Source organism: Bartonella sp. 1-1C (genome assembly GCF_002810325.1).
Lineage (GTDB): Bacteria > Pseudomonadota > Alphaproteobacteria > Rhizobiales > Rhizobiaceae > Bartonella > Bartonella rochalimae.
In genome coordinates this window covers 230,687-288,357 of sequence record NZ_CP019489.1, presented here as the reverse complement: position 1 = coordinate 288,357, position 57,671 = coordinate 230,687, and the positions used below count along the sequence as shown (strand labels likewise).

General features: G+C 34.5%; 49 protein-coding genes (2 of these 49 running past the window's edge). 29 read left to right on the top strand and 20 right to left on the bottom strand.

What is annotated here, in order from left to right:
* On the bottom strand, positions 1 to 224 hold the start of the coding sequence (locus B11cv2_RS01190; RefSeq protein ID WP_100692967.1) for a tRNA1(Val) (adenine(37)-N6)-methyltransferase. 565 nt of this gene lie to the left of the window's left edge; the window shows 224 of its 789 coding nt (coding positions 1-224); its start codon is at positions 222 to 224; its stop codon lies off the left edge, out of view.
* A 213-nt stretch (positions 225 to 437) separates the two neighbouring features.
* Between B11cv2_RS01190 and B11cv2_RS01185 the strand changes: the two genes are divergently transcribed.
* The 4 genes from B11cv2_RS01185 to glyS all read left to right on the top strand — a co-directional run bounded on the left by B11cv2_RS01185 (position 438) and on the right by glyS (position 6,512).
* Complete coding sequence (locus B11cv2_RS01185; RefSeq protein ID WP_100692966.1) at positions 438 to 1,451, top strand: polyprenyl synthetase family protein; 1,014 nt, start codon at positions 438 to 440, stop codon at positions 1,449 to 1,451.
* 99 nt (positions 1,452 to 1,550) lie between these two features.
* On the top strand, positions 1,551 to 3,236 hold the full coding sequence (locus tag B11cv2_RS01180) for a tetratricopeptide repeat protein (protein ID WP_100692965.1): 1,686 nt from the start codon (positions 1,551 to 1,553) through the stop codon (positions 3,234 to 3,236).
* Between the two features lie 103 nt (positions 3,237 to 3,339).
* Positions 3,340 to 4,284 (top strand): glycine--tRNA ligase subunit alpha, encoded by a 945-nt coding sequence (locus tag B11cv2_RS01175; RefSeq protein ID WP_100692964.1) that lies wholly within the window; start codon positions 3,340 to 3,342, stop codon positions 4,282 to 4,284.
* Positions 4,284 to 6,512, top strand: coding sequence for a glycine--tRNA ligase subunit beta (glyS, locus tag B11cv2_RS01170; RefSeq protein WP_100692963.1), 2,229 nt, complete (start codon positions 4,284 to 4,286; stop codon positions 6,510 to 6,512). Before B11cv2_RS01175 ends, glyS begins: the two co-directional genes overlap by 1 nt.
* 123 nt (positions 6,513 to 6,635) lie before the next feature.
* Here the strand turns inward: glyS and B11cv2_RS01165 are convergent, their stop codons facing one another.
* Complete coding sequence (locus B11cv2_RS01165) at positions 6,636 to 7,505, bottom strand: methyltransferase domain-containing protein (protein WP_100692962.1); 870 nt, start codon at positions 7,503 to 7,505, stop codon at positions 6,636 to 6,638.
* Positions 7,506 to 7,741: 236 nt separating this feature from the next.
* Between B11cv2_RS01165 and B11cv2_RS01160 the strand changes: the two genes are divergently transcribed.
* Both B11cv2_RS01160 and grxC read left to right on the top strand, forming a co-directional pair.
* Complete coding sequence (locus B11cv2_RS01160) at positions 7,742 to 8,485, top strand: ComF family protein (RefSeq protein ID WP_199570338.1); 744 nt, start codon at positions 7,742 to 7,744, stop codon at positions 8,483 to 8,485.
* 42 nt (positions 8,486 to 8,527) lie between these two features.
* On the top strand, positions 8,528 to 8,785 hold the full coding sequence (gene grxC, locus B11cv2_RS01155) for a glutaredoxin 3 (protein ID WP_100692960.1): 258 nt from the start codon (positions 8,528 to 8,530) through the stop codon (positions 8,783 to 8,785).
* A gap of 21 nt (positions 8,786 to 8,806) precedes the next feature.
* On the opposite strand, the gene ubiG is transcribed toward grxC, so the two are convergent.
* The gene (ubiG, locus tag B11cv2_RS01150; protein WP_100692959.1) at positions 8,807 to 9,550 is read right to left on the bottom strand and encodes a bifunctional 2-polyprenyl-6-hydroxyphenol methylase/3-demethylubiquinol 3-O-methyltransferase UbiG; all 744 of its coding nucleotides are present in this window, start codon (positions 9,548 to 9,550) and stop codon (positions 8,807 to 8,809) included.
* Positions 9,551 to 9,732: 182 nt separating this feature from the next.
* On the opposite strand from ubiG, the gene B11cv2_RS01145 reads away from it, so the two are divergent.
* On the top strand, positions 9,733 to 10,986 hold the full coding sequence (locus tag B11cv2_RS01145) for an aspartate kinase (protein ID WP_100692958.1): 1,254 nt from the start codon (positions 9,733 to 9,735) through the stop codon (positions 10,984 to 10,986).
* Positions 10,987 to 11,697: 711 nt separating this feature from the next.
* Here the strand turns inward: B11cv2_RS01145 and nhaA are convergent.
* Complete coding sequence (gene nhaA / locus B11cv2_RS01140) at positions 11,698 to 13,056, bottom strand: Na+/H+ antiporter NhaA (RefSeq protein ID WP_100692957.1); 1,359 nt, start codon at positions 13,054 to 13,056, stop codon at positions 11,698 to 11,700.
* A gap of 150 nt (positions 13,057 to 13,206) precedes the next feature.
* Positions 13,207 to 14,913, bottom strand: a complete 1,707-nt coding sequence (locus B11cv2_RS01135; protein ID WP_100692956.1) for a hypothetical protein — start codon at positions 14,911 to 14,913, stop codon at positions 13,207 to 13,209.
* A gap of 360 nt (positions 14,914 to 15,273) precedes the next feature.
* Between B11cv2_RS01135 and B11cv2_RS01130 the strand changes: the two genes are divergently transcribed.
* From B11cv2_RS01130 to B11cv2_RS01095, 8 genes are all read left to right on the top strand, one after another.
* Positions 15,274 to 17,046, top strand: coding sequence for an SLC13 family permease (locus B11cv2_RS01130; protein WP_100692955.1), 1,773 nt, complete (start codon positions 15,274 to 15,276; stop codon positions 17,044 to 17,046).
* Between the two features lie 545 nt (positions 17,047 to 17,591).
* Complete coding sequence (locus B11cv2_RS01125; RefSeq protein ID WP_100692954.1) at positions 17,592 to 18,263, top strand: tetratricopeptide repeat protein; 672 nt, start codon at positions 17,592 to 17,594, stop codon at positions 18,261 to 18,263.
* 4 nt (positions 18,264 to 18,267) lie between these two features.
* On the top strand, positions 18,268 to 19,701 hold the full coding sequence (gene der / locus B11cv2_RS01120; RefSeq protein WP_100692953.1) for a ribosome biogenesis GTPase Der: 1,434 nt from the start codon (positions 18,268 to 18,270) through the stop codon (positions 19,699 to 19,701).
* Between the two features lie 279 nt (positions 19,702 to 19,980).
* The gene (locus tag B11cv2_RS01115; protein WP_100692952.1) at positions 19,981 to 20,406 is read left to right on the top strand and encodes an AtpZ/AtpI family protein; all 426 of its coding nucleotides are present in this window, start codon (positions 19,981 to 19,983) and stop codon (positions 20,404 to 20,406) included.
* 1 nt (position 20,407) lies between these two features.
* Positions 20,408 to 21,166, top strand: coding sequence for a F0F1 ATP synthase subunit A (locus tag B11cv2_RS01110; RefSeq protein ID WP_100692951.1), 759 nt, complete (start codon positions 20,408 to 20,410; stop codon positions 21,164 to 21,166).
* 53 nt (positions 21,167 to 21,219) lie between these two features.
* The gene (locus tag B11cv2_RS01105) at positions 21,220 to 21,450 is read left to right on the top strand and encodes a F0F1 ATP synthase subunit C (RefSeq protein WP_006589457.1); all 231 of its coding nucleotides are present in this window, start codon (positions 21,220 to 21,222) and stop codon (positions 21,448 to 21,450) included.
* A 227-nt stretch (positions 21,451 to 21,677) separates the two neighbouring features.
* Positions 21,678 to 22,223: a F0F1 ATP synthase subunit B gene (locus tag B11cv2_RS01100; RefSeq protein ID WP_245406997.1), complete on the top strand. Its 546-nt coding sequence runs from the start codon at positions 21,678 to 21,680 to the stop codon at positions 22,221 to 22,223.
* Between the two features lie 11 nt (positions 22,224 to 22,234).
* Complete coding sequence (locus B11cv2_RS01095; protein ID WP_100692949.1) at positions 22,235 to 22,729, top strand: F0F1 ATP synthase subunit B; 495 nt, start codon at positions 22,235 to 22,237, stop codon at positions 22,727 to 22,729.
* Between the two features lie 1,159 nt (positions 22,730 to 23,888).
* Here B11cv2_RS01095 and B11cv2_RS01090 read toward each other — a convergent pair.
* The 4 genes from B11cv2_RS01090 to B11cv2_RS01075 form a co-directional block, all read right to left on the bottom strand.
* Positions 23,889 to 25,244, bottom strand: a complete 1,356-nt coding sequence (locus tag B11cv2_RS01090) for an L-cystine transporter (RefSeq protein ID WP_100692948.1) — start codon at positions 25,242 to 25,244, stop codon at positions 23,889 to 23,891.
* Positions 25,245 to 25,466: 222 nt separating this feature from the next.
* On the bottom strand, positions 25,467 to 25,877 hold the full coding sequence (mutT, locus tag B11cv2_RS01085) for an 8-oxo-dGTP diphosphatase MutT (protein WP_100693921.1): 411 nt from the start codon (positions 25,875 to 25,877) through the stop codon (positions 25,467 to 25,469).
* 133 nt (positions 25,878 to 26,010) lie between these two features.
* Complete coding sequence (gene argJ / locus B11cv2_RS01080; protein ID WP_100692947.1) at positions 26,011 to 27,249, bottom strand: bifunctional glutamate N-acetyltransferase/amino-acid acetyltransferase ArgJ; 1,239 nt, start codon at positions 27,247 to 27,249, stop codon at positions 26,011 to 26,013.
* Positions 27,250 to 27,327: 78 nt separating this feature from the next.
* Positions 27,328 to 28,281 (bottom strand): peptidylprolyl isomerase, encoded by a 954-nt coding sequence (locus tag B11cv2_RS01075; RefSeq protein WP_100692946.1) that lies wholly within the window; start codon positions 28,279 to 28,281, stop codon positions 27,328 to 27,330.
* 416 nt (positions 28,282 to 28,697) lie between these two features.
* Between B11cv2_RS01075 and secA the strand changes: the two genes are divergently transcribed.
* The 4 genes from secA to prmC all read left to right on the top strand — a co-directional run bounded on the left by secA (position 28,698) and on the right by prmC (position 33,968).
* Complete coding sequence (gene secA / locus B11cv2_RS01070) at positions 28,698 to 31,412, top strand: preprotein translocase subunit SecA (protein ID WP_100692945.1); 2,715 nt, start codon at positions 28,698 to 28,700, stop codon at positions 31,410 to 31,412.
* Positions 31,413 to 31,428: 16 nt separating this feature from the next.
* Complete coding sequence (locus B11cv2_RS01065; RefSeq protein WP_100692944.1) at positions 31,429 to 31,842, top strand: Fur family transcriptional regulator; 414 nt, start codon at positions 31,429 to 31,431, stop codon at positions 31,840 to 31,842.
* A 183-nt stretch (positions 31,843 to 32,025) separates the two neighbouring features.
* The gene (gene prfA / locus B11cv2_RS01060) at positions 32,026 to 33,105 is read left to right on the top strand and encodes a peptide chain release factor 1 (protein ID WP_100692943.1); all 1,080 of its coding nucleotides are present in this window, start codon (positions 32,026 to 32,028) and stop codon (positions 33,103 to 33,105) included.
* Positions 33,102 to 33,968, top strand: coding sequence for a peptide chain release factor N(5)-glutamine methyltransferase (gene prmC / locus B11cv2_RS01055; RefSeq protein ID WP_100692942.1), 867 nt, complete (start codon positions 33,102 to 33,104; stop codon positions 33,966 to 33,968). Before prfA ends, prmC begins: the two co-directional genes overlap by 4 nt.
* On the opposite strand, the gene nrdF is transcribed toward prmC, so the two are convergent.
* Genes nrdF through nrdH form a run of 4 tightly spaced genes read right to left on the bottom strand, consistent with a single transcriptional unit; the run spans position 33,965 to position 37,702 of the window.
* The gene (gene nrdF / locus B11cv2_RS01050) at positions 33,965 to 34,939 is read right to left on the bottom strand and encodes a class 1b ribonucleoside-diphosphate reductase subunit beta (RefSeq protein ID WP_035006270.1); all 975 of its coding nucleotides are present in this window, start codon (positions 34,937 to 34,939) and stop codon (positions 33,965 to 33,967) included. The two genes, prmC and nrdF, sit on opposite strands and share 4 nt — an antisense overlap.
* Positions 34,940 to 34,950: 11 nt before the next feature.
* Positions 34,951 to 37,101, bottom strand: a complete 2,151-nt coding sequence (gene nrdE, locus B11cv2_RS01045) for a class 1b ribonucleoside-diphosphate reductase subunit alpha (protein ID WP_100692941.1) — start codon at positions 37,099 to 37,101, stop codon at positions 34,951 to 34,953.
* Positions 37,083 to 37,481 carry a class Ib ribonucleoside-diphosphate reductase assembly flavoprotein NrdI gene (gene nrdI, locus B11cv2_RS01040; protein WP_100692940.1) on the bottom strand — a complete coding sequence of 133 codons (399 nt, stop codon included), beginning with the start codon at positions 37,479 to 37,481 and terminating at the stop codon, positions 37,083 to 37,085. The genes nrdE and nrdI overlap by 19 nt, the downstream gene beginning before the upstream one ends.
* Positions 37,481 to 37,702 carry a glutaredoxin-like protein NrdH gene (gene nrdH, locus B11cv2_RS01035; protein WP_100692939.1) on the bottom strand — a complete coding sequence of 74 codons (222 nt, stop codon included), beginning with the start codon at positions 37,700 to 37,702 and terminating at the stop codon, positions 37,481 to 37,483. Before nrdH ends, nrdI begins: the two co-directional genes overlap by 1 nt.
* Before the next feature lie 698 nt (positions 37,703 to 38,400).
* Between nrdH and B11cv2_RS01030 the strand changes: the two genes are divergently transcribed.
* The 7 genes from B11cv2_RS01030 (at position 38,401) to B11cv2_RS01000 (ending at position 45,487) form a co-directional block, all read left to right on the top strand.
* Positions 38,401 to 39,141 carry an ABC transporter ATP-binding protein gene (locus B11cv2_RS01030; RefSeq protein ID WP_100692938.1) on the top strand — a complete coding sequence of 247 codons (741 nt, stop codon included), beginning with the start codon at positions 38,401 to 38,403 and terminating at the stop codon, positions 39,139 to 39,141.
* Between the two features lie 15 nt (positions 39,142 to 39,156).
* Positions 39,157 to 40,047, top strand: a complete 891-nt coding sequence (locus tag B11cv2_RS01025) for a metal ABC transporter permease (RefSeq protein ID WP_100692937.1) — start codon at positions 39,157 to 39,159, stop codon at positions 40,045 to 40,047.
* Complete coding sequence (locus B11cv2_RS01020) at positions 40,040 to 40,951, top strand: metal ABC transporter solute-binding protein, Zn/Mn family (protein ID WP_100692936.1); 912 nt, start codon at positions 40,040 to 40,042, stop codon at positions 40,949 to 40,951. Before B11cv2_RS01025 ends, B11cv2_RS01020 begins: the two co-directional genes overlap by 8 nt.
* 325 nt (positions 40,952 to 41,276) lie before the next feature.
* Positions 41,277 to 42,602 (top strand): sn-glycerol-3-phosphate ABC transporter substrate-binding protein UgpB, encoded by a 1,326-nt coding sequence (gene ugpB, locus B11cv2_RS01015; protein WP_100692935.1) that lies wholly within the window; start codon positions 41,277 to 41,279, stop codon positions 42,600 to 42,602.
* Between the two features lie 98 nt (positions 42,603 to 42,700).
* Positions 42,701 to 43,585, top strand: a complete 885-nt coding sequence (gene ugpA / locus B11cv2_RS01010; protein ID WP_100692934.1) for a sn-glycerol-3-phosphate ABC transporter permease UgpA — start codon at positions 42,701 to 42,703, stop codon at positions 43,583 to 43,585.
* Positions 43,586 to 43,595: 10 nt separating this feature from the next.
* On the top strand, positions 43,596 to 44,447 hold the full coding sequence (gene ugpE, locus B11cv2_RS01005; RefSeq protein ID WP_100692933.1) for a sn-glycerol-3-phosphate ABC transporter permease UgpE: 852 nt from the start codon (positions 43,596 to 43,598) through the stop codon (positions 44,445 to 44,447).
* A 2-nt stretch (positions 44,448 to 44,449) separates the two neighbouring features.
* Entirely contained in the window at positions 44,450 to 45,487 is a 1,038-nt protein-coding gene (locus B11cv2_RS01000; RefSeq protein ID WP_100692932.1) for a sn-glycerol-3-phosphate import ATP-binding protein UgpC, read from the top strand.
* A gap of 56 nt (positions 45,488 to 45,543) precedes the next feature.
* Here the strand turns inward: B11cv2_RS01000 and B11cv2_RS00995 are convergent, their stop codons facing one another.
* From B11cv2_RS00995 to B11cv2_RS00985, 3 genes are all read right to left on the bottom strand, one after another.
* Complete coding sequence (locus B11cv2_RS00995) at positions 45,544 to 46,266, bottom strand: glycerophosphodiester phosphodiesterase (RefSeq protein WP_100692931.1); 723 nt, start codon at positions 46,264 to 46,266, stop codon at positions 45,544 to 45,546.
* A 162-nt stretch (positions 46,267 to 46,428) separates the two neighbouring features.
* The gene (gene guaA, locus B11cv2_RS00990) at positions 46,429 to 47,985 is read right to left on the bottom strand and encodes a glutamine-hydrolyzing GMP synthase (protein WP_100692930.1); all 1,557 of its coding nucleotides are present in this window, start codon (positions 47,983 to 47,985) and stop codon (positions 46,429 to 46,431) included.
* Positions 47,986 to 48,109: 124 nt separating this feature from the next.
* A complete protein-coding gene (locus B11cv2_RS00985) occupies positions 48,110 to 49,396 on the bottom strand; it encodes an RsmB/NOP family class I SAM-dependent RNA methyltransferase (protein ID WP_100692929.1) in 1,287 nt (428 codons plus the stop codon).
* 244 nt (positions 49,397 to 49,640) lie between these two features.
* On the opposite strand from B11cv2_RS00985, the gene B11cv2_RS00980 reads away from it, so the two are divergent.
* Positions 49,641 to 50,507, top strand: a complete 867-nt coding sequence (locus B11cv2_RS00980) for a universal stress protein (RefSeq protein WP_100692928.1) — start codon at positions 49,641 to 49,643, stop codon at positions 50,505 to 50,507.
* 249 nt (positions 50,508 to 50,756) lie between these two features.
* The gene (locus B11cv2_RS07415) at positions 50,757 to 50,906 is read left to right on the top strand and encodes a hypothetical protein (RefSeq protein WP_199570337.1); all 150 of its coding nucleotides are present in this window, start codon (positions 50,757 to 50,759) and stop codon (positions 50,904 to 50,906) included.
* 165 nt (positions 50,907 to 51,071) lie between these two features.
* Here B11cv2_RS07415 and guaB read toward each other — a convergent pair whose 3' ends face one another.
* The 3 genes from guaB to B11cv2_RS00965 all read right to left on the bottom strand — a co-directional run bounded on the left by guaB (position 51,072) and on the right by B11cv2_RS00965 (position 56,014).
* Positions 51,072 to 52,571, bottom strand: a complete 1,500-nt coding sequence (gene guaB / locus B11cv2_RS00975; RefSeq protein WP_100692927.1) for an IMP dehydrogenase — start codon at positions 52,569 to 52,571, stop codon at positions 51,072 to 51,074.
* A gap of 148 nt (positions 52,572 to 52,719) precedes the next feature.
* Entirely contained in the window at positions 52,720 to 54,291 is a 1,572-nt protein-coding gene (locus B11cv2_RS00970; protein WP_100692926.1) for a phospholipase D family protein, read from the bottom strand.
* Positions 54,292 to 54,631: 340 nt separating this feature from the next.
* Positions 54,632 to 56,014: a sigma-54 dependent transcriptional regulator gene (locus B11cv2_RS00965; RefSeq protein WP_100692925.1), complete on the bottom strand. Its 1,383-nt coding sequence runs from the start codon at positions 56,012 to 56,014 to the stop codon at positions 54,632 to 54,634.
* 212 nt (positions 56,015 to 56,226) lie between these two features.
* On the opposite strand from B11cv2_RS00965, the gene B11cv2_RS00960 reads away from it, so the two are divergent.
* Positions 56,227 to 56,601, top strand: coding sequence for a hypothetical protein (locus B11cv2_RS00960; RefSeq protein WP_100692924.1), 375 nt, complete (start codon positions 56,227 to 56,229; stop codon positions 56,599 to 56,601).
* Between the two features lie 137 nt (positions 56,602 to 56,738).
* Here B11cv2_RS00960 and B11cv2_RS00955 read toward each other — a convergent pair whose 3' ends face one another.
* Positions 56,739 to 57,671 carry the 3' portion of an SIS domain-containing protein gene (locus tag B11cv2_RS00955; protein WP_100692923.1) on the bottom strand. Its footprint extends 63 nt past the window's final position, so only the last 933 of its 996 coding nucleotides appear in the window; its start codon lies off the right edge, out of view; it ends in the stop codon at positions 56,739 to 56,741.

The window sequence follows — 57,671 nt, the reverse complement described above, 5'->3', positions numbered from 1 at the left end:
GTAATATGAGATTCAGTACAACGTGAAGCAACTGCTAATCCTGCAGCACCAGCGCCTGCGCCTAAATCAACAACTTTCCCTTTAAAACCACTAGGAACCAAACCAGCAAGCAACATAGCATCCATACCAGACCGATGACCTCGTAAACGTGGTTGCACTAAATAAAACTTACCACGATGAAAACCATCTATTGTTTCATCATTATAATTGTTTACTCTACTCATCTAAAAGCTTAACATTATCCTGATTATTTCAGTTATATTTTTGAAATTGCTATTTAAACTATCCTATTTAAATTGATATGATTAGTATAAAAAAAAATATTTTTTCAATATTATTAAAATTTTTATTTCAAACTAGCGCCAAAGCTTGAGTCAAAACTCATCCCTCTTTATGCTATAAGGATATCTATCTGAAATATTTTAGGAGTGAACAAATTGGGTGCCACCACACAACTACAGCATAAAAAAAAACAAGACTCCCTCCATCCTCTTTTCAGTCTTACTAAAGAAGATATGGAATGTGTAAATCAATTAATCATTTCTATGGCTCAATCGAATGTTGCGATAATTCCTGAAATTTCTAATTATCTTATTTCATCGGGTGGTAAACGAATACGTCCAATGATTACCTTAGCGACCGCCCATATGTTTGGGTATCAAGGTGATAAACATATAAAACTCGCAACAGCAGTTGAGTTTATGCATACAGCAACCCTATTACACGATGATGTTGTCGATGAAAGCGAGTTACGACGGGGAAAGTCTACAGCACGAATAATTTGGGGCAATCAAGCAAGTATTCTTGTTGGTGATTTTTTATTAGGACAAGCTTTTAAAATGATGGTAGACGTTGGTTCTTTGGACGCACTCTCTGTTTTATCAAATGCTGCTGCAATTATCGCTGAAGGGGAAATTATGCAACTTTCTGCCGCAAAAAATATAGAAACTAATGTTTCCGATTATCTCAAAATTATAAATGCAAAAACAGCTGCTCTTTTCTCAGCAGCAGCTGAAGTCGGACCCATTATTGCTGGTTATGGGCCTGAAGAACGCTCTGCATTACATCAATATGGTCTATCATTAGGGTTAGCTTTCCAATTGATTGACGATGTTCTTGATTATAGTAGCAGTGCTCAATATCTAGGAAAAAATATTGGGGATGACTTTCGTGAAGGTAAAATTACAATGCCTGTTATTTTATCATACACACGCGGAAATGACATAGAAAAAATATTTTGGAAACAAGCTCTTGAAAATAACCATAACGATGATGAAGCCTTAAAGCATGCGCAACAATTAATAGAAAAATACGATGGTCTAACCGATACAATAGAGCAAGCTCGAATTTACGGAAAACGTGCAATTGATGCCCTTTCCTCAATAAAGGACAATCCTGCTAAAAATGCATTAATTGATATTATCGATTTTTGTATCGAACGCATAAACTAATTCTTTGTAAGAATCACAATATAATATTTTTAGTAAAACAATCAGACATACTTTAGAAACTATAGAAATAATTGATTATCTTTAAGAAGGATTAACTTTATGCGCAGGGCAATAGTATCGCGTTTTTTTACTCTCATAGGAATCATACTGATACCACTGCCCACGTACAGTGCAGTTGAAAAAACTCTTAATCCAAGTTCATTTACAGGTTCCTATCTAGCAGGACGAATTGCGAATTATGAAAACAAGATGAATCTTGCTATCCACTATTTTAAACATGCGCTCACTTATGAACCTAATAATCTTGAGACACAAAAAGAAATTTTTCAGGCAATGCTAAATGTAGGAGCATTCACAGAAGCTATTCAACAAGCAAAAAAATTGAAAGAAAAAGGTATTATTACGCCACTCATTTCCTTAACATTATCAATAGAAAATCTTATCAAAAAAAATTATAAAGAAGCTCAACTGCTTCTACAAACTCAAAAATCTCCTCCTGATAATAATCCAATATTTCAGCTAACCAATGCTTGGGCTGAATTCGGATCTGGTAATCATATTAAAGCAATCGCTGAACTTGAAAAACACTCAAAGCCCTCTTGGTATACCCTTTTTATACATTATCATCTTGCTCTTATGAATGATTTAGCAAAAAATCCAAAAGACGCAAAAAAATACTTTATTCAAGCATTCAACAATCAGCAAGGAGCTATTACAGCTCCTTATACCTATGAACGTATTATTATAGCCTATGCCTCATTCCAATTACGTCAGAATATGCGCAGCGATGCTATAAAAACTCTCCTACATGGAGAAAAGATATTATCAGGGCACAAAACACTCGAAAATATCCGTAAAAAAGTTGAAAAAGGGGCTAATATAGAAAATCCTATTACAACACCTCAACAAGGAATTGGTGAAGTATTATATAATTTTGGAACAACTCTTAACAAAAAAGGCTCAGAACGGATCGCACGTATTATTCAGCAATTATCGTTAGTTCTGTATCCTAAAAATGAAGCAGCCCTGTTTCAATTAGCAAAAATTTCTACAAAATTAGATGATTTTAATCAAGCTATTAAAATTTATCGTTCTTTACCACTTAGCTCTCCTTATTATAGAGACGGACAATTCCAACTTGCGTTGACTCTTGCTGAAAATGGTGCTTATGATGAAGCTATTAAATTATTAATGTTATTAGAGAAAAAATTTCCTAATGACCATCATATTTTTATCGCTCTAGCTGCTATTTATATGCAGGTAAATAACTTTCCTAAAGCGATCAAAATCATGGATCAAGCTATCGCACAAATAACAGACCTTCAAAAAGATAATTGGAGACTTTTCTATCAACGTGGTATTGCATTTAATTATTTAAACCAATGGTCAAAAGCTGAAACTGATTTTCGCAAAGCACTCACACTTGTTCCTGATCAACCGCAAGTACTCAATTATTTAGCTTACTCACTTATCAATCGTGATCAAAAACTTGAAGAATCATTAAATATGCTTAAAAAAGCTGTTATGTTACAATCTCAAAATAGTTATATTCTCGATTCTTTAGGATGGGCATATTACAAATTGAAACAATATCCTCAAGCTGTTACAGCATTAGAAACCGCTGTTAAATTGCAACCTAGTAATCCAATACTTAATGACCATTTGGGTGATGCCTACTGGCAAGTTGGACGTAAACGTGAGGCAATATTTCAGTGGAACCATGCAATTGATGGAGAATCAAACAATCCGGAAAGAATTAAAGAAAAAATAAAGTTTGGTCTATAAAACTAACGATACTTGACCATAACGCTATGAAGCAATAGACAGTAATAAAGCTCAATTTTTTGATCTTGAATTATCGATTAAACATTAAAATGGTATTCAAAGAGTGAATCTACCCTCAAACCTAAATCCCAAGCGTTCTTTTCAAGGACTTATTCTAAGTCTGCAAAATTACTGGGCTCAACATGGATGTGCAATTTTGCAACCTTACGATATGGAAGTAGGAGCCGGAACATTTCATCCAGCTACAACGCTACGTTCATTAGGTCCACGTCCTTGGAAAGCAGCTTATGTCCAACCCACCCGACGTCCAACAGATGGCCGATATGGTACAAATCCTAATCGTCTGCAACACTATTACCAATTTCAAGTGCTCCTTAAACCCTCTCCTCCAAATTTACAAGAGCTTTACATTGGCTCTCTACAAGCTATCGGCCTTGACACAACACTTCATGATATACGTTTTGTTGAAGATGATTGGGAAAGTCCAACACTTGGTGCTTGGGGGCTTGGATGGGAATGCTGGTGCGATGGAATGGAAGTTTCTCAATTCACTTATTTTCAGCAAGTATGTGGGATTGAATGTGCTCCAGTCTCAGGAGAAATCACTTATGGGCTTGAGCGATTAGCAATGTATATTCAAGATGTCAGTAATGTTTACAATCTTAACTTTAACGGCTTAGATGGTGCAGATCGAATAAGTTATGGTGATGTTTTTTTACAGGCCGAACAAGAATATTCACATTATAATTTTGAATTTGCTAATACTGATCTTTTGCAACAACATTTCATTGATGCAGAACGTGAATGTACCGCACTTCTTGATGCTGGAAAACCTAATAAAGAAAATAACTTCCACTTATGCGTCTTTCCAGCTTATGATCAATGTATTAAAGCAAGCCATATTTTTAATCTCTTACAAGCACGTGGTGTTATTTCCGTCACTGAACGACAAAATTATATTCTTCGTGTTCGTGATCTTGCACGCCGCTGCGGTGAAGCTTTTTTATTAACGGAAGCTGGTAATATAACCACAAATGGAGATGTATAATGCCTGATCTCCTGCTTGAGCTTTTTAGTGAAGAAATCCCTGCTCAAATGCAACGCAAAGCTGCTTCTGATCTTAAAAAATGTGTTACAGATAAACTTATTAATGCAGGCTTAACTTATAAAGCAGCCTGTGAATATTGGACTCCTCGTCGGTTAACATTAAATATACGTGGTCTTTCTAAAAGCTCGCCAGATGTTCATGAAGAACGTAAAGGACCTAATGTACAATCACCACAACAAGTTATTGATGCTTTTTTACGTGCTACAGGCCTAAATGACATTTCTAAAGTGCACATTGCACATGATGATAAAAAAGGTAATTTTTATATCGCCAAAACAACTAAAAAAGGTCGTTTAGCCGAAGAAATTATTGCAGATATTTTACCTGATATTATTTATAATTTTCCATGGCCAAAATCGATGCGTTGGGGACAAGAATCAGCAAAAAATGGCTCCTTAAGATGGATACGCTCTTTACAAAACATTCTGTGTGTTTTTGGATCAGCAATAGGTGAAACAAAAATTATTCCATTTACAGTTGGTTCCCTCAAAAGTAATAATTTAACCTATGGTCATCGTTTCTTAAGTAATGGAAACCCTATCCAAGTACGCCGTTTTGATGACTATATCTCACAACTTGAAAACCATAAAGTTATTTTAGATGCAGAGAGACGAAAAGACATTATTCTAGCAGATATTCAAAATCTTTGCTTTGCAAATGGCTTGGAACTAGTTGAAGACAAAGCTCTTTTAGAAGAAGTTTCAGGACTCGTTGAATGGCCTGTTGTCCTCATGGGCACTTTTGACAAAACTTTTCTCAGTATTCCTCCAGAAATTATTCGCTTGACTATTCAAACGCATCAAAAATGCTTTGTAACACGCAAACGAGGTGAAAAAAGTAAACTCTCTAACTATTTCATTCTCGTTTCTAATATCCTCGCCAGTGACAAAGGAATAGAAATTTCTAAGGGAAATAGTAAGGTTGTACATGCTCGTCTTTCTGACGCACTCTATTTTTGGGAAACAGATCAGTGTAATTTACCCAACACTATGCATTTAGAATCTTCAGCTAAAAAGCTTGATCTTGACTTAAATAAACCTCTTGATCAGCGAGTAGCACACCTGCACTATTTAAATGTTACTTTCCATGCTAAATTAGGAACACAAGGCGCAAGAATAGAAAGAATTGCTGCTTTAACACAAACAATTGCACCCTTAGTACAAGCAGATTCTATATTAGCTAAACGTGCAGCAGTATTAGCAAAAGCTGATTTACAAACGGAAATTATTGGTGAATTCCCTGAACTACAAGGAGTGATAGGACGAAAATACGCATTACTTCAAGGAGAAGATCCTCTTGTAGCTGAAGCTATTGAAGACCACTATAGGCCTTTAGGACCTAAAGATCGTATTCCAATTACACCTATTGCGGTAACAGTCGCATTAGCGGATAAAATTGATACGCTCATTGGTTTTTGGTTCATTAATGAGAAACCAACAAGCTCAAAAGATCCTTACGCATTAAGACGAGCAGCGTTAGGAGTTATCAAACTTATACTTTCAAATGATTTGAAAATAAGACTTATACCGCTTTTCCATCAAGCCATAAATTTTTTACTACAACAAAGAGTTAAGTATGCAGCATCTGAAACAAAAGGTGTAAACCTTCAAAACATATCTGTAGAAAAAAAAGAAAATATTGTACTCGATTTGTTAGCATTCCTTCATGAACGACTAAAAGGTTATCTGAAAGATGAAGGGGCGCGTCACGACATTATTGAGGCGGTTTTAACAAAAGACGCCGATGATATTTTATTAATTACGCGTCGAGTTGAAACACTCACCTTTTTTATCAACTCCAACGATGGAGACAGCCTTTTAATTGCAATAAAACGCGCCATTAATATTCTTGAAAATGAAACCAAAAAAGGAATGATAATAATAAACAAAGTTAAACCTGAACTTTTTATTGAAACAGAAGAAAAACAGCTTTATCAAGCGACGCTTGAAACAGAAAAAAAGATTGCTGATCATATTCATATAACAGAATTATCATCTGCACTGAATAGTTTAGCACTCCTCAAAAAGCCTATTAACGCATTCTTTGAAAAAGTATTTGTAAATGATGATAATATAGATATTCGAGCTAATCGTCTTGCTCTTCTTAACCGTATTCGCATAGTTACACAAAATGTTGGAGATTTTTCAAAATTACAGCCTAAAATATAATACACTTCTCGATAAAAGAATCACGCGAATAAATAGTTTTTCTTGTCTTAAAATAAACAAATATTATTTTTTCAACTTTCATTTAACATAACACATGATAGATTATTTTTATACATTAGCATGTTATTTTTTAAAAAAATCTACAAGAGATATTTGAGCTGATCCTGGAGGTATAGGCTTTTGTTGTTTTTTGTCAGGAGCCCAACCGGAAAGCCAAAGAAAAGAGAAGCTTGCACGAATACGACCATCGGAGTCACTGAATTTTTTTGCATAAATTTCGTTAGCGAGAAAGAAAAATCGCTTAGATACAGGACATCGAGAACGATTAAAAAGTGCATTTTGCATTCCCATAGCTCTAAGATCATACATGAGATCAAACATCGTATTGTAGCGTATAATGATATCTTCAACATCTACTACGGGCATAGCAAAGCCTGCACGCTGTAAGAGAGCTCCTGCATCACGAATATCTGCAAAAGGATAAATTCTTGGGCTAACACCATCGTAAATTTCATTTTCAGCTTGCAGTAAACTTTCACGCAACTCCTTTAACGTACCAGCTCCAGCCATAACAGCCAGAAATAAGCCATCTGGCTTAAGGATATTTTTTATTTGGCTGAGAACACCTGGAGTATCATTGGTTAATTGCAAAGAAAGAAGTGAAACAATAAGATCACAGTAATGTCGAGGAAAATCAAGAAATTCTCGATGACGCAAATGAAATGGATTGTCGTAATTTTGGTAAAGCATATTGGTTTCAACACGTTCTATAGAACCAATTTTACCCAATTTTTTTAAAATTTTTACCGCAAGACCTGTATGACCATGTAAATCTAAAGCTAATGAAAAATTACGATTCACAGCATTTAGACGTTTGTAGAGATCATCAACCACATAAGAAAGTAAAAAATCATGTCCTTTTTTTGCTCTTTTGAAAGCACGTTGACGAAATTGTTCCATACAATTGTAATCAAAAATCAAAGGATGAGACATATTTTATAGTACGATTAATTTATGGCATGATAAGATTTAAAATAGAATTATTTCATACATACTATATCAATTGTATAATACAAAAAGAAAAGAAAAAAGATTTTATAAAAAAGAAAAATAGTTAAAAATTAAATTTTATTCTTCTAAAATATGAAATAAATTCTTCGCATTATTATAGTAATTTGATAGCTTAGTTACAGTATTTTAAAGATATTTTTTTGATTTATGGTGATATATTGAATAAATTAATCAAGCGCCTAATAAAAATTTTGTATCCGCCAACTTGTCATGGATGTGCAAAAATTGTTTCCGCTTATGGAACTATTTGTTCTGATTGCTGGCAAGATCTTCAGTTTATCACAAAACCTTATTGTCCTGTTATGGGAACTCCTTTTGCATATGATATGGGAGAAGGATTTCTTAGCGGTGAAGCTATTCAGAATCCTCCTCCCTTTTCGTCTTTACGCTCAGCTGTTGTTCATAAAGGTTTAGCACGGGTTTTAACAACACGATTGAAATATGGTGACCGTTTGGAATTAGCACCTTTTATGGCAAATTGGATGATATTTGCTGGACATGAAATTATAAATGATTGTGATTTTATTATTCCTATCCCTTTACATTTTCGTCGTTTTTTCATGAGACGTTATAACCAATCTGCTGAGCTTGCTCGTTACATTTCAGAAAAACAGAAAAAACCTTTCAAACCTGGCTGGCTTGTGCGTTATCGTTACACACGTCCACAAGTTGGTTTATCGGCCAAAGAACGCAAAATGAATGTGCAGAATGCTTTTAAAGTACCTAACGAAGTTAAAAAGTATTTGGAGGGACGCTCTATTTTGCTTATTGATGATGTTTTGACAACAGGTGTGACAGTTACTGCAGCAACTAAAACATTAAAACATGCAGGTGCACGACAGGTTAATGTATTAACATTTTCGCGTGTCTTAAAAAATAATTTTTCTTTGCCTTATTTTTGAAAATCTATTTAAAGTATATTATATAGAAATTTGGAGAGTATCATGAAAGAAATTACACTTTATACACGTCCTAGCTGCCCTTATTGCATAAAAGCACGGGCTTTGCTTGATCAAAAAGGAGTAAAATACACTGATATTGATGCATCAACTTCTCTTCGTCAACAAATGGTGCAACGAGCCAATGGCCGTAATACATTTCCGCAAATTTTTATAGGAGATTATCATGTTGGGGGGTGTGATGACCTTTATGCTTTAGATACTGAAGGCAAGCTTGATTCTCTCCTGAAAGATGCTCAATAATTATTTTTTGTGATGTGCTTATTAAAGCCGTTTTGCAAGAAGTATATAATTAACATCCATATCACATGAGCGTTTCCAGCTATCAGTTAATGGATTATAAGTAATCCCGATTTCATCAATAATAGATAAGGAATTTGTGAACAATATTTTTTTAAGCTCATGAGGTTTTAAAAATTTTTTATAGTCATGTGTCCCCTTTGGAAGCCATTTTAAAATATATTCAGCAGCTATAATAGCAAGTCCCCATGCTTTCCATGTGCGATTTAGTGTTGCAATAAACATGAGTCCTTGTGGTTTAAGCATTTTAGCCGTAGCCTCTATAAAAAAATCAACATTCACAACATGTTCAACAACCTCCATATTAAGAATTACGTCAAATTGTTCACCTTCATTTGCAAGAGCTTCTGCAGTAGTAGTGCGATAATTAATGGAAAGACCACTTTGAATGGCGTGGATTTTTGCTACTTCAATATTTGTTTGCGCAGCATCAGCTCCTATAACAGTAGCTCCAAGACGTGCCATTGGCTCGCATAACAAACCACCTCCACAACCGATATCAAGAATTTTCAAACCTTCAAAAGGCGTAAGCGAAACAGGATTACGATTAAATGCCAAACAGATTTTTTCTTTTATATAAGCAAGGCGTGTTGGATTGAAATTGTGAAGTGATCGAAATTTTCCTTGTGGATCCCACCACTCAGCAGCAATACGCGAAAAATGATCAATTTCATTCTGATCAATCGTTGTAGGCGTTTCGTTTATCATATAGCTCTCCTTTTCTTGATTTATCAAGTCATGTGAATTCTTTCTAAAGTCAAGCATAAATTCACATAAACATATCAGACTTGTGAAAATGATAGATATTGGTTATGTCAAAATGGAAACTTAATATAGCATAAAGCTTTACTCCCATTGGGACCTAAATAAAAATCGTAAGAGTGTTATAAATAATGCGTATTGTCATGAAATTTGGTGGAACATCTGTCGCAAACATTGAATGTATTCATAATGTTGCACAACATGTTAAAAGGGAAGTAGATGCAGGTAATGAAGTTGCAGTGGTGGTATCAGCAATGGCTGGTACAACCAATAAACTTGTGCAATGGACCCGTGATGCTGCACCATTGAATTATGCTTATGAATATGATGTCGTTGTTTCTTCTGGTGAACAGATAACAGCTGGTTTATTGGCTATTACACTTCAGTCAATGGGAATAAATGCGCGTTCATGGCTTGGTTGGCAAATTCCTATTCATACTGATAATACTCATGGTAGCGCACGAATTACAGATATTGATGGATCTTCTTTGATACAGCCTTTTCAGGAAGGTAAAGTAGCAGTCATAGCTGGTTTTCAGGGTTTAGCTCCAGATAATCGGATTTCTACATTAGGGCGTGGCGGATCAGATACAAGTGCTGTTGCGATGGCAGCCGCGTTAAAAGCTGATCGTTGTGATATTTATACGGACGTAGATGGTGTCTATACAACCGATCCCCGTATTGAACCTAAAGCACGTCGTTTACCCAAAATAGCCTTTGAAGAAATGCTTGAAATGGCTTCTCTTGGAGCAAAAGTTTTGCAGGTCCGTTCTGTTGAACTAGCTATGGTTCATAAAGTTCGGATTTTTGTGCGCTCAAGTTTTGAAGATCCTCATGCTCTTAGCATGAATAATCCAATTACCCCCCTTGGAACACTTATTTGTAGTGAGGATGAAATTGTGGAACAACAAACTGTTACTGGTATTGCCTTTGCCAAAGATGAGGCACAAATTTCGTTACGCCGACTTGCAGATCGTCCAGGTATCTCTGCAGCCATTTTCTGTCCTTTAGCCGAAGAGCATATTAATGTTGATATGATTGTGCAAAATATTTCTGAAGATGGTTCAAAAACTGATATGACTTTTACAGTACCATCCGCAGATGTAGAAAGGGCGGTTAGACTTCTTGAAAAAAATCGTAAAAAAATTGGATTTGATGTTATCCAATCTGAAAGTAATCTTGCAAAAATTTCTATTATTGGGATTGGAATGCGTAGCCACGCAGGTGTTGCTGCTACAGCATTTAAGGCTTTAGCGGAAAAAGGTATTAATATTCAAGCAATCACTACTTCAGAGATTAAGATTTCTATTCTAATTGATAGCGCTTACACTGAACTTGCGGTTAGAACATTACATGGTGTTTATAACATTGATAAAGAATAAATATTTTTTCTCTTAAAATCTCCAGAATAAGTATGTATTCTCTGCTTAATATACGTATTATTCTCTTCTTAATACTCCGTAGATATACTTAACAATATCTTCATATATACAAAATATCAAAAAATGATTGTGCTAAACTTAAATTTGAAATCTTTACTTTCTATCTTTAATATAATATGCACTATCTAAATTGAAATACAATTTGAAACCATAATATCAGTTTTGTTTTTACTAGCTTTCTTAAATATAAGTTAACGCACTAATCCTTTTATATTTGAATAGCTAAACTTAATATTATTACAATTCAAATAAAAATTTTCCTTCAATAAGAAATAAAAAAGTATAAGAAAAATAATAATACAATAGTCTTTAACCCTGCAAAAAAACAGAACACTACTATATCTTTACCTTTCTACATTATAAAATATATACTTCTGAATATGAATCTTAAAATATAATTTCAGCGTATTGTTCGCAAAATAAGGAAAAATGTAGCTATTGAATTTTATTCTTATTTATCTTTACATACTTGGAATTTTTTAAGTTTATATAGCTTGTAAGTTTAATTGTTACCCTATGCAGTGGAATTGTGCTCTCACTTATGAGAGTTAACTACTATATTTTTTAGGATTATGAGAAAATTATATATCAGTTAAATACAGCAAACCGCTCTTAAAGAATCTGGTTAAAATTGCATCATTACTTTCTTTATTAAAATCTATCATATATTTTTTTATGTTTTTTGATATAAAAGAAGCCATATCCAAGACCGAGAAAAGCAGATAAACTAGACCCACAAAGTACACCAATTTTTGCAGAATCAAGTTGCACAATATCTTTAAAAGCAAGCATTGAAACAAAGATAGACATCGTAAAACCAATACCCGCTAAAAATCCAATCAATAAAATTCCTCCCCACGTCATATGAGGTGGAAGACGGCAAAAGCCTAATTTTACAGCAAGATAACTAGCAGTTATAATACCCAGCGGTTTACCAACAAATAAGCCAATAATAATACCGAAAACAATAAAGAATGATTTATCAGAAGAAAGATCAAAGTTTGCAAAGCTAACGCCAGCATTTGCAAAAGCAAAAATTGGCATTATACCGTATGCTACCCATGGATGCAGGGCTTTTTGAACACGAATGACGGGCGCAATCATATCACGTTGTCCTTTGCGCACTTTTTTTAATGTCATTGAGACGTGTTGTAGATCTTTAACATCATTTTTTTCTTGAAGAGATTTTACCGCATTACTGAGCATTGTGAGTGGAGCTACGAAATGACGAGTAGGAAAAACCGGAGTCATCATACCTAAAATTACACCAGCAAGTGATGGATGAACCCCTGTTACCATTAACCCGTACCAAATAATTGCACCTGGTACAATATAAAGCCATGCTGATGCAAATCCGACCCACTGAAAAAATAAAACCAATACAATACCTGCTGATGCAATGGCTAGACCACTAGGATCAAGGTTGGTTGAATAAAAAAAGGCAATGATTAAAACAGCAATTATATCATCAATAATAGCTAATGATAAAAGAATAATATGAAGATTAGGAGGTATAGCTTTTCCAAGAAGAGCAAGAATCCCTAAAGCAAAAGCAATATCAGTAGCCGTTGGGACAGCCCAACCATAAGTGTGTCCACCATTTAAATTGAAGCTAAAATAAATAATCGCAGGAAAACAAACACCTCCTATTGCTGCAACAATTGGCAAAACTGCTTGTTTGAAATTTGCAAGAGCTCCTTCGTGAATTTCTCGCCGAATTTCCATTCCTGCTACAAGAAAAAATACAGTCATAAGCACATCATTGACCCAAAAATGTAGATCCCATGAAAGATTAAAATGACCAAAATTAAAACCAAGGGATGTATGCCAAAATGCTTCATAAAGAGAAATATATTTAGAATTGGCAAAAATAAGAGCTGCAGTCGCCGCAACTAACAGAATAATTCCGCTAAGAGCTTCTATATGGAGAAATCCTTCAATAGCAGAAAGCGCTCTCTTAGTTACAATAGAAGCACGATTAGGTAAGCGATTTGATGATAAATTAGGCATAAAACAACTCCAAATATCAACAATTTTGCTAATATATATTTTTGTTTATAGATTGCTTTCGTAATATTTTTGATAATATCATATAAAAATGAAAAGAGAAACGATAGCTTTTTAATTTACACCTCAATGATTTGAAATTAATTCCGTGTTTTAAAAAGATGCTTTATTTTTTACAGTTAAATTCATTTTATTTAAAATATTTGATAAATCATTTTGTAAAATATTTTTAAGATCAACAGCTGTAAAACCTTTATTATCCTTCGCCCTCATTTTAATTGTTAATGTTTGTGGATTTTTAGCAAAGTCCCCAAAAGATTTTGAAATATTTTCATATTCATCATGACCTTTTAATAACATTTTCAAACTTTCAGTTACTATTAAATAAAAATAATCATAAAGCTCTTCTTTAAGATTATGCTCATTATTACTATCGTTGAGATTCTGCGCAAGATAAGAGAAAAATTTATCAATGAATCCAGAATCTTTATAATGCAAATCAATTTCAGGTATACTAAGATCTTGGGTAGAAAAAATCATTGCGTCTTTTTGACCTGAGAAAAATGCTTTATCAATATTTATTATTTTTGCTGATATATCTCCAGATCCTATATCTTTTATATCAAAAGACATTGCATCTAGGAAAAGTGTACGCTTTTCTTCATTATATGAAACATCAATTTTTCCTGATAGATTTAAAGATTCAAAATTTATTTTTTTAAGAAAATCTAAATCATTTTTTTCCATTCTTTTAGATACCATTGAAAGACCATTCAGAGACACTAAAAGTTTTTGAGGTATAGATTGCTGCCATTGACTTGGTCTTAATTCAAATGACTCAAGTTGTGTTTTAAGCTGTGGCATATCGATTGCTGCTTTATTAATAATCAAATTAATAGAAGTTATAGCTGAAAGACTATTTAAGAGAGCAGAATCCCGTACTGCTTTTACATCTTCCTGATTATTTTTCTTTCTTGCATTAAGATAGGTTTTAATAAGTTGCTCTGGTGAGTGATCCATTGGTTTCATTTTCAGACAAGATATTTTAAACTTGCCAAGAGAAAAAGAGATATTTTTGTCTTTTTCCTGAAAGAGATCGACTATCATATTATCCAAGACAATGGATCCAATAACAGTCTTGCTTTTCTTCGTTTTACTTGTACCAAAAATGATAGAGTGCGCATAACCAACATTGATATTATAGGCTTTCATTGCATCACTTTTAATGATTAAACCTATTTGTCGAGTATCATTTGCAGCTGTTGATGCAAGATTTATGTTCGTTATTATATTGTCGATACCAATAGAACGAATTTGTCCATTTTTAAAATCAGAAATTTGAAAGTTCTTTATGCTTATTTCTTCAGTTGATTTATCACTATTGTTTATGAAAAAAAACAGATCTGGTGCAAAAATTGATGCAACATTAAGACGCATAAGTGGTTGTAAGATACGAGATTTAATTGTGATGTCTTTTTCCTTTAAAGACACATTACTAATAAACATTTTTGGTATTTTAAAATGAATATTATCATATTTTAAATCAATATTATAAAGTGTGAAACTTCCTGGAATGAAGGTAATCGGTGGACGAGCTGAAATAGCACCAATTTTAAGTGATATACCTGTAGGAGTTGGTAAAATAATATTGGTTAAGTTAACTTTTCCTATAATACTAACCTCCGATGTTTCGGCATAGATAGAATGACGAGCCATTTGTTTTTTTATAAAGCTGTCTAGATAGGGTTTTGTTATATAAAATCCCCCAATAAATATGAGAACTAAAATAAAGATAAATCCAATGATGTACAGCGACCAGTTCTTGTGGTTATTTTGATATTTACTATTAAAATTAGCCATTCTTTTTTCTTTCGGTTTTATCATTCATAACTAAATATAGATAACTTCCCTTACAATTCAGAGAGGCTATAGCATCCATTAAAAAACTGTCGATTTTTATCACTTTATGCATGTAGAGTTATTATTTCATTTTTTTCAATAAACTTTTATTAACTATCACTAAATTTTCTTTAGTTTAATTTTTGCAAAAACTATGACAATTAACAAGAAAATATATGCAAATATTATCTTTTGATCATTTTTAATCATCCATTTAATTAATTACAATCATGTTTGGTTTGATCTTGTTTCTAACGATAGGAACAGTTAAAAACAATATGTGTATTTGTAATAATGCTAAAACAGGAAAAGATGAATATCATGACAGAAGATCAAATAATGGCTTTTTTTCTCATTTGTCTCATGATGATTGTTTTCATTTGGGATCGATTTCGTTATGATATTGTTGCTGTTTGTACATTATTGATTGCTTGTACAGTAGGTCTTGTCAGTCCAAAAGAAGCATTTAGTGGTTTTAGTAATGATATTGTCATTATTGTCGGTAGTGTATTTGTAGTTAGTGCAGCTGTATCACGCTCTGGTGTGATGGAATTAATTATTCAACATATATGGCCTGATGTGAAATCGATACGGCTTCAGCTCGCTTTTTTAGTTCTCTCTGTCATGCTTTTGTCAACATTTGTTAAAAATATTGGTGCTTTGGCTATCATGCTACCAATAGCTTTTCAGTTTGCTCGCCGTTCTCAGGTTACACCATCAGTATTTTTAATGCCAATGGCATTTGGTTCTTTATTGGGTGGTCTTATGACGCAAATAGGTACATCTCCTAATATCGTTATTTCAGCTATGCAAGAACGTTTGACAGGAGTTCCTTTTACTATGTTTGATTTCATGCCAGTTGGCATAGTAGTTGCTATTTCTGGAGTATTGTATTTGGTGTTTTTTTCTTGGCGGTTGCCTATCCGTACGCATCCAAATGTATCATTTGATGATGCTATTGATATTCGTAACTATGTTTCAGAAGTACATATTCCAGCTTATTCTCCAATTATTGGCAAAACCATTATTGATCTTGTTAAACCATCAAATGGTGAAGTTATGGTTCTGCAAATTATTAGAAATAAATGTTTTATTTCTCCCTTACCGGATTTTGTTTTTTCTGAAGGAGACATTGTGTTATTGGAGGGATCACATAAAGGTTTAGATATTGTCATTAATTCTTCCCGTTTGGAGTTTTTTAATGGCTGCACTGTATCTACAAACGATAAAGACAGTGAAATTGATATTATTGAAGCAGTTATTTCACACGACTCACCTCTTATCGGCATTAGTGCTAAAAATTTTTCACTTTTTGAGCGTTATGATGTGAACATTCTTGCATTAAGCCGTCAACACGAAAGGATTCGAGGGAGGCTTAATGACATCGTTTTCCGTCTTGGAGATGTAATTGTTTTACAAGGGCAAGATATAGTTATTCCAAATTTGTTACGGGAATTAAAATGCCTGCCATTAGCAAAGCGTAATATTATGTTTGGCAATTTACGACATAGTCTTGCAGCTTTATCTATTTTATTTATAGCAATTGCTTTAACCGCTTTTCAGATTATTCCAGTTGCATTATCTTTCTTTGCAGCAGCCGTCGCAATGGTTGTTTTTCGCGTCCTTCCGATACGGAATTTATATCAAACTCTAGATGGTCAAATATTGATATTATTAGCTGCTCTCATTCCAGTAAGTGAAACATTAGAAAAAACAGGATGTACAAATTTAATCGGTCATTGGCTGAGTCAATTAGCCGTATTTTTACCACCATCTGGAGCATTGGCGCTTATTTTAATTACAGCAATGTTGGTGACACCATTTTTGAATAATGCAGCTACAGTAATGGTAATAGCGCCAATTGCATCAAGCTTTGCTCATTCTCTTCATTATAAACCTGAAGCTTTCTTAATGGCTGTCGCAATAGGTGCTGGATGTGATTTTCTCACACCTATTGGACATCAATGTAATATGTTGGTAATGGGGCCAGGGGGTTACCGTTTTAGTGATTATCCACGTTTTGGTATCCCATTAGCTATATTAATAGCAGTCGTCTCTGTTCCCATGTTAATGTGGGTGTGGCCATTACAATAAAATACTTTTTAGATAATAGATGTACGCCGTAGAAAAAACAGCTTAGATAAAATAAAGCGAGATGGAATAATATTACTGAAATTGTATAAACTTATATAAAACTAAATATTCAAAACATGATTGTTTTTATCTAAATGCTATATTTATGTATTTATTCTCTATAAAAGTATTCGTATAAAATTTTTACAAACAATAAAAATTATCGATAATAGGATTAACTTACACTGCACCTGTATTCAGTCATTATCATGAAAGATCTATTACAAAAAATAATAAAGAATTAAATAATCTGTAGTGTATTTGAATGAGTCATTGAAAATAGTTTTTCATGCTTTTATAAAGATCAAGCACATCAAAGCCGTAATATCAATCGACAAATTTTACAAAAATTTTAAGTAGTATAATAATTAAAAAAATTCAATTGATAAAAACAGATACTCATTCTAATTTTATCAATCCAAATTATAGAATTCTTTGTTGATTAAGATTACCAATTTTATACATTTTATGTAAAAATGCAGAATATTTTTTTCAAGGCAAACTATATGACACATGATAATTTTATTTATGAAGTTAATGAAGAACTCCGTCAAGAAAAATTCTATAATTTTTGGAAACGTTATGGTTTTTTGGTTATTGGTGCAGTTATTATTTTTGTGTTGACGATCATTATCTATCAAATTTATCAGCAGCAACAGATAAATAAAGCCAATAATGTTGGTGATATATTTATGACAAGCCTTGATTTAGCCGATGCACATCATTTCGATGAAGCAATTAAAAAATTAGAAAGTGTTAAACAATCTAATTTTGGTGGATATCCGTTTCTTGCAGGTTTACGTGAAGCCTCTTTGTGGATGGAACGAGGTGATAATGCTAAATCAGTAAAAATGTTTGATATGATCGCAGCAGATGAAAAAGCACCACAGATTTTACGAGAAGTTGCAAAAATTCGAGCAGCTTATATTTTAGTTGATATAGGAACGTTTGACGATGTAATGCAACGTGTTAAAGAAATAGCCAATGATATTGATCCTATGCGCATGTCTGCAAGAGAAGCCCTAGGCTTAGCTGCTTATAAAGAGAATAAAATGGAAAAGGCAGTTTATTATTTCAAAAAAATTGTTGAAGAGAATGCTCTAGGATTTAAAATAACAGATCGAGCGAAAATTATGCTTGAGCTTATTCAAGCAAATGGAAAGGTAAATAAGGAATAAATTGATGAGCCTTACCATCGCTATAGTTGGTCGACCTAATGTTGGGAAATCAACACTATTTAATCGTTTGGTTGGACAAAAACTGGCTCTCGTTGATGATCAACCAGGCGTAACTCGTGATCGACGTATCCACTCAGCTAAACTTCAGGATCTGCATTTTGATGTTATTGATACAGCAGGGCTAGAAGAAGCAGATAACCATACACTTGAAGGACGTATGCGTGCTCAGACAAAAATTGCCATTGATGAAGCAGATCTTATTTTATTTGTTCTTGATGCTAAAAGCGGAATAACACGAAGTGATCTAGACTTTTCTTCACTCATTCGAAAATCAGGAAAACCAATCGTACTTGTTTCCAACAAATCTGAATCAAAAATAGCAATAGCAGGAGAATATGAAGCATGGTCATTAGGATTAGGTGAACCTTGCCCAATATCGGCTGAACATGGTCATGGTCTTTCAGACCTTCGTGATGCTATTGTAGCGGCTATTGGTGCAGATAAAGTTTTTAATCTGAGGCAAGAAAAAGAAAAGACTTATACTACTACACAGATTTCATCTATTAGCGATAATATTGATAACACAGTAGAAGAAGATCCTGTTTACGACGAAAAAAAAACTATACGGATAGCAGTTATTGGTCGTCCAAATACAGGGAAATCAACACTTATTAATAGCATGTTGAAACAAGATCGTTTACTGACAGGGCCTGAAGCTGGTATTACGCGCGATTCTATTTCTGTAGATTGGGAATGGAATAATCGTCGCATTAAACTTTTTGATACCGCAGGTTTGCGTCGAAAATCAAAAGTTCAAGAAAAATTAGAAAAACTTTCTGTTGTGGATTCCTTACGTGCAATCCGTTTCGCGGAAATTGTTGTAATTGTTTTTGATGCAACGACATCTTTTGAAAAACAAGATTTACAAATTTCTGATCTTGTGATTCGTGAAGGACGTGTTCCTATCATTGCTTTTAACAAATGGGATCTTATTGAAAATCGTCATGAAGCATTAAATACTTTATATGAAAAATGTACTCGCCTTCTTCCTCAAGTGCGTGGCTTAAGAGCTGTCCCTTTATCAGGTCTATATGGTCAAGGAATTAATAAATTGATGGAAAATATTACAATGATGCACCGTGTATGGAACCGTCGTATTTCTACAGGAAAACTGAACCGCTGGCTTGAAACGATGATTATTAATTATCCACCACCCGCCGTTTCTGGACGTCGACTTAAGGTTAAATACATAACACAAGTTAAGACACGCCCTCCTAGATTTGTTATTTCTTGTTCAAAATCAGAAGAAATGCCTCAATCATATTTGCGTTATCTTTCTAATGGACTGAGAGACAAATTTGATATGCAAGGTGTACCAATTCGTCTATCTTTGCAGACATCTGATAATCCTTTTGCAAAACACACAAAAAAAAAGTGATTTTCTTTTATATATTGTTTAATTTTATAAAATTAAAAATCAATATTCGATCACTTATTATCAAAAATAAGTGTTTATAAATCTGTTGAAATTATAAGATATAATGCCTTTTTTATTCAATTTTCTACCTAATAAAATAAATTTTAGGCGTTTTTATTTATATACAAAAATCTTTGTGGTAGAGCTCTTTTGAGGACTTGACGAATAAATCTGACAGCAATATGCTAAATAAAGTCTAATAGAGTGTATTTTAACCTTTTTTTGATTAAGGAGCCAATTATGGCGAAGGGCGATGAACCCGATATGCCACAAAAGGATGTTGAGAGACACAAATACGAACGAGTCTCTTCTCTTTATTCAGAAGATTTAGAATGTCGCAGCCGGAATTTAGAGTTAGCTTTAATCAATAAAAGAATATTAAAGAAAGAGAAGTCTAAAGTCGAAGGAAGAGAGCAACAAAAAAAAATAGCATATGCTGTTAAGTTGTCGAGTGAATTTCTGGCAAATATTATTGTAGGAGCTGTTTTAGGATTTGGGTTTGACAAATTAGTAGGTTCGTTACCATGGGGATTAGTATTTTTTCTTTTTCTTGGATTCGTTGCTGGTATACTAAGTGTTCTTCGATCTGTGAAATATATTGCTCCCAGTCGATTAGAACAACGTAGAACTTTGCAACAAAGTAAAGAAGATAATAAAGAGGTTTAAAGTGACATCGCACGCTCCGGATCCTATACATCAATTCGAGGTTTCACGATTGATTAATATTTCCATTGGAAATATGGATTTTTCATTTACAAATGTATCGTTTTTTATCGTTTTGACAGTTGTTCTCTCTTCATTATTTCTTTTCATTTCATCATCAAGTCGTCGATTAGTTCCAACACGAATGCAATCTGTTTCCGAAATGCTTTATGAATTTGTTGCATCAACTTTGCGAGAATCATCTGGTACACAGGGAATGCAATTTTTTCCTTTAGTTTTTTCGTTATTCGTTTTTGTTCTTATTGCTAATTTTATTGGCTTGTTCCCTTATTTTTATACAATTACCTCCCAGATTGTAATTACTTTTTCGTTAGCAATGTTGGTAATTTTAACGGTAATTGGGTACGGTTTTTATAAACATGGGTTCAATTTCTTAAAACTCTTTGTTCCCAGTGGTGTTCCTATGATCGTACTGCCTTTAGTTACAATGATTGAGGTTATCTCTTTTTTGTCTCGTCCTATTAGTCTTTCATTTCGTCTGTTTGCTAATATGCTTGCAGGTCATATCACGCTTAAAGTATTTTCTGGCTTCATTGTTTCAATGGTTGGAGTTGGAATCATAGGTTTGGGCGGTGCAATTTTATCACTTGCTATGACTGTAGCAATTACGGCTCTTGAATTTTTAGTCGCTTTTCTTCAAGCTTATGTTTTTACAGTTCTAACTTGTATGTATATTAACGATGCTGTCCATCTAGGACATTAAAAAACCGACGGATTTCCGTTAAATTATGCAATTTCGCTTTAAAGGAGAATGATATGGAATTAGTACTTGCAGCAAAATATATTGGGGCTGGTCTTGCTTGCTTTGGTATGGCTGGAACCGCATTAGGTCTTGGAAATATTTTTGGAAGCTACCTTTCTGGTGCTTTACGAAATCCATCAGCAGCAGATAGTCAATTTGGTCGTTTAGTGTTTGGTTTTGCTGTTACAGAAGCTTTAGGTATTTTTTCACTGCTTATTGCTCTTTTGCTTCTTTTCGCCGTCTAATTACCTTCAAAAAAGCATATCTGTTTTATAAATTATTTGAGAACAGGTACAATTTTTAGTTCTTAAATAAAAAGAAAGTTACTGCTTATCAAAAACTTTGATTTAATAGAGACAGAGTGATTATTTCGAAGGAAAATAAAATGTTAATTGCCAGCAATGATGTAGAAGATACTAAAATGCTAAATCATTTTGATGATGGGATAGAATTTGATCATGATAATACTGAAATGCTAGAGTGTCATGATGGTAAGGGAGAGCTTAATAGTATTACGGAGCATGCGAGTCGTACCTTTCCACCTTTCGATTTTGTGTATTTTGGTTCGCATTTTCTTTGGTTGGCTATTTCTTTTGGATTTTTTTATCTCTTCATTTCTCGTGTAATTGTACCACGTATCGGTGGTGTTATTGAAACACGCCGAGATCGAATTGTTTCCGATTTAGATCAGGCAATGCGGATGAAACAAGAAGCAGATACTGTAATTGAAATTTGCGAAAAGAAATTAGCAGAAGCTCGTTTAGAAGCAAAAACTATAATACAGGTAGCAAATAATGAAATTAAATTAAAAGCTGAGCTCCAACGAGAAAAAATCGAAGCAGCTTTGGAGAAAAAACTAGAAGATGCTGAAAATAAAATAAAAAAGATTCAAAACAAAGCAATGCAAAATGTTAATTTAATCGCAGAAGAAATTGCTTTTGAAATCATTAAGAAATTAATTGATGTTGATATTAGTAAGAAATCTGTTAGTTCAGCTATTAAAGCTGTAAGTCATTAGGGATTGCGGAAATGACTGATACATTTTGGGCTTTTATTGGATTAGTTCTTTTTTTAGCTCTTTTAGTCTATTTTGAAGTTCCTAATGCAATAATACGTAAACTTGATACACGTGCCAAACACATTAAAGATGAACTTGATGAAGCTCTTCGTCTTCGTGAAGAAGCACAGAAAGTGCTTGCTGAATATCAGCGTAAACATTTGGAAATAGAAAAAGAAACACAAGAGATAATTGCTGATGCTAAAGATAAAGTTGAAGCTATGCTTTCTGAAACTCGCATAAAAACAGAGGAATATATAAAAAATCACAGTCGGTTAGCGGAACAAAAAATTGCTCAAGCTGAAGAAAATGCAATTCGGATGCTTTCTTCAACTGCTGTTGATTTAGCAATCTCTGCCGTAAATAGGCTTCTTACGAAAGAATTAAATGCTGAACAAGCTAATAGCTTGATTAAAGAGCCTCTTATTAAAGAATCTCTAAAAAAGATTGAAACATATTTCAATTGATATGTTTTTATTAGCATTTTTAAAAATATTGAGAATAAATATTGCTCTTGTTGGTTATCAAGGTTATTTTTGGTTTCTTAGCTATATTATTGAAGTAAAATCTTTCCTATAATCAACAGAGATCTTAAGAGAAAAATTACTTGATAAATCATTGAGTTGAGGTAATAAAAAAGCAATTAATCGTTTAATTTTCGCTTATTTCAATTTTATCACAAATTTAAAATAAGTAAGGTAATGATTAATATAAACTTTGCTTTATGACTAGAAATTGCCAGTATAAATAACAAAGCGCTTTAATTTGATTAATAATAAAAACTTTATTTGTCACAAGTGTGATACAAGAGCTTAATAATAAAGGCCTCCCTTTTGAAAAAGAGAAATACTCTTAATTCAGAAAAATAATATTAAAATTAGAATTTTAATTACAGCCTTATAAAAAAGGGAATTTATGATGCGCATAAGCTACTATGTGAACATTGGAAGTGAAATCCAAATTTTTGGATAAAATCATTTTAATAATATTCTTTTACCAATGGAAAAATCTTATAGTCCTAGTCAATTTTTATCAAGTCAAGATAGAAACAACTATCTTATAATAGCTATAAAAGTGAGCAATTCTAATATAATAATAAGAAAAAAAGCAATATCTCCTTGGCTCACAGATTATAAACATTTAATATATTAAACATTAAGTTACTACATACAAAAAAAGATATCTTATATCTAAAAATTGCAATCCAAAACATGAACTTCTAGAAGAAATAAATAATAACTGATAATTATAAACTTTATTGTACTAGAGCTCCCAAAAACTTTAGAAATATAAAAGAACGTAACTTCAGTAAGTTTTTTTGAAGTAAAAAACTATCACACAAAGGTAATTACTTAATCTACTCCAGACTAGCATCTATGAAAATGACAAGCTCTTCAAAAGTAAAGAAAATTCCAAAAATACTAAAATTGATAAAAGAACTAAGATGGTAGTCTTAAGGTTATAAAAAATTCAAATTTACTACAAAACTATATCTGTGATAATGCGTAGCTTTGTGAGACATTATATTTTGTGGAAAGAGACTATTTTATAAGAAAATAAAATTATCAATAAATAACGTAGATTATATCGAAATAGACATGAAAAGCAATGATCTCAATATGAAAATCATCCTTCAAAAATGCTTTTATCCGTTGTACGCAATATCTGACTTGTTATAGTTCCAGCTAACATCGAGCCATTTACGTTAAGAGCCGTACGGCCCATATCAATTAAAGGTTCAACAGAAATGAGTACAGCTACCAAAGTAACAGGAAGTCCCATAATGGGTAAAACAATTAATGCGGCAAAAATGGCTCCTCCTCCAACACCAGCAACACCAATAGAACTTAATGTTACAACACCAACAAGAGTAGCTATCCAGAGAGAATCGAAAGAGTTAATGCCAACAGAAGGGGCTATCATAGTTGCGAGCATTGCTGGATAAAGTCCTGCACAACCATTTTGACCAATTGTTGCACCAAAAGAAGCGGCAAAACTTGCAATTGTCTGGGGGACACCAATCCATTGAGTTTGTGCCTCGATATTCAGAGGAATACTAGCAGCACTTGAACGACTACTAAAAGCGAATGTTAAAACGGGAAAAACTTTTTTGAAAAAATGGAATGGATTAATACCTGAGATACTCAGTAATATGCCATGAACTGCAAACATAAGGGTAATGCCAACATAAGAAATAACAATAAAAACCAGTAATTTTAAAATATCTGCAGCATTTGAAGTTGCTCCTACCTTAGTCATTAGAGCAAAAATACCGTAAGGTGTTAAAGAAATTATAATACGCACTAATCGCATAACCCAAGACTGCATAATTTGAATCAATAAAAGGACTTTCTCCCCTTTATCTGGTTCATCCTTTTTTAAAAGAATCGCCGCTACTCCTAAAAAAGCTGAAAAAATAACAACGCTAATAATTGATGTAGGCTTTGTTCCTATTAACTCAGCGAATAAGTTTTGAGGAATAAATGATAAAATTAACTTTGGTATACTGATATTTTCAAGCTGAGAAATATGACTTCCAAGAAGAGTAGATATATCTTCTCCTTTATGTACTAGACTATTTGCGGTGAGTCCAAAAAAATTAACGATAAAGATACCAATCAATGCAGAAAAAGATGTCGTTAAAAGGAGTATTGAAATTGTTATTATGCCAATTCTGCCAACAGCATAAATAGAATGCAAATGTGCTACTGCGGAAACAATAGAAACAAAAACTAATGGTATAACAATCATTTTTAATAACGATATATATCCATCACCAACAATGTTAAACCATTCAACAGACTCTAATAGAATAGGATTGCCTTCCTTATAAATAATCTGCAAAACACTACCAAAAGTTAAACCAAATATAAGGCCTAGTATAGCGTGCAATGTAAGATTTTTTTTAATTTTTTTGTAACGAAAAAGACATAACAAAAAAATAATAAATAAAAATAAATTAATAAAAAAACTAAATGTCATTATTTATTCCTAGTATTATTTTTTTAAATTTAAAAATAATACATAACTAAAATTTAATTATTATAATAACAAATATAAAATTTATTATTCTTCTTTAGTATTTACTATAATTTAAAAATATTTTTTATCTACAAATAATTTATTTCTAATAATTATTTTATCTAAAATATTTAGCAAAAGAAATTTCTCATTGTTTGTAAATATTTGCCCTTTATCAGAATATTAAAGAAGAAAATTTTTTAAAACTTGAATCAATGGCTTATCAGCATCAGGCATAGAATATTTATCAAGACTACTCATGCAAACCCATTCTAAATTTTGTCCTTCTCGTCCTTTTGGAACGCCCTCATAACGGTGGCAAATATACAATGGCATTAACAGGTGAAAGGTTTCATAATTATGGCTTGCAAATGTTAAGGGTAATAAATTATCCTGCTCAACATGAATACTAAGCTCTTCTGTTAACTCACGAATTAACGATTCCTCTGGCGTTTCACCATTTTCAATTTTTCCACCGGGAAATTCCCATAAACCAGCTAGTGATTTTCCTTGAGGCCGTTGCGCAAGCAACACTCGATTATCATGATCCAATAAAGCACATGCAACAACAAGAAGGAGTGAATTTTTATGCATACTATAACCAAAAGAATAATAAATAACTATCATTCTTGCTATTGTAAAAGCCCTATGCCAGAATAAACAACTAAATATCCAATATGCTTTTAAAATATATAAATACTAAATATTCAAGTTTATATTTTATGAATCAACTTCTATAATCACCATTAATTGCAACATATTCTTTTGTCAAATCACAAGACCAAATTGTTGCTTTTCCGCTTCCAAGACCGATATCAACACAAATTTTAATATGTTGATTCTTCATATAAACACTCACTGCTTCCTCATTATAATGAGGATCACGTTCACCATTAACAGCCAAACGATGTTCACCAAACCAAATTTTTAATCGATCACGGTCTGCTTCAACACCTGCCTTACCAATCGCCATAACAACTCTCCCCCAATTAGCGTCTTCACCCGCAATAGCTGTTTTTACAAGTGGTGAATTTGCAATTGATAGAGCAATAGTCTTAGCAGCACTATTTGTTGTAGCACCAATAACAGAGACCTCAATTAAATGACGAGCTCCTTCACCATCACAAACAACTTGCAATGCAAGTTCGTGCAAAAGCTCACGCAGGTGCTTTACAAATATCCAATAACGAGGATCTGATTGGCTAGTCAAACAAGGAAAACAACTCTTCGCTTTTCCTGTTGTGAAGAGCATTAATGTATCAGATGTCGAAGTATCACTATCAACACTAATTGAATTAAAAGTTTCCTGAACAGCCTCTGACAACATCATTTGAAGTATATCTGAAGAAATCGCTGCATTACTTACCACAAAAGACAGCATCGTTGCCATATCTGGTGCGATCATACCAGCACCTTTTGCAATCCCATTAATAGTAACAAGCTCTCCCCCAAAGTCAAATTGGCGCATTGCAAGTTTTGGAAACGTATCGGTTGTCATAATAGCTTTCGCAGCTTCTAACCAGCATCCCTCCTCTGCTTTAGAAGCCATATCAGGTAAAAGATTTAAAATACAAGCCTCATCCATTGGTTCACCAATAACACCAGTAGAAGCTATAAAAATTTCATCTTCTCTCGCTTTCAAAATACTAGATGCAGAATGTACTATTGCATTTGTTGTCTGCTTACCTTTGTGCCCCGTAAAAGCATTGGCATTGCCAGAATTAACAACAAGCCCTCTAGCAATCCCATGAAGAAGGGACGCACGACAATGATCTACAGCAGAAGATCTACATTTTGAACGTGTAAAAACACCTGCCACATTAGCGGGCTTATCAAATACAATTAAAAGAAGATCTGTACGATCTTTATACTTAATACCAGCTTTAGCTGTGGCTATCCGCACACCGGATAATGGTGGAAGCTCTGATGGTTGTTTATGTGAAAAAAGCGATATTTTTACAACCATTAAATGCTTTTCCATAAATGCAATTGAATATAATTAATAAAAGTGCTGGGCTTTATAAAATGACCCAGCATAAAAAAATTATTCTCCATCCTCTACATTGGATGTATCACCTAGAAATGGCGCTTCATTTTCATTAAGCGATTGCATGTGTTTTGCAATATTAGAATCAGGATATTCCACATTAATCTTACCCCGTAAATCGGTAATAAGTGTTTGATAATGTTCCCTTATAAGCTGTGTACGCAATACATCCTTAACATCATCAAAGACAGGAGGTTGTTTTAAACGACGATCCTCTATCTTAATAACATGCCAACCAAATGGGCTTTCAACAGGTTTTTTAGTATACTCTCCTACCTTCAAATTAAATGCAGCCTCTTCAAATGGTTTAACCATCTGACCACGGCTAAAATAACCGAGATCTCCACCAACAGCAGAAGAACCATCTGTTGAGTCTTTTTTTGCAATTTCCTCAAAGTTTTCACCTTTATGCAAACGCTTAATAACTTTTTCTGCTTCTTCTTTTGTCTTGACTAAAATATGACGCGCTTTGATTTCATCTTCTTTAGGTAAAGCAGCAATTTCCTTATCATAAAGAGCTTTCACATCAGCATCTGCAATTTTATCAACAACCATCTCTTTAAAATAAAGTTGCTGAAGAATATTATCGCGCATTATTGCCATACGTTTATCATAAGCTTCTGTCTTATCTAGACCTTTCTGCAGTGCTGCTTTAGCAAGTGCCTGCATATCTAAATACGCTTTTAAGACTGTTACACGGCGTTTTTCATCTGAAACACGAATTAAATTAGGATTTATTTCGAGTGCTAGCTCATCTAATTGCCCCGCCGTAATATTTTTCCCATCAATCACTGCTATTACATGAGAAAGAGGAACTGGTTTTTCAGCAGCGTTCTCCAAAGTACTTAAATCATTTTTTGCAGACTTTACGCTTTCCTGGGCTATCACACCGGCATGTATGCTAACTAATAAAGTTGAGGCCAAACATAGTACCCTAAAATTGAATTTCATAAATATATTCCCTTTTTAAAATCAATGTACTTTCAAATTTAATTTTTTTACCATAGCACTTTAAAATCTAAACATAGATAAATTTGATAAATTTTATTTCACAAAAACAAAAAATGATTCTTCTATTTTATTACATTTTGATTCCAGATAATACAAAACATAATAATATAGAAAAATGTCACATTATACCCTAAATTACTCCATACCTTAATTATTCAAATAATATCACTAAAGTTGACACGATGATTTTAGCCCCTTAATCTCTATTTTATAAAAAATGAAAAAACATTATATGTCAGTTAACATAAAGCACTGCATACATCTAATTATACTAAACGTTTTAGACGATGCAGAGCAATAGATACAATTTAATAAACACCCATTATGGTGATAACAAATGAAAGAAAGGACCAGAAATGGTCAATTTAGGTGCTCTTGCGCATAAATTCTTTGGTTCGGCTCATGAACGCCGTATTAAAGCATTTCGCCAAAAAATAACACAGATTAATGCCTTAGAAGAACAATTGCAGAAATTAAGCGATATACAATTACGCCAAAAAACTGCTGAATTTCGTAAAAGATTAACTGAAGGTGCAACGGTTGATTCGCTATTACCAGAAGCATTTGCAACTGTCCGTGAAGCAGCAAAACGTGTTTACGGCATGCGCCCTTTTGATGTACAGCTTATTGGTGGGATGGTTCTTCATAACCGAGGAATTGCTGAAATGCGTACTGGTGAAGGTAAAACATTAATGGCAACCTTACCGGTATATCTTAACGCCCTAGAAGGAAAAGGGGTTCATGTTGTTACAGTTAATGATTATCTTGCTGGTCGTGATGCTGAAACAATGGGAAAAATCTACGATTTTTTAGGTATGACAACCGGCGTTATTCTCAATCATCTTGATAATGATTCTCGTCGAGCAGCTTATGCATGTGATATTACTTATGCAACAAATAATGAATTAGGATTTGATTATCTTCGCGATAATATGGCTTTTGACCGTAGCCAAATGGTACAGCGTGGTCACTATTATGCAATTATTGATGAAGTTGATTCAATTCTTATTGATGAAGCACGAACCCCACTTATTATTTCTGGTCCCTTAGAAGATCGTACTGACTTTTATAATCTTATTGATGCATTTATTCCTTTCCTAACACCAGAAGACTACGAAATAGATGAAAAACAAAAAACCACAACTTTTACTGAAATTGGTACTGAAAAAATTGAGGAAATGCTTAAAAAAGCTGGACATCTCAAAAATGAAAGCCTCTACGACATAGAAAACGTTACAATTGTCCACCATGTTAATAATGCTCTGAAAGCGCATAAATTGTTTATCCGTGATAAAGATTATATTGTCCGAAATGGTGAGATCATTATCATTGATGAATTTACTGGTCGTATGATGCCAGGACGACGTTACTCTGAAGGATTACATCAAGCATTAGAAGCTAAAGAACATGTCACTATCCAACCAGAAAACCAGACCTTAGCTTCTATTACTTTCCAAAATTATTTTCGTATGTATAAAAAATTATCCGGTATGACTGGAACAGCTACAACGGAAGCTGAAGAATTTAGTAATACGTATGATCTTGAGGTTGTTGAAATTCCTACAAATTTACCTGTTCAACGCCGCGATGAAGATGATCAAATTTATCGAACAGCAGAAGAAAAATATCGAGCCATTGTTCGCGATATTCGTCAAGCTCACGAAAAAGGACAACCTATTCTGGTTGGAACTACTTCTATTGAAAAGTCGGAACAGTTAGCAGAACGCTTACGGAAAGAAGGTATCACTGATTTTCAAGTTTTAAATGCTCGTTATCATGAACAGGAAGCACATATTATAGCACAAGCAGGTGTTCCTAAAGCGTTGACTATCGCCACCAATATGGCCGGTCGTGGCACCGATATACAACTTGGTGGTAATGTTGAAATACGTATTCGGCAAGAATTGCAGAATGTACCTGAAGGCCCAGAACGAACTGCTAAAATTGAAGAAATCAAGAAAGATGTTCAACAACTAAAAGAGAAGGCATTAGCTGCTGGAGGTCTTTATGTTATTGCTACTGAACGCCACGAAAGTCGTCGAATTGATAACCAACTTCGCGGTCGTTCTGGTCGCCAAGGTGATCCTGGGCGTTCCAAATTTTTTCTTTCTCTTCAAGATGATCTCATGCGTATCTTCGGTTCTGACCGTATGGATAGTATGCTGCAAAAGCTTGGACTAAAAGAAGATGAAGCCATTACCCATCCATGGATTAATAAAGCTCTTGAGAAAGCTCAAAAAAAGGTTGAAGCACGAAATTTCGAAATTCGTAAAAATCTTTTAAAATATGATGATGTCATGAACAATCAACGTCAAGTTATTTTCGAACAACGCATGGAAGTTATGAATACAGAGAATTTAACTGAAATGACTGTTGAAATGCGTAATGAAGTCATTGAAGATCTAGTAGAAACCCACATTCCATATGGAGCATACGCAGAAAAATGGAACGTAAAAGATTTACAAAAGGAGCTATATCAGATTTTCAATTTAAATCTTCCAATAGAAAAATGGGCAAGCGAAGAAGGAATTGCAGAAGAGCAAATTGTAGAACGTATAACAAAGGCCGTTGAAAAGTTTGAAAAGGAACGCTCTGAACGTTATAGCCCAGAAATAATTGCTTATTTTCATAAAGCTATACTACTTGAAACAATTGATACACTATGGCGTGAGCATTTGGTTCATTTAGATCATTTACGTTCTGCTGTTGGCTTCCGTGGTTATGCACAACGAGATCCTCTCAATGAGTATAAAACAGAGTCATTCGAACTCTTTCAAACTATGCTTATCAATCTCCGTAAAAATTTTATTTCTAAACTCATGCATTTTGAAATTATTCAAAAACCCGTAGAATCACAAACATCTGAAAGATCTCGCGCCCAGCATCCTTCCAATACTCAGAACGCAAAAAATAACACCACAGCATGGGGACAGATAAATGAGAATAGGTTAATTAATTCCGAAAAACGCAATCCTAATGATCCAACAACATGGGGAAAAATTGGACGAAATGAATCTTGCCCTTGTGGTTCAGGCAAAAAATATAAGCATTGTCATGGATCATTTATCTGAAAAGTCAAATAATTAAATGAATAAACAAACTTATGAAAAAGAATTGCGAATTGCCGGTCTAAGAGTAACACGTCAAAGGTGTATTATTCTTGATGTCTTAGCCGACACGGATGATCATCCAAATGCATTTGAAATTTTTCAGCGTGTTCATAAAATAGATCCTAGTATTTCGCTATCAACTGTTTATCGCACAATGAAAACATTAGAAGAAAATGGAACTATTCATCGCCATATCTTCAATGGAGGACCTTCTCGTTTTGAACAAGCAAAAGGCGAGCATCACGATCATCTTATTGATATAGACACGGGAGAAGCTATTGAATTTCGTTCTGCTATCATTGAAAAACTACAAGAAGAAATTGCCCATTCCCTTGGTTATGATATTGTTTATCATCGTCTTGAAATTTACGGGAAAAAACGCAATTCCTAAATTAATAGACCTATATGTATAATGAAAAATACTACTTATGCACATCAAATTTTTACATAAATTTATTTTAAAATTCTATAATTTGGTTGGCAAGAGCATTTTTCTTCTTTATCACCCCTTGTAATAATATAATATATAATATTATCAACTATCTAACACTCAATAAATTAGGCCAATATTGCCATGGTTTCTTTGCCACAAGACCGCATGAAACAACTTGAAAAACGCTTCAAAATAATCGAAAGCCAAATGGCTGAGAATCCAAATGCGGAAACATATGTAAAATTAGCGTCCGAATACGCAGAATTACAGCCAATTATAGCTCCTATACGAACATTAAATTCTCTCCGTAAAGAAATAGCAGAGCTCGAAACTATAATAAGTGATATACAAACAGATACAGAAATGCGTAATTTAGCTCAAGAAGAGCTATCATCATTATCTCAAAAAATTCAGGAACTTGAGAAAGAACTCCAAATTCTTCTTTTGCCCAAAGACATTGCGGATGAAAAAAGTGTTATCATTGAAATTCGAGCAGGAACGGGAGGATCAGAAGCAGCACTTTTTGCAGGAAATCTTTTTCGTATGTATGAGCGTTATGCAAATACTCACAACTGGAAAGTTGAAATCATTTCTTTGAGTGATGGTGAAGTTGGTGGATATAAAGAAATTATTGCAACCATTTCAGGAAAAGGCGTATTTTCCAAGCTTAAGTTTGAATCAGGTGTTCATCGCGTGCAACGCATCCCTGAAACAGAAACAGGAGGACGCATTCATACATCAGCCGCCACTGTTGCAGTTTTACCAGAAGCAGAAGAAATTGATATCGAAATTCGCTCAGAAGATATCCGTATTGATACAATGCGCGCATCTGGTGCTGGTGGGCAACATGTCAATACAACTGATTCAGCTGTTCGTATTACGCATATTCCAACAGGAATTATGGTTGTTCAAGCAGAAAAATCACAACATCAAAATCGCGCACGCGCTCTCCAAATTTTACGTGCGCGTTTATTCGATATTGAACGGCAAAAAGCAGAGAGTGAACGTTCAGCATCCCGAAAAACTCAAGTTGGTTCTGGTGATCGATCAGAACGTATCCGTACCTATAATTTTCCACAAGGACGAGTAACTGACCATCGTATTAATCTGACTCTCTATAAACTTGATCGTATCATGGAAGGAGATTTAAATGAGTTGATTAATGCACTCATTTCTGATCATCAGACAACGCTCCTTACTGAAATGGATCATAGTAAATGAATGATCATTCGCTTAGTAAGCTCATCCAAACAACACAAGAAAAATTGCGCCATCAAGGAATTTCTGAAGCCGATCTTAACGCAAAAATACTCGTTGAATGGATAACAGGAACCACTGCATCTGATAGAATTCTTCAACCAAATATGTATCTATCTTCTCAACAGCTCGTACAATTAGAACAAGCTATAAATCGACGTATTGCAGGTGAACCGGTCTATCGTATTATCGGAACACGAGAATTTTATGGTATACCATTTACTTTGTCTAAAGATACGTTAGAACCACGTCCTGATACAGAAACACTCGTTGATCTTGTTTTACCAATCCTCAAATCACATCTAGAGAAATCAGAACAAGCTACATTGCTTGATATGGGAACAGGAAGTGGAGCTATCGCTATTGCGATTCTCAAGCAAATCCCTCAAACCTATGCTGTAGCCGTTGATATTTCCGAAGATGCTTTGAAAACAGCTACAAAAAATGCACAGCATGCGAATGTTGCCCATCGTTTTACACCTCTTCTCAGTAATTGGTTTGATTCCATCAAAGGGCAATTTGACCTCATTATTTCTAATCCGCCTTATATTCCAGAAAAAGAAATTAAAAACCTTGCAAAAGAAGTACGCCAACACGACCCTTGGTGCGCTCTAAATGGTGGAGAAGATGGCCTTTATTTTTATCGAAAATTGGCTTATGAATCTGCAAATTATTTAAAAGAGAAAAGTTATATCGCCGTTGAAATTGGCTATTCTCAAGAAAAAAAAGTTCGTGATTTATTTGAAAAAAATGGATTTAAATGTCTTAAAATACGTGAAGATTTAAATAGAATACCCCGTGCACTTCTTTTTTCCTTCACGCATTAAAATGCCCAATCCTCATCGACAGTTGCCACTGCTTTACCAATAACATAAGAAGAACCTGATCCCGAAAAGAAGTCATGATTTTCATCAGAATTCGGTGACAAAGCTGCTAAAATGGCAGGATTAACACGACACACTTCAGGCGGGAAAAGAGCCTCAAAGCCTAAATTCATTAATGCTTTATTTGCGTTATAATGAAGAAAAACCTTAACATCTTCTGTCAACCCAATAGCATCATAAAGATCTTCAGTATATTTACACTCAATATTATAAAGATCAAAAAGTAGATTAAAAGCAAAATCTTTTATTTCTTGTTTTTTAGCTTCATCAAGTTTTGCAAACCCCAATTGAAATTTATAGCCGATATAATAACCGTGAACAGCCTCATCACGAATAATAAGCCGAATTAAATCAGCCGTATTCGTCAGTTTAGCACGGCTCGACCAATACATGGGCAAATAAAAACCAGAATAAAATAAAAAACTCTCAAGGAAAGTCGAAGCAATTTTTTTCTTTAGTGGTTCATCTGCCTCATAATGTTCAAGTATTAATCGCGCTTTCTTCTGCAAATAGGTATTTTCTTCCGACCATCTAAACGCATCATCAACTTCCACTGTCGAACATAAAGTTGAGAAAATAGAAGAATAAGAACGTGCATGAACTGCTTCCATAAATGCAATATTAGTTAATACTGCTTCCTCATGTTCTGTTACAGCATCGGCCATAAGAGAAATAGCACCCACAGTATTCTGAACCGTATCAAGAAGAGTAAGACCTGTAAAAACACGAATTGTTAGTTTTCGTTCTTCCTCAGTCAAACTAGCCCATGAAGGAATATCATTGGATAATGGCACTTTCTCAGGCAACCAAAAATTACCAGTTAAACGATTCCAAACTTCAAGATCTTTTTCATCATAGAGTCTATTCCAATTTACAGCACAAACAACAGGATTTTTTGTTGTAATTTTGGTCATATAATCATCTCCTATAAGCTACATGAAACACAACCATCAACTTCTGTTCCACTCAATGCCATCTGCCGTAACCGTACATAATAAAGGCTCTTTATGCCTTTTTTCCAAGCATAAATTTGCGCACGATTAATGTCACGTGTAGTTGCTGTATCTGGAAAAAATAACGTTAACGAAAGCCCCTGATCAACATGCTGCGTAGCAACAGCATAAGTATCAATAATTTTTTCAGGTCCAATTTCATAAGCATCCTGATAAAACTCTAAATTCGTATTATCCATATAAGGGGCAGGATAATAAACACGTCCAATTTTTCCCTCTTTGCGAATTTCAATCTTCGAAGCAATCGGATGAATAGAAGAAGTCGCATAGTTAATATAGGAAATAGATCCCGTAGGTGGTACAGCCTGAAGATAGCGATTATAAAGCCCATATTGAGCAACTAATTGCTTAAGCTCTTGCCAGTCTTTTTGGTTCGGAATAACGATATTATTACGCGTAAAAAGCTCTTGTACTAGTTCAAATTGCGGTTTCCATTCTTTCTCAATATACTTTATAAAAAAATGTCCATTTGCATAAGCTGATTTTTCAAATCCTACAAACACTTCCTTACGTTCACGCGCAATTAAATTAGAAGCACGTAATGCGTGATATGTAACTGTATAGAAATAGATATTAGTAAAATCAATTGCTTCCGGTGTTCCATAATAGATCTTTTCACGTGCTAGAAAACCATGCAAGTTCATTTGTCCTAAACCAATCGCATGACTCTCGGCATTGCCTTTTGCAATAGAAGGCACACAAGCAATATTACTCATATCAGAAACAGCTGTTAAGGCACGCACAGCTATTTCCACTGTCCTCCCAAAGTTGTCACTCTCCATCGCTTTTGCGATATTCATCGAGCCAAGATTACAAGATATATCATTGCCAACAGCACGATAAGTTAAATCTGTTTCCAGTTCACTTGCTTCACTTACCTGCAAAATTTCTGTACACAAATTGCTCATACTAATACGGCCTGCTATTGGATTTGCCCGATTGACCGTATCTTCGAATAAAATATATGGATACCCTGATTCAAACTGAATTTCTGCTAACGTTTGAAAGAAAACCCGCGCACTTATTTTCTTTTTGCGTATCTTTGAATTATCAACAAAAGAGCGATAATGCTCTGTCAAAGAAATATCACTAAAAGGTTTTCCTGTAACCTGCTCAATATCGTACGATGAGAAAAGATACATATCCTCATTATTACGAGCAAGCTCAAAAGTGATATCAGGAATAATAACACCAAGTGAAAGCGTTTTAATTCTGACTTTTTCGTCAGCATTTTCTCGCTTTGTATCCAAAAATTTCATAATATCTAAATGATGTGCATGCAAATAGACAGCACCCGCGCCTTGTCGCGCACCAAGTTGATTAGCATAAGAAAATACATCTTCTAACATTTTCATCACAGGTAAAACACCCGATGACTGATTTTCTATTTTCTTAATTGGTGCCCCTGCTTCTCGTAAATTCGTCAAACAAAGTGCCACACCTCCACCGCGTTTAGAAAGCTGTAAAGCTGAATTAATCGAACGGCCTATCGATTCCATATTGTCTTCAACGCGTAATAAAAAACATGATACCAATTCTCCTCTTTGCTTCTTGCCCGCATTCAAAAATGTTGGTGTTGCTGGTTGAAACCGTCCCGTAATAATTTCATCAACCAAGCCCTCAGCAAGGGATTTATTCCCTTGTGCTAAATATAAAGCAACAAGACAAACACGATCCTCATAACGCTCAAGATAGCGCTTACCATCAAAAGTCTTTAACGTATAACTCGTGTAATATTTGAACGCACCCAGAAAAGTAGGAAAACGAAATCTAAATGCATAAGCACGCTTAAAAAGCTTTTTAACAAAAGAAAAATCATAAAGTTCAAATAATTCTCTCTCATAATACTTTTCTTCTATCAAATAATCTATTTTCTCCTTTAAATTATGAAAAAAAACCGTATTCTGATTAACATGTTGGAGAAAATACTGCCGAGCAGCAAGTTTATCCATATCAAATTGAATATGACCATTCTCATCATAAAGATTAAGCATTGCGTTGAGTGCATGATAATCTGTAATTTGATCTGGCGTCTCCAGTTTTTTTACACTTGTTGTTTCCAAAACTTTTCCAATCCTTTTTTAACACAAATAACGTCTTCCTTAGTTCCTCGCAGCTCAAAACGATAGAGACAAGGTACACAACATTTCTCTGCAATGATCTTGCTCGCTAAATTATAATAACGACCAAAATTACGATTCCCGCCACCAATGACACCACGAAGCAATCTACGGTTTTCCTCTTCATTAAGAAAATGAATAACTGCTTTTGGCACAGCTAATCTACCTTCACCATCTGCATAAGTAGGTACAGCTAACACATACGGCTCTCTAACCAATATTGATGGATTTTTTTTATCAATTTTGAAAAGCCGTTGACCAAGCTGAGAAACAAAATATTCAGTATTACCCGTTGCACTCGAATAATAAACAATAAGCCCCATTAGCTACAAAGACCATTAATCATATCTGGTCTAAAACCCGACCAATGATTATCACCGCAAATTACTACAGGCACTTGGCGATATCCTAAAGACTGAACAAAATTATACGCTTGTTCATCACAAGAAATATCAATAACATTATAATTAATACCCTTAGCATCAAAAGCACGACAGGTAGCATTACATTGAACACAAGATGGTTTACTATAAATAGTGATCATTCTTTTCAACTTTCATAATTCAAAAAAATAACTCAGAAAAACATTAATTCTGATAATCTCACAATATTTACACAATAATTACATATAAAACGCCTAGTCATATTTTAGTTAAAATGACTTATAAACTGTCGAACGCATCTTTAAATCACTACATTTTCTTTAAAAAACATAGGACAAACGAAGAAAGGCCTTGCGATCCTAATAACTGTTCTTCGTTACACAACAACTATTCACTAGCATTTTTCTTGTTTCACTGTTTTTTAATTAAACGTATCATAAAGCCAATTAACTTCGTAGCCTTTGCAGCCATTTTGTTAGCGTCTTCATCTGTTTTTCATCGCAAAAAACTTTAATATATAGACAATGAACAAAAAAACTCCCCTAAGGTGATATTCTAATTGAACTGCTACTCTAAAAATAACAGTACTTTACTATGAAATAATCTAGTTTCAATAAAATGAACAATGTATTCACATTTAGCGTTTATTTTGAATCACCGATCATTTTAGCACTATATATAGTATACATACACATGATTTCGTCAAGAGAAATTCAAAGCTATTTTTAATTTTCCACGATCTTCCCATTACCATGCAAAGTCTCTTAAAAACATAAGAAAATAATATAATATTTTATTGACATATGTAATTATATAACATAACTTTTTAAAATATTAAAAGATAGAGAATGATATCAATATGAGCTTACAGTTCAACAATGTGACATTGGGTTACGCAAACAGAATTGTTATAAAAAATTTTTCAGCAAAACTGACAACAAATTCATTAATCGCCATAACCGGTGATAACGGTTCTGGGAAATCTACACTTCTTAAAACTATTGCCGGATTAATTAAACCTATCAGTGGTAAAATTACAAAACTCACGAAAAGCCGCACTGCCTACCTACGTCAATACTGTGATATTGATCGAACATTCCCAGTTGATGTAGAAACACTTATTAAAATGGGACTATGGTCTTTCTGTGGATTATGGAAAAGCCAGCGTTCATATCAATATAAAATTCAAAATGCGCTAGAAATAGTTGGGCTTACAGCACTTGCTCACCGTTCACTGAATACACTATCAAATGGACAACTACAACGTGCTCTTTTTGCACGTATTATTGTCCAAGATTCGAATATTATATTGCTTGATGAACCTTTCAATGGTGTAGATCTTAAAACCCAAAAGGATCTCCTAACACTGATCACTCATTGGCAAAAAAAAGGCCGCACAATTCTTATAGCACTTCATGATCCTTTTATTGTTCAAGAATATTTTCCACAAATGATTCATATCCATAAACAACATGCTTTTTATGGAGAAACAACACAGTTATTAAGTGCCAATAATCACCTTGTTACACCATCTCTCATATCCAATTTTTCCATGTTATTCCACAAAAACGAGTCTTTGCGACCAAGTAATTTTATCTAAACTGGATTATCATACGTGTACGCATTTTTTTTAGCGCCTTTTATTGATTTCCAATTTATGCAAAATGCTTTAATTGGTTCTGTTTTATTAACGATCAGTGCTTGTCCCATTGGAGTATTTTTAATGTTACGTGGTATGAGCTTAACAGGTGATGCAATATCACACGCTATTCTTCCTGGTGTTGCCATTGCTTTTCTTTTCTGTGGTTTTTCTCCCATATTCATGACTCTTGGTGGAGTTGGAGCTGGTATTATTGTTTCATTAGCAACTACTTTAATTTCAAGAAATAGTTTTCAAAAAGAAGATGCCTCAATGACTGTCTTCTATCTTTTTGCATTGGCAACAGGTGTCATAATTATTTCACTCAAAGGATCAACAATTGATTTATTGCATCTTTTATTCGGTTCAGTGCTTTCTATTAATATACAAGCCATTTTTCTCATTACTGTTATAATGCTTATAACAATAAGTAGTCTGTGTATTTTTTGGCGAGCTCTTGTATTAGAGAGTTTTGATTCACTATTTTTAAAATCACTTTCTCCACTAGGAAAATATGTTCACATGTTATTACTTGGGCTCATGGTATTAAACCTTGTTGGCGGTTTTCAATCATTAGGAACACTTATGTCCGTCGGCATTATGATGATTCCAGCCATCACTGCCCGTTTTTGGCTTTCGCGTTTGGGTTCTATTTGTGTATTATCAATCATTTTAGGAATCATTTCCAATGTATTTGGTCTTCTGCTCTCTTTTCATAAATCCCTACCCTCTGGTGCGTCTATTATTATAGTTGCAGGCTCTATCTATTTTCTCACCTGTCTTATAAGTCCACGTGGACTCATTGCAACTTGGTTTCCTCGTTTTTTTCTATACATTCTTTCCATCATAAGGAAACAGCATGCATAAATTTGCTAAACTATTTTTTCTTCTGGCCTCTGTTCTATTACTTCTCTTCCCACTTTCTGCCATTGCACATCAAAAAATTAATGTCGTCACAAGCTTTTCTATTCTTACAGACTTAGTAAAAAATGTAGGAGGCCACCATATCTCAATCACTACCCTTGTTGGTCCTAATACAAGCATCCATAGTTACGAACCAACACCCCGTGATGCAAAAACTATTAAAAATGCTCATATTATTTTCATCAACGGTCTGTATTTAGAAGATTTCATTAATCGGCTCACGATAGCAACTGGAACAAAAGCACTTCTTGTAGAAGTTAGTGCTAATATTTCCCCATTAGAAATTAAACATGAACAGCGTAACAAGACACATTACCACGGTAGTATTGATCCACATGCTTGGCAAACTATCCCCAATGTTGAAACATACGTTAAGAATATTGCTGCTGCTTTCTGTAAAATAGATCAACAATCATGTGAAAATTATCATAAAAATGCTCAGACTTATATTCAAAAACTAAAAGCACTGCATACAACTATTACAACACAAATTTCCAATATCCCGAAAGACAAGCGAACTATTATCACATCTCATAATGCCTTTAGTTATTTTGCTCATGAATATGGTCTCACCATCCTTGCTCCCGAAAATGCTTCAAAAGAAGCTACTGCAGCAGATGTTGCCAAACTTATTAAACAAATTAAAAACAATAAAGTATCCGCATTATTTGTTGAAAACATCTCTAATCCTCGTCTTATAGAACAAATTTCAAAAGAAACAGGTTTAAAAATCGGGGGCGTACTTTATTCCGATGCATTATCCGAAAAAGAGGGCCCTGCTGCGACTTATCTTGATATGATGGAATACAATGTTAACACCATCATTAGCGCAATAAACAAATGTTAAGGCACATAATATTACTGGAATGTTAAATAATAACCCTAAAGACTATCTCACTTCATCTAGACTTCCTTGACTGTTAGCCTATCTTATTACCTTTTTTTATTTTTTTAGAATTATTGTCATTTTATAATGCAACCATTACAGGCTACATCCAAATAATCATAAAAGTTGTAAAATTGGTCAATTCACACAAATTCGTTTGACCTTTGCATGGTTCATGTTTAAATGAAATAGCATCTTTGCGAAATAGAACCATCATGATATATTTATGAATTATATTAATAGTTCTGAAAAAAACCGTGCTCAATCAATTCAAAAAGGGTGAATCATGAATCGTCTTTATCTTTCCTCGGCAGTATTTATGATTGCTATAACTGCAGCAACAACCGGTTTTTCACAAACAAAAATTAGCTTTTGGCATTCTATGAGTGGAGATTTAGGAAAACAAACAGAAAATCTTATCAATGATTTTAATAAAAGCCAATCTGATTACAAAATTATTCCTTCATTTCGTGGGGAATATGAAGAAAGCATGATATCACTTATCGCAGCATTTCGAGGGAAAAAACAACCGGTTCTCGCTCAAATTTATGAAATTGGCACAAGTACTATGATGGCTGCAAAAGGTGTGATCTATCCACTTTATCAACTTATGGCTGACACAAAGCAAGAATTTGATACCTTAGACTATTTACCTGCTATCAGTAGCTATTATTCTGATACACAAGGACGTATGCTCTCTATGCCATTTAATGTTTCAACTCCAATCCTTTTTTATAATAAGGATATTTTTAAAAAAGCGGGGCTTGATCCAGAGCAACCTCCCAAAACATGGAAAGATATAGAAGATTTTTCGCAAAAAATTCTTGACAGTAAAGCTGCAAGTTGTGGTTTTACAATGACTTATGCTGCACAATGGATTGGCGTAGAAAATTTTTCAGCATTTCATAATATTCCTGTAGGAACAAAAAGAAATGGACTTGATGGACTTGATGCAGAACTAACATTGAACAGTCCTTTGCAAATACGCATGTGGACAGATTTTAAAAGATGGTCAGATAAAGATATTTTTCGTTACGGTGGCCCAGCTGGTGCACTCGATTCAACACCAATGTTTATGGCACAAAGTTGTGCAATTTTAATACAATCATCAGGATCACGTGGTGGAATCATTTCAGAAGCCCAATTTAATGTTGGATTTGGTATGCTTCCTTATTATGATGATGTAAAAGATGCACCACAAAATTCAATTATTGGTGGTGCTTCTATTTGGATTTTGCAAGGTCATACATCTAAAGAATACGCGGGTGCAGCAGCTTTTCTTAAATTCCTCTCACAAACAAATAATCAAGCTAAATGGCATCAAAAAACAGGATACCTTCCTATCACGAAAACCGCTTACGAATTAAGTCGAGAACAAAATTTTTATGATAAGAATCCAGGTGCAGATATTGCTATTCAACAAATCAATTTAAATCCACCAACAGAAAATTCAAAAGGAATAAGGTTTGGTAGCTTACCGCAAATTCGTTCGATTCTTGATCAAGAATTAGAGGCTGTTCTGAATGGTTCTAAATCACCAAAAGAGGGATTAGATGAAGTAGTTGAACGTGGTAATAAACTTTTACGTGAATTTGAAAAAGCCAATCATTAACGTTTCATGATTATTGTTTAAAATTGAAAAATTAGATCTTGAAAATAGGTATATTTCAATTTCTTTTTCCCTATGACTCTTATTAAAGAGCCCTGTACATGCAAGAAAAACATGCATATTTCAGAAATAGCCTACTTCCTTATTGGCTACTTTTTCCTCAACTTGTAGTAACTTTTTTATTTTTTCTTTGGCCCGCTGCTCAAGCAATAAAATCATCCTTTGAGCGTGAAGACCCTTTTGGTTTTTCAACAACCTTTATTGGTCTTGAAAACTACATAACTATCTTTTCTGATACCACTTATATACAATCACTGCTTACAACGATCATATTTTCTATTTCTGTCACACTTGTTTCAATGACAATATCACTTCTCCTAGCTGTTTCTGTTGACCGTGTTATTCGTGCAAAAAAAGCTTATACTATGCTTTTACTTTGGCCATACGCTGTTGCTCCTGTATTAGCAGGTGTGTTATGGTTGTTTATTTTCCATCCAACCATCGGTACTTTTCCTTTTCTCCTCAAAAAAATAGGTATTATATGGAACCATCGTATTAACGGTGTGCAAGCTATGATTCTGATTGTAATTGCTGCTAGCTGGCAACAAATTTCCTATAATTTTCTCTTTTTTCTTGCTGGTCTCCAATCCGTTCCTCACTCGCAAATAGAAGCAGCTGCCATTGATGGTGCCGGTCCTTTTAAACGATTTTGGACGATAATCTTTCCACAAATTTCACCAACAACTTTTTTTCTACTGATCATCAATATCAATTATGTCATGTTTGATACATTCGGCATTATTGATAACATGACTTCTGGAGGACCTGCACGAGCAACCAGCACAATCGTCTATAAAGTGTATGAAGATGGCTTTAAAAATCAAATGATTGGTGCATCAGCTGCACAATCAACCATATTAATGCTGATGGTTATTATTTTAACATTAATCCAATTCCGCTGGATTGAACGTCGGGTCCAATATTAGGAGAGAAGTTATGGTTGAAAACCGCCCTTTTTTGAACTTTTTAACTCATTTCATTCTCATTATTGGTATTCTTATCATCTGTTTTCCAGTCTATATTGCCATTATTGCATCAACACATAATTCAGCAACATTTAATGGAGGGACACTTCCACTCTTACCAGGACAATATGGCTTAGAAAATTATAAAGCAATTTTTGGTGATGGCCTTGTAAAACTTGGTCTTCCACGTCTCTGGCCACTTTTAATGAACTCATTTATTATGGCTATTGGCATTAGTATTGGAAAAATTACTATTTCACTCTTCTCTGCTTATGCAATTGTCTATATGCGTTTTCCCTTTCGTAAAACTGCTTTTGCTCTTATCTTTATTACATTAATGCTTCCTATAGAAGTCCGCATTATTCCAACATATACAATAGTTGCACAATTAGGAATGATAAACACTTATAGTGGAATGATTATTCCATTAATTGCATCAGCAACCGCTACATTTTTATTTCGTCAATTTTTCCTTACTGTCCCTGATGAGCTCTTAGAAGCTGCCCGCGTTGATGGTGCAGGACCATTGAAATTTTTTAAGGATATTCTTCTCCCCCTTAGCAAAAGCAATATTGCTGCTTTATTCATCATTATGTTCATTTACGGATGGATACAATATCTCTGGCCTCTTATTGCTACAACAGATCAAGACCATCAAACTGTTCTTGTTATCTTAAAACAACTCATTGTTGAATCACTTCAACATAATCCTCAATGGAATATCCTTATGGCAGTAGCGGTTGTTGCTATGGCCCCGCCCGTTTTAGTCGTTATCTTCATGCAGCGACTTTTTGTCAAAGGTCTCATTGAAACGGAGAAATAATTGTGGCTACAATCCAACTATTTAATATAATGAAACAGTATGATAATGATAGTCTGGTTATTAATGACTTGAATTTAACTGTTTCTGATAAAGAACTTCTCGTTCTTGTTGGTCCATCAGGATGTGGAAAATCAACCCTATTACGTATTATTGCAGGACTTGAACAAGTTACCTCTGGTGAGCTCTATATTGACAATGAGCTTATTAATAATCGTGAACCTGCAAATCGTGACATTGCTATGGTTTTTCAAAACTACGCACTTTATCCGCATATGACTGTACGTGGAAACTTAGAATATGGCCTCAAGAATCGAAAAACGCCTAAAGAGGAAATGAACAAACGTATTGCTCATGCTGCAAAACTTTTAGAAATAGAACCATTTCTTGATCGTAAACCGCGACAATTATCAGGAGGACAACGCCAACGTGTTGCAATGGGGCGTGTTATTGTTCGCCAACCACGTGTTTTTCTCTTTGATGAACCACTCTCAAATCTTGACGCAAAATTACGCGCTCAAATGTGCATTGAAATTAAAACACTCCAGCGTTCATTAGGAACAACGAGCCTTTATGTCACCCACGATCAATTAGAAGCTATGACATTAGCTGATCGAATAGTTGTCATGAATAAAGGATGTATTGAACAAATTGGAACGCCAATGGAAATCTATGATTACCCAGCTACAATCTTTGTTGCTGGCTTTATTGGTTCTCCACCTATTAATTTTCTTGACCGTCAAATCTTAGAGCAATATTTAGGCTTCTCATTTTCTTGTAACAAAGAAACTGATATTTTAGCATTTAGGCCGGAAGCGACTTTGTTGGGTGAATATCCGGAAAAAGGGCCCGTTTTTCATGCACATATCGAACTCATAAAACCTGTAGGCATAGGATGTCATGTTTTAACACGTTGGAACAATATTATTTTCACTGTTGAAATCAAAGAACGTCTTACAAATGATTATGGACAAAAACTAAGCTTCACTGTTCCCAATCAGAATTTTCACACTTTTAATAAACACACAGGAAAACGCACATAATCAACCTAGAAAAATTTTCCTCCAAATTACTTAATCAGTAAGAAAAGCTCTTTTTTTCATTTTTGCGAACGTAATCGTAAAGCAAGATCAGGTTGGTCGGTTGTAATATAATGCACTGGCATATCAAGCCAATGAGCCAAACGAGACACTCCATTGACCGTCCATACACCTACAGTGAAGCCAGCATCAAGAGCCAATTCAATAAAGTCTCGTGATACAATAGAGCTATCCAAACTTAGATCAGAATACCCTAATTTTTTCCATTCAGAAAAACAACAAGAGATATCACCTTTAAAATTATCAATACATGGCCCAGATGTTATTCCTGCTTCAATAAAAGGACGAAGACTCGTAGCATCAAAACTAATTACTGAAACTCGTTCTTCTAAGTTTCGACTTTTGATCAATTCAAGCGCTCTTTGAGATAAAAGAGTTTCACGCTCAATTTCACCACATGTTTTGATTTCAAGATGAAGCGCTACATTGGTTGGCACCAAAAGATCAAGTAGCTCTTCTAATAAAGGAGGTGCTTCAGTACTCCCTTTCACACGGAGTTGCTGACGTGTATTGTTATCAATCTCATGAATATATCCTTTTTTCCCAATCAATTGTTCAAGGGAAAAATCATGAAATATAACAATTTCACCGCTTTTAAGAAGGTGAATATCGCATTCAATTTCGTCCACTCCCAATGCAATCGCATGACGAAATGCTGAAAGTGTATTTTCAGAATACAGACTAGCTCCACCACGATGGGCTATAATTTTTTTTTTAAGCATATTTTCAAACTTCTCTTAATTTCAAATAATATTGGTTAAATAGGATTAATGACGATTTAAAATCATTAATACAAAGCCTTTAAAAATTTTCTTTTTTATTTTTTCTAATTTTCTGAAATGCTCAATTCTAAAAAACTATATCTTTACTATTCTTAATTTCAATCATTCCCACTCAATAGTCCCAGGCGGTTTGGAAGTTATATCGTAAACAACACGGTTAATACCCTCGACTTCATTAATAATACGCGTTGCTACTTTACTCAAAAATTCCATATTATACGGATAAAAGTCAGCCGTCATACCATCTACAGATGTTACAGCACGAAGAGCGCAGACAAACTCATAAGTACGTGCATCACCCATCACACCAACGGTTTGAACAGGAAGAAGAACAGCAAAAGCTTGCCAAATTTGATCATAAAGGCCAGCTTTTCTGATTTCATCAAGATAAATAGCATCTGCCTCACGCAAAATTTCTAATTTTTCGCGTGTAATTGCACCCGGACATCGAATTGCCAAACCAGGTCCTGGAAAAGGATGACGCCTAATAAACTGCTCAGGTAAACCTAATTCTCGCCCTAAGGAACGAACATCATCCTTAAAAAGTTCACGCAATGGTTCTACAAGTTGCATTTTCATCTGTTCTGGTAAACCACCTACATTATGATGACTTTTAATCGTTACGGCTTCACCAATCGCTGAAACACTTTCAATGACATCTGGATAAAGGGTTCCTTGTGCTAAGAACTCCGCGCCTCCTATTTTTTTTGTTTCTTCTTCAAAAACTTCAATAAAAAGGCGACCAATTATCTTCCGCTTTTTTTCTGGATCTGTTTCACCTTCAAGCGCATTGATAAACATATCAGCAGCATTCACATGAATCAGCTTTATATTATAATGCCCTCGAAAAAGCGTAAGAACTTCTTCTGCCTCATTTTTACGCATCAACCCATGATCGACAAAAACACACGTTAGCTGATCGCCTACAGCCTCGTGAAGTAATATAGCTGCAACAGATGAATCAACACCACCTGAAAGACCACAAATTACATGACTTTTTCCAACCTTTTCGCGTATTGCAGCAACTGCCTGTTCACGATAAGCAGCCATTGACCAATTACTTTTAAGACCAGAAATTTTATGAACAAAATTTTTTAAGAGTTTTGCTCCGTCTGTTGTATGAACAACTTCAGGATGAAATTGCACTGCATAAAAACGACGTTTTTCATCAGCAATAGCAGCATAAGGAGCTCCTTGTGATGCTCCAATGACATGAAAGCCTTCTGGCAAAGCAACTACACGATCACCATGACTCATCCAAACTTGATGGCACGATCCTTTCTCCCAAACACCATCAAAAAGAGCGCTTTCTTCTTTTATATCTAACAAAGCGCGTCCAAATTCACGTTCATGCCCTCTTTCAACTTTTCCACCAAGCTGAACACACATAACTTGCTCACCATAACAAATACCAAGAATCGGAATACCAGCATTAAAAATCTCCATTGGAACACGTGGCGAACCATCATCGACAGTCGAATAAGGACTGCCTGATAAAATAACAGCTTGAGGCTCGATTCGCTTAAATCCTTCTAAAGCAGATTGAAAAGGAATAATTTCAGAATAAACGCCTATTTCTCGCACCCGTCGCGCAATAAGTTGCGTAACTTGTGAACCAAAATCAATAATAAGAATAGTATCTGAACGCAATGTGCTCATAGAAAACCAATCAATAATTACTTAAAATAAAAAAATGTATTATTCAATCTCTCTCTTTTCACAAGTCTATTGACGTAAGAAAAAGGTTATGGCCAATACAAGAGCAAAAAAATCAGGATACGCATTAGAATTCCTTTTGTAAAATAGATAAAAAGAAACCATCTGTTTTAGTTGCTGCTGGTGATAAAGTCAGTCCATAATTTGAAAATGCCGGTTGCATAATTGAAGAACTAAAATGTCTGTGCCAAAGTTTCTGCATATTAATTGGAAGAAAATTAGAATGCTTTTGAAGAAACCGAGAAATTTGTGCTTCATTTTCATCATTAAAGAGAGAACAGGTAATATAAACTAAACGCCCTCTTGGCTTTATATAAATTAAGGCTTCATTCAAAATAGCGAACTGTTCTTCCTGACGTTGTTTCACTTTTTGTAAGGTCAAACGCCATTTCGCATCTGGACGACGGCGCCATGTTCCTGTCCCACTACATGGAGTATCTAATAAAACGATATCCATTTGACCTATTAATGATTTTAATTCTTCTTTATACATTCGTGGTTGTACATTACGAATACCAGCCCGTTGAAGTCGATTAAAGATAGGAGCCAAGCGAATCTTCTCTGAATCATAAGCATAAATTTGGCCTCGATTTTCCATATTGGCAGCTAATGCTAATGTTTTTCCCCCAGCTCCTGCACAATAATCTAATAACTGCATACCTGCTTTTGCTTCTATAAGATAAGAAACAAGTTGAGATCCCAAATCCTGTATCTCAAAATATCCTTTTTGAAAAGCCGGCTCAGCTTGAACATTAGGATGGCGCTCAAATTTTTCAATCGGTTCAATCCTTAACGCTTGCTGAAACCATGAAAAAGACTTAACCTTTGTTTTTTCTAAGGCTTTAAGAACCTTTTTAGGCGTTGCCTTTAAACTGTTCACACGTAAATCTAAAGGAGGACGTGTTGCTAAAGCAGCTGCTTCCTTAATCCAATTATCTACAAATAAAGGATACAAATGAGCTTTACACCATTGAGGAATATCAGCGCGAATATAGTCTGGTGCATTTACTAACTGACGTTGTTGCCACGCTTTCCTCTGCTGAGGTGCCAATAACTGCGGCGCAAATCGATCTCCCTCTAAAACTTTATCAACTTGCTCAATCGTTAACATACCAGAATCGAACAAAGTACCAAAAACTACATCTCGAATATTGTTGCTATCCATACGCCATTGCAACGAATAACGCCGCCTTAAAGCATCATACACGATTGTCCCAATTGCTGCACGATCACTTACCCCAGCAAAACGGTGAGAAAATCCCCAATCTTTTAAAGCTTCACTCGCAGGGCGATAACGCGTTTCTATTTCTTGTAGAATATCTATTGCAGCCTGCAATCGCCCACCCAATCGCATTTACTTCTCCTATTCAATCTCTATAAAATCTAAATGATTTAACTCAAAAACAAAAATTATCGTACTTATTTTTTAGCATTAACTTTAAAACAATAAAAAATGGATATCGAAAACCGAATAGTTCTAGTACTATGACCTAGAATGTTTTATTCTAATGTGAAAGAGGGGCAATCATCTTATAATTTATAAACCTTAACAAAACTAATGAAGTATTCTATAATATGACAACATTGAGACACTAGCAATGACAAAACCAATACTCGCTCTTATTGATTCTTCAGTATATGCAAATCCTGTATGTGATTTAGCTTTATGGGCTGCTAAATCTATGCAAACAACAATTCGATTGTTGTATGTATTAGACAAATCAGAAGAAGAAATTCATTTACCAGATACGCAACAGATGGATATTAACAGCAATATCCTGAATCCATCGCTCCTAGCACAACAAGATCCCACTCTTGCTAAAGCGCTTCTTGCTCAAAAAATTGGACAAACCGTTTTAGAAGAAGCCAAAAATTATCTCAACTCTCAGAGTCAAATCGAAGTTGAAATACGCCTGCGTCATGGAACTCTTTTAGATGCATTAAATATTTATAGCCATCAATCATCAATGATTGTAATGGGAAAACGTGGTGAACAAACAGGACTTGATAAAAAGCGGTTAGGACTCAACTTTGAAAATGTCGTACGCTCTTCTGAACTTCCAATTCTAGTTGCCTCCCGCCACTTCCAGAATATTCAACGAATTCTAATAGCCTTTGATGGTGGTCCATTAATTATGAAAGCTATTGATTTTATTTGCACACAAGAATTTTTTAAAAATGTAACCTTTATATTAGGAATGGCAGAACAGCAAACACAAACCATACAAAATAGCTTTGATGAAGCCTTAGCGCGTTTACAATCTGCAGGATTTAATGTTGAATCGCTTAAAACAGAAATTAATTTCGAGGAAATGGTTCTTCATAATATAGAACCACTTAATCTAAATATGCTCCTGATGGGTGCTTTCCATCATTCTAAAATACACAATTTTTTATTTGGCTCTAAAAGTCAAACTATCCTCCACAACACACCTATTCCGGTCATGATTATGAGAGAATTATAAATTGTTATCAAATCAGTAAAAACAAATGTTTATTGCCTAAATAAGCAACTATAAATATCCAAAAGATGATACTCTATAGAATTTTATTTTTCTGTGAAAAATGAAAATACATCCAAAAACATTATATAGATTTATCTCTTCTCCTCAAAAAGCATAAGCAAACTTTTTAGAAAATTATTGGAACTACTCTTTAGTATGACCGTTTGTCTTACACTTGGTATATGCCAAATAATTAAAAAGGAGAAAATAATGAAAACTTCTAGTCATGGAAAAACAACTACATCCAAAAGCAGCCAAAATAAAATGCCCTCAAACGGTAGCAAGAAATCCGTCCAAAGTGATATGGCTAACAATCGCCAATATGCATCAAAAACAGGACGGAAGAACGTAAAAAGTTAATCTTATTTATATAACTTCTACATAACTACAACTTCCAGAAAGAATTGGAAATTAATACTCCAATTCTTTCCTTTTATTGAGTCTGAAATAATTAAATAGGAAAACTATTTACAAAGTAATCAATACCTTAATTACTTCATTCTAAGTACTGATAACCTTTACGTATCAAATAGGACCACGATAATTCGGACTTTCACGCGTAATAGCAACATCATGTGTATGACTTTCATAAAGACCAGCATTGGTAATACGTACGAAAGTTGCTTTTTCACGAAATTCAGCTAAATCTTGTGCTCCAACATATCCCATAGAAGCACGCAATCCACCTGCCAGTTGATGTAAAACTGAAGCGATGGGGCCTTTATATGCAACTTGTCCTTCAACACCTTCAGGAACTAATTTGAGTGTATCTCGAACTTCAGCCTGAAAATAACGATCTGCTGATCCCCTTGCCATAGCACCAACTGACCCCATACCACGATAAGCCTTAAAGGATCGGCCCTGATAGAGATAAACTTCTCCTGGGCTTTCTTCTGTACCAGCTAGAAGAGAACCGATCATAGCAGCACAAGCACCACCTGCTAAAGCTTTAGCCAAATCACCGGAAGCTTTGATACCCCCATCAGCAATAATAGGAATACCCGCTTTATCAGCAATTTCTGCAGCTCCCATAATAGCTGCAAGTTGAGGAACACCAACACCTGCAACAATTCGCGTTGTGCAAATAGAACCAGGCCCAATACCAACCTTTACCGCATCAGCACCACTATCAATTAAAGCTTGTGTGGCTTGAGGAGTTGCTACATTACCAGCAATAACAACCGTAGAAAGGGTCATCTTTTTAATACGTTTGACCATATCCAATACACGTTGAGAATGGCCATGAGCCGTATCAATCACTAACAGATCAACGCCCGCATCAATTAAGTGTTCAGCACGTTCGATTCCTTCATCCCCCACACTACTCGCGGCAGCAACACGCAAACGACCTTGAGAATCTTTTGCAGCATTCGGATTTAATCGTGCCTTTTCAATATCTTTAACTGTCACCAAACCAACACAGCGATCTTGTTCATCTACAACAAGTAACTTTTCAATACGATGATGATGTAAAAGATATTTTGCTTCATCTAGTTGAACATTTTCACGCACTGTAATTAAATTTTCATGCGTCATTAATTCATAGATTTTTTGTTTTGGATCTGATGCAAAACGTACATCCCTATTCGTCAAAATGCCAACAAGCCGACCAGAAATTTTGCCTTTAGCACCACTTTCAACAACTGGAATACCTGAAATACTATGAGAACGCATCAAATCCTTGGCTTCTTCAAGCGTTGCATCAGGACCAATGGTCACTGGATTAACAACCATACCGGATTCAAATTTCTTCACTTGACGTACCTCTTCAGCTTGCTCGGCAGGAGACATATTCCGATGAATAACACCAAGACCACCCGCTTGAGCCATAGCAATTGCTAAACGAGACTCTGTTACCGTATCCATTGCAGCAGAAAGGAGTGGTAAATTCAACTCAATATCTGCTGCAATACGGGTTTTAAGATCCACTTGGTTAGGCATAACAAGAGAATGACCTGGCTGCAAAAGCACGTCATCAAAGGTTAGTGCCAATGCACCTGTGCTTGTTTCAATAATTTTTGCCATAGCCAAATTCCTCTAATACTCAAACACTGTGACAGTTATGGGGGCAACTTTAGTTCTTTTAAGTTATGAATTGGCGGTCAATTATGCCATGTGACCGACAAAATGAAAAGAGAAAATAAATATTTTTCTAAAATAGAACGTGTACAATCTATAACTGCGACTCAATGGGCAACCAACTCATTATTTTTGCAAATGCACGACGCTTCAAATTACTTTCTGGTTCATAATCAACGCTGTGTTTTTTCTCATTTTCAATAAAATCCCAGTAAATACGATCATTATCACCAAGACGTAAACAATAACTCATTTCACCGGTCGTTTCTTCAGAAAAAAGCAAATCTAATCTCGCTGCAATTGGGGGACACTCAAAAAGAATCCCCATTTCTGTATTCAATGAAACGGAACGAGGATCAAAATTTAAAGATCCAATAAAAGCAGTTTTACAATCAATTAAAAAAGCTTTTGTATGCAAACTCGCCTTATTAGACCTAAACAACCGCAATCGGTGAGTTCCTCCATCCGGTTTTAGTTCATAGAGTTGAACACCACTTTTCAATAATACTTTACGATAAGGCGCATAACCTCCATGTACAATGGCCACATCAGTAGCTGCCAACGAATTAGTAAGAATTTTGACATTAATACCTTTTGATACCAAATTGCGGAAACTCCGCGTTCCTTCTTTACCCGGAACAAAATAAGGCGATGTAATCTGAATTGTTTTTTTTGCGCTATCAATAACCTGTGAAAGGGCTTCCATCAGCCAATTTGCCGTATGCTTCCGTAATGCCTTTTCTGGAGGATCTGAAAGAACATCAACTTTATCTGCCACAAATAATCGTTTGCCTATTTGAGTAAAATATTCAAAATTGATATGCTTGTTAACATAAGTTAAATAAACTTTAGCAACTTTTGAGTTACGGAAGCTACGTAATTTAGCTTTCCAAATATCGAGATCTCCTTCTCTGTCGGGAACAACCAAAGTATGAATCGGTAAAACCACAGCGCTATTCCAAAAATTATCAAAGATCGTTTCTATTTTTTTAACCGATGGCCCAATTAACATGAGATCTAAATCTCGAAAACTTGACTGTTTACTTACACCCAAATAAGAATCTGAAAGATTTCGCCCTCCTACTAAAGCTATACGCCCATCAACAATAAAGGCTTTATTGTGCATTCTGCGCGTTACCATAATCGCCCGTAATATAATCTCTAAACCACGGCGTAAACCACCTTTACGTACGCGCCCTGGATTAAACACTCTCACCTCGATATAAGGATGTTTATCAAGTGCAACATAAGCCGGATCACGCCCCTGAGCATTAATATCATCTAAAAGAAGACGCACTCGTACACCACGATCAGCTGCCTCAACTACTTCGCTAAGCAGCAAACGGCCTGTTAAATCATCATTCCAAATGTAATACATCAGATCAAGACTGCGTCCAGCTTTTGCTGCACCTATCGCACGAACACAAAATGCATCTAGATTGCTTACAATAAGTGAAAGAGCATCCTTATCAATTCCCACTCCATTTGTCTCTTTTGCTAATCGGCTCACTACACGATCAATTTCAGTCTCACTTTTCTCAACACTTAGTGCATAAGAAGACTCTCCTCTGGCACTTCTAATGAAACAACCATACGTATAAATTGCTAACATAGAAGCAATAACGAAAAGTGCAGCGAAGCCAACAATAATGTTTAATAGAGTCAAAGAGAAAAACTTTCTTTCTAAAAAAGATCATACACTACAATAAATACGTAAAAAAACATTAGAATCAATGACTCTATCTTCTAATCTGTAGAAAAAAGAATGTGATCACTTTCTATAATATATAACAAAAAACATCATTATTTTTTGAAACTTCGATGTTCATATTCAAAAATTCTAAGCAACTTTACTATCGTTGTCTGAAAATATTTTAAATAAGCAAATCATTACAATAAATGACACTTCATTTTATAGCTAAAAAGACTTCTTTTTTGATGATAAGAAATCATACTCTGTTGAACTATTCTAATTTGTATGTATAGATGTTTTGTTAAAGATTTTATTACTGCTTTTGATTATTTATTGTCTTCAATTCCTCTATTTTACGATAAAGAGTAGAACGTCCAATCTGAAGACGTCGAGCAATTTCACTCATACGTCCTTTATAATGTGCAACTGCCTTTTTAATAATATCGCACTCCATCTCAGAAAAAGTGCGTACATGCCCATCAACATTAAAAAGTCGTATAAATTTTCTCTCATAGCGTTCTTGAATATCATTATCAGTTATCTTTGAAATATTCATGTGTGAATTTTTTATTAATTGCGGAAAATCTCTCACAGTTAACAATGGTCCTTCGCTCATCAAAACCGCACGAAATAGCAAATTTTCCAGTTCTCTATAATTACCAGGCCAATCATACTGCATAAACATAGAAATAACTGTCCCTGCTAAACCATGTACATGGTGTTGCCCCGTTTCAGCAATAATATGGTCAATCAAACACTGAGAAATTTCTGGCAGTTCACCCCTTAACTCTCGCAAAGCAGGTATACTAATATATAATTGGGAAATTTGTTCAAAAAAACTATGTGTAAAAAAACCTACCTGAACTAAATCTACAAGACGTGATGTTGAAAGAGCAATAATGCGAAAAGGTAGATTTTTATCTTTTGTTGCTTCTGCTCTCTCTCGAAGATAATGCGCAAAACGTTTTTGCTGTATTGGCTCCAATCGATCAATATCACATAAGCAAAGCGTCCCATGCTTAAGAGAAGAAGCTAGCGGTACAAACTCTTTAAACCAAAAACGATTCTCTTCCTCTGGATCAAAAACTGGTAAACATTGGAAGCGAACAAAATTTCCCTTCGAAAAAAAACTTTCATCGTGAATAATATGGGCTAATTTCTCACGGCCAGTCCCTACTTCACCTTCTATCAAAAGATTCTGAAAAGAAGTTGCTGCATTTTTTGATTGTTCTAAAATGGCCTGCATTACACTGCTTTTTTTATAGATATCAAAAAATCGTAAATGATTTTCTTTTTGCCTACGAACATACTGAATTTCATTTTCTAATGCGGAAATGAACGCAAGATTATTCAAAGTAACTCTCAATCGTAATGGTGTAACTGGATAAACCCAATAATCAATAGCTCCAGCTTTTAAAGCTTTTTGAATTAATTCTTGATTATCTTGTTTTGCTATAACAATGACTCGAATAGAGATTCGAGCCATTCTAATCATTTTAATTAGATCACTTACGCTTAAATCACTAATAGTAATATCAAGCAACACAAACGTAATATTTTTACGCCTATATAAAAGATCAATTATGCGTAAGCTATTTTCTGCTTCAATAACGCGGTAGCCAAATCCTCGAAGCATAGTAGAAAGCTCCGCACGCTTTCTATGATCTTCGCCCGCAACGAGAATAGGACCAACCATAGCTTTAATAATCTCCTCTGAGACTACTAAATATATTTATAATAAGATTCATTACAAACCACAAAATATATTTTACCTTTTGTAACCGGCATGCTAATTTTATCAAATTATTCATTAAACACAATGTTTAAGAGTCTTTTCAATTTTTTGCTTTTACTTTAAGCTTGTCATAAAAAGTAATAAAGAAAACGAAAACATATAGAGTAAAAAACATGAAACATATTTGCTGTATTTTATACCTGACAATAATTGCTTTGATATTAGTTGCTTGCAATTCTTTGCAAAATCACAATAAATTCTTATTTATCAACAATATGCCAACCGGAATTGATGGAGAATGGATCGACACAAACGGTATTATTTCTTCTTTTCGTGGTGGTATTTTTGAAACAAGAGCAGCAGATACAAGAGAAAAACTTTCCGAAGGTACCTACAATTATATCAACACTCACCATGTAGAAATTGAGATATACTCGCTTGTTCGTGGAACAGTTTCTAGAGCAAGTTGCACAGTATCTAATGATACAATGCAACTCCTCTGTACATCAAACACTGGTTCACAATTCTTCCTCAAACGCAAAACCTAAATAAAATTTAAAACTTTTTATAAAAATATAAAAAATACCCTCACAGGAAAAAGTTCTTTCTTCCTGTGAGGAAATTACTGCTATTATCTCATTATTTTTTGCTGATAAACAATATTGGCCCCTTAGTATTAATTAATTCATGCCACACCAATACGCAAAAGATCATGAAAATGAACGATTCCAATAGGCTTTTTATTTTCAATCACAAAAAATGCTCCAATATGATGATCATTAATAAATGCTGTTGCTGCACCAACGAGTGTATCTGGGCCAACAGTCTTGGGATTTTTAGTCATTACCTCATCAACATTGAATTGTGACAAATCATTGTGAATATTGCGTACAAGATCGCCATCTGTTATAATCCCGATTAATTCACCTCTTGGATTTACAACACCAACACAACCAAAGTGTTTTTTAACCAATACCTCCATAGCTTCTGTCATAGATACTCCCTGCGTAACTAAAGGAAGGCGATTACCTTGATGCATAATATCGCGCACGTATTTAAGGTTTGCCCCAAGAGATCCCCCAGGATGATAAATTTTGAAATCAGTCGCAGTAAAACCTCGCATTTCCAAAAGAGCAATAGCTAATGCGTCTCCTATCACTAATTGCATAGTTGTTGAAGTTGTCGGAGCAAGCCCATGAGGACAAGCTTCCTCTACTTTTGGCAATAATAACACAATATCAGCTTGCTGCCCTAATATAGAGTGCTCACCAGATGTTATCGCAATTAGTGGTATATGAAAACGTGCAGCATGGCTTATAATACCACTTAACTCTGTAGTTTCCCCAGACCATGATAAAGCAAGAATCACATCACCAGAACCAATCATACCAAGATCACCATGATTAGCTTCCGCAGCATGGATAAAAAAAGCAGGTGTTCCAGTTGAAGCTAAAGTCGCAGCAATTTTTGTCCCTATATGACCGCTCTTACCAAGACCAGTAATTACCACATGACCATTTGCATTGCTGATGGCTTGGACAGCTGCTTTAAAAGAAGCTGCCAAGTTCTCTTGAAAAGCCTTTTCAAGAGCTTTAAGCCCTCGTTTTTCAATAGAAAT

Excerpts from the sequence above, each read along its gene's own strand:
- B11cv2_RS01180 (WP_100692965.1), top strand. The coding sequence starts at position 1,551 with ATGCGCAGGGCAATAGTATCGCGTTTTTTTACTCTCATAGGAATCATA.
- glyS (WP_100692963.1), top strand. The coding sequence starts at position 4,284 with ATGCCTGATCTCCTGCTTGAGCTTTTTAGTGAAGAAATCCCTGCTCAA.
- B11cv2_RS01165 (WP_100692962.1), bottom strand. The coding sequence starts at position 7,505 with ATGTCTCATCCTTTGATTTTTGATTACAATTGTATGGAACAATTTCGT.
- grxC (WP_100692960.1), top strand. The coding sequence starts at position 8,528 with ATGAAAGAAATTACACTTTATACACGTCCTAGCTGCCCTTATTGCATA.
- ubiG (WP_100692959.1), bottom strand. The coding sequence starts at position 9,550 with ATGATAAACGAAACGCCTACAACGATTGATCAGAATGAAATTGATCAT.
- nhaA (WP_100692957.1), bottom strand. The coding sequence starts at position 13,056 with ATGCCTAATTTATCATCAAATCGCTTACCTAATCGTGCTTCTATTGTA.
- B11cv2_RS01135 (WP_100692956.1), bottom strand. The coding sequence starts at position 14,913 with ATGGCTAATTTTAATAGTAAATATCAAAATAACCACAAGAACTGGTCG.
- B11cv2_RS01130 (WP_100692955.1), top strand. The coding sequence starts at position 15,274 with ATGACAGAAGATCAAATAATGGCTTTTTTTCTCATTTGTCTCATGATG.
- B11cv2_RS01125 (WP_100692954.1), top strand. The coding sequence starts at position 17,592 with ATGACACATGATAATTTTATTTATGAAGTTAATGAAGAACTCCGTCAA.
- der (WP_100692953.1), top strand. The coding sequence starts at position 18,268 with ATGAGCCTTACCATCGCTATAGTTGGTCGACCTAATGTTGGGAAATCA.
- B11cv2_RS01115 (WP_100692952.1), top strand. The coding sequence starts at position 19,981 with ATGGCGAAGGGCGATGAACCCGATATGCCACAAAAGGATGTTGAGAGA.
- B11cv2_RS01105 (WP_006589457.1), top strand. The coding sequence starts at position 21,220 with ATGGAATTAGTACTTGCAGCAAAATATATTGGGGCTGGTCTTGCTTGC.
- B11cv2_RS01100 (WP_245406997.1), top strand. The coding sequence starts at position 21,678 with ATGCTAGAGTGTCATGATGGTAAGGGAGAGCTTAATAGTATTACGGAG.
- B11cv2_RS01095 (WP_100692949.1), top strand. The coding sequence starts at position 22,235 with ATGACTGATACATTTTGGGCTTTTATTGGATTAGTTCTTTTTTTAGCT.
- B11cv2_RS01090 (WP_100692948.1), bottom strand. The coding sequence starts at position 25,244 with ATGACATTTAGTTTTTTTATTAATTTATTTTTATTTATTATTTTTTTG.
- mutT (WP_100693921.1), bottom strand. The coding sequence starts at position 25,877 with ATGCATAAAAATTCACTCCTTCTTGTTGTTGCATGTGCTTTATTGGAT.
- argJ (WP_100692947.1), bottom strand. The coding sequence starts at position 27,249 with ATGGTTGTAAAAATATCGCTTTTTTCACATAAACAACCATCAGAGCTT.
- B11cv2_RS01075 (WP_100692946.1), bottom strand. The coding sequence starts at position 28,281 with ATGAAATTCAATTTTAGGGTACTATGTTTGGCCTCAACTTTATTAGTT.
- secA (WP_100692945.1), top strand. The coding sequence starts at position 28,698 with ATGGTCAATTTAGGTGCTCTTGCGCATAAATTCTTTGGTTCGGCTCAT.
- B11cv2_RS01065 (WP_100692944.1), top strand. The coding sequence starts at position 31,429 with ATGAATAAACAAACTTATGAAAAAGAATTGCGAATTGCCGGTCTAAGA.
- prfA (WP_100692943.1), top strand. The coding sequence starts at position 32,026 with ATGGTTTCTTTGCCACAAGACCGCATGAAACAACTTGAAAAACGCTTC.
- prmC (WP_100692942.1), top strand. The coding sequence starts at position 33,102 with ATGAATGATCATTCGCTTAGTAAGCTCATCCAAACAACACAAGAAAAA.
- nrdF (WP_035006270.1), bottom strand. The coding sequence starts at position 34,939 with ATGACCAAAATTACAACAAAAAATCCTGTTGTTTGTGCTGTAAATTGG.
- nrdI (WP_100692940.1), bottom strand. The coding sequence starts at position 37,481 with ATGGGGCTTATTGTTTATTATTCGAGTGCAACGGGTAATACTGAATAT.
- nrdH (WP_100692939.1), bottom strand. The coding sequence starts at position 37,702 with ATGATCACTATTTATAGTAAACCATCTTGTGTTCAATGTAATGCTACC.
- B11cv2_RS01030 (WP_100692938.1), top strand. The coding sequence starts at position 38,401 with ATGAGCTTACAGTTCAACAATGTGACATTGGGTTACGCAAACAGAATT.
- B11cv2_RS01020 (WP_100692936.1), top strand. The coding sequence starts at position 40,040 with ATGCATAAATTTGCTAAACTATTTTTTCTTCTGGCCTCTGTTCTATTA.
- ugpB (WP_100692935.1), top strand. The coding sequence starts at position 41,277 with ATGAATCGTCTTTATCTTTCCTCGGCAGTATTTATGATTGCTATAACT.
- ugpA (WP_100692934.1), top strand. The coding sequence starts at position 42,701 with ATGCAAGAAAAACATGCATATTTCAGAAATAGCCTACTTCCTTATTGG.
- ugpE (WP_100692933.1), top strand. The coding sequence starts at position 43,596 with ATGGTTGAAAACCGCCCTTTTTTGAACTTTTTAACTCATTTCATTCTC.
- B11cv2_RS00995 (WP_100692931.1), bottom strand. The coding sequence starts at position 46,266 with ATGCTTAAAAAAAAAATTATAGCCCATCGTGGTGGAGCTAGTCTGTAT.
- guaA (WP_100692930.1), bottom strand. The coding sequence starts at position 47,985 with ATGAGCACATTGCGTTCAGATACTATTCTTATTATTGATTTTGGTTCA.
- B11cv2_RS00985 (WP_100692929.1), bottom strand. The coding sequence starts at position 49,396 with ATGCGATTGGGTGGGCGATTGCAGGCTGCAATAGATATTCTACAAGAA.
- B11cv2_RS00980 (WP_100692928.1), top strand. The coding sequence starts at position 49,641 with ATGACAAAACCAATACTCGCTCTTATTGATTCTTCAGTATATGCAAAT.
- B11cv2_RS07415 (WP_199570337.1), top strand. The coding sequence starts at position 50,757 with ATGAAAACTTCTAGTCATGGAAAAACAACTACATCCAAAAGCAGCCAA.
- guaB (WP_100692927.1), bottom strand. The coding sequence starts at position 52,571 with ATGGCAAAAATTATTGAAACAAGCACAGGTGCATTGGCACTAACCTTT.
- B11cv2_RS00965 (WP_100692925.1), bottom strand. The coding sequence starts at position 56,014 with ATGGTTGGTCCTATTCTCGTTGCGGGCGAAGATCATAGAAAGCGTGCG.
- B11cv2_RS00960 (WP_100692924.1), top strand. The coding sequence starts at position 56,227 with ATGAAACATATTTGCTGTATTTTATACCTGACAATAATTGCTTTGATA.